The organism is Clostridium sp. AF36-4, assembly GCF_003435975.1.
GTDB lineage: Bacteria > Bacillota > Clostridia > Lachnospirales > Lachnospiraceae > Eubacterium_F.
Genome location: NZ_QTVH01000013.1, coordinates 1 through 57,671, shown reverse-complemented (window position 1 = coordinate 57,671; position 57,671 = coordinate 1). Strand labels below are relative to the sequence as shown.

Sequence of the window (57,671 nt, the reverse complement as noted above, 5' to 3'; positions counted from 1 at the left end):
GCACGCTGACAAGCAGTTTCCATGCCTCATCATAATCAAGTGTACAGTCCGTCAGCGGATATTCTTTTTCCAGCAAATCAATAATTTTTTCTGCACGCTGCTTCTTTGTCATACCGGTATCACCTCGTAAAATTCTATCATAACAATTGTGAATTTAGGAAAAATTCGATATATTCCCAGACCTCATCCTTTCCCTCTTTCGTTGCTGAGGAAAATGGAATGACCGGCACTTCCTGCGATAAGCCAAGTTTCTTTCGGATGATGGAAATATTTTTATTTCTCACATTTTTCTTTATTTTATCTGCTTTTGTCGCAATAATCAGCGGATTAAATCCTTTTTTGAATAACATCTGATACGTTTCAACATCTTTTGCGGTCGGTTCATGGCGGATGTCCACAAGTAAAAATACAACTCTCAGTGCGTTTGAAGTATCCAGATAACGCTCAATCATACGCGCCCATTTTGCCTGAATCTCCTTGGAAATTTTAGCATAACCATATCCAGGCAAATCCACCATGTAACATAAATCATTGATGTTATAATAATTGATGGTCTGAGTTTTACCCGGCTGGGACGAAATGCGCGCCATAGATTTCCGGTTCCAAAGCGTATTCAAAAGAGAGGACTTTCCAACATTGGAACGTCCCCAAAACGCCATTTCTATTTTGTCATGCTGCGGCAGTTTACTGGTAATGCCGCATACTGTCTCTAATTCTAACGATTTTATCGTCATACTTTTCTCCCTTCACATGGCAAATGGCCACTACTTTTGAACAAGTGCTTCTTTCAAAACATCCGAAATCGAACCGGCAAAAACAATCTGCATACCTTCTGTGATTTCTTCCTCCAGTTCTTCAACATCCGGCTTATTTTCCTTTGGAACTACAACCTTTTGGATGCCCGCCTGTTTTGCTGCCAGCAGTTTTTCCTTTAAGCCGCCAATTGGCAGAACCCGTCCGCGAAGTGTAATCTCACCGGTCATCGCTACTTTTGCCAGTACCTTTTTCCCGGTTACCGCCGAATAAATCGCTGTCGTCATCGTCACACCGGCTGACGGACCATCTTTTGGCACCGCACCTTCCGGTACATGGAGATGAAAATCATGCGTTTTGAAAAATTCTTCCTCCTTCGGAAGCAGCGCACGCACAAGACTCAGTGCAATTTCTGCTGACTCTTTCATTACATCGCCAAGCTGTCCGGTCAGTTTCAAATTACCCTCACCCGGCATCGTATTCACTTCGATCTCCAGTGTATCGCCGCCAACTTCCGTCCAGGCAAGTCCGCGAACAATACCAATCTCATCTTTTCTTGCTGCCTTTTCTACGCGGAAACGCTTTTTACCAAGAAAATCTGTAATATTTTTAGAAGTGACGCGGATTGTCTCCGTTTCGCCTTCCATGATTTTTTTTGCACATTTGCGGCAGATTTTCCCAATCTGACGCTCTAATTCACGGACACCTGCTTCTTTCGTATAGTGTGAAATAATCGCACGCAGTCCGCCATCCAGAATCTGTAAATTTTTCTTCTGCAAACCATTTTTCTCAAGCTGTTTCGGAATTAGATAATCTTTTCCGATGTGGAACCGCTCGTTTTCCGTATATCCGGCAATGGAAATTAATTCCATTCGGTCAAGAAGCGGTCTTGGAATCGTTTCTGTCGTATTTGCCGTACAAATAAATAATACATCCGACAAATCAACCGGCAGTTCAATATAATGATCCACAAAATTCCGGTTTTGCTCCGGGTCAAGAATCTCTAACAAAGCCGATGCGCAATCCCCTTTGTAATCACTTCCGACTTTATCAATCTCATCCAAAAGCATCAGCGGATTTCTCACTTTCGCCTTCTTCAGCCCTTCAACAAAACGTCCCGGCAAAGCGCCCACATACGTCCGTCTGTGTCCACGAATTTCCGCCTCATCGCGAACACCGCCAAGGCAGATACGCACATACTCTTTATCAAGTGCTCTGGCAACCGAGCGTGCAATTGATGTTTTACCGGTACCCGGTGGTCCCACAAGACACAAAATCGGGCTCTCGCTCTTATCCGTCAGACAGCGAACCGCCAAGGATTCCAAAATGCGCTCTTTGACTTTTTTAAGTCCGTAGTGATCCTCCTCTAAAATCTGCTCCGCATGCACAATGTCATTGCGATCAATCGAAGCTTTGTCCCACGGAAGTGCCAGAAGATTTTCAATATAGGTGCGCTCTACAATATGTTCAGATGAACTTGTTGGAATTGCATCCAGACGCTTGATTTCTTCTGCAATTTTCTGATATACCTCTTCGCTGCATGAAAGCTGCTCTAACTGTTCTTTATATTTTTCCTGATATTCCTCCGAAGATGCACCGTCACCTAACTCATTGCGTATCACTTTCATCTGCTCACGAAGGAAATATTCTTTCTGGTTTTTATCAACTTCTTCTTTGACTTTGCGGCGGTATCCCTCACGAATCCGTGATAAATTCACCTCATTTGTAAGAATACCTGCCACCATTTCATAACGAAGTTCTAGGTCAAGACACTCTAAAATTTCCTGACGTTTGTCAAAGCCCATGTTGATATGCATCGCAATTAAATCCGTCAGTTTTCCTAAGTCCTTCATACCTTGGATTTTTTCCAAATCACTCCGGCTTGCCCGCGGATTTTCATTCAGATAAATCGTGTACACATCTTTCAAATTGCGGCACATCGCCTCTTTTTCAAGTGCCCCCAGACGCAGTTCTTCGTCATCCCATTCATAAGGAACAACATCTCCCTTAAGAAATGGCTTTGTCTGGTTCAGACTCAAAAGATTTCCGCGCTCCTTCGTCGAAATCATGACACGGAGCACGTCATCTTTTACTTTTACTTCCTGCTTTATTTTTGCAATCACACCGATTTCATATAAGTCATGAAATGACGGTGTCTCAATCGATTCATCGCGCTGGAGGGTGAGGAAAATACTTCCATCCTCTGCCATCGCTTCATCAATTGCTCGTTTTGTAATCTCTCTGCTCACATCTAAATGAACCAACATGCCCGGCAGTACGCACACATCCCTCATTGCGAGAATCGGCATCGTCTTCATTTGCTGTTCACTCATAAGTATCACCTGTCCTTGTTTCTTTTCAGGCACTTTCACTTTCCTTTTTCTCAGGTTCTTCTTGCTTTTCTTCAAGTGCCGGCACTTCTTTTCCGGCTGCCAAAAGTTTTGGCTCTCCCTCACCGGTAATTACATCTTTGGTAATAATACATTCTGTCACATCTTCTCTGGATGGCAATTCATACATATATTCCATCATACTCGATTCAAGAATCGCACGCAGTCCTCTGGCACCCGTTTTTCTCTCATTGGAAAGGCGGGCAACTTCCGTAATCGCGCCATCCTCAAAATCCAATTTCACGCCGTCCAGCGAAAGCAGTTTCTGATACTGCTTCGTAATTGCATTTTTCGGTCTTGTCAAAATTTCTTTCAACGCCTCTTCATCCAAAAGGTCAAGTGCAACTGTTACCGGCACACGACCGATAAACTCCGGAATTAAACCGAATTTCACAAAATCCTGTGGCAATGCCTGTTTAAACAACTCACCGACATTCTGCTCGGTCGGATCTGCTATATCCGCATTAAACCCGATAGATTTTTTATCAATACGGGAACTGATAATCTTATCCAGTCCGTCAAAAGCGCCACCGCAGATAAACAAAATATTTGTCGTATTGATATGGAAAAACTCCTGCTGCGGATGCTTGCGTCCGCCCTGTGGCGGAACACTGGCTTCTGTTCCCTCCAAGATTTTCAAAAGTGCCTGCTGTACGCCTTCACCGGAAACATCACGGGTAATGGATACATTTTCTGCTTTTTTTGTGATTTTATCAATCTCATCGAGATAAATAATACCATGCTCAGCACGCTTAATATCATAATCCGCTGCCTGAATGATTTTGAGAAGAATGTTTTCAACATCTTCTCCGACATATCCTGCTTCCGTCAATGTCGTTGCATCTGCAATTGCAAACGGAACATTCAAAATTTTAGCAAGCGTCTGTGCCAGATATGTCTTACCGGAACCGGTCGGACCTACCATCAAAATATTACTCTTTTGCAGTTCAACGTCCATATCGGCGCCATTCATAATTCTCTTATAGTGATTGTAAACTGCTACAGAAAGTGCTTTTTTTGCATCCTCCTGTCCAACTACATATTCATCCAAAAAGGCTTTGATTTCTTTTGGTTTTAAAAGATTGATTTCTGTTTCCTCTTCCGGCGTATCAAAATCGTCCTGAAATTCTTCCGCCAAAATTTCATCACAGAGGTCAATACATTCGTCACATATATATACTCCATTTGGTCCTGCAATCAGCTTGTGAACCTGCTTCTCTGTCTTTCCACAAAAGGAGCAGTGAACCATTGGCATATTAGTATCGTTATTCTTTCCTGCCATCGTTTTACGAGCCTCCATCCATCTAATATGGCAAAATGGCGCCGGCGTTTCGGCGGCACCATTTCACTTGTTTATTCTTTTTCTTTTGCTGCGTTACGGCTTTCTACGATTTCATCAATCAAGCCATATGCTTTTGCTTCTTCTGCGCTCATGAAATTATCGCGCTCTGTATCTTCTGCAATCTTCTCTACCGTCTGTCCGGTGTTTGCTGCTAAAATCTCGTTTAACTTTTTCTTTGTCTTTAAGATATTTTCAGCAACAATCTGAATCTCAGTTGCCTGTCCCTTGGCCCCACCGGAAGGCTGGTGAATCATCACCTCTGCATTCGGAAGAGCTAAACGTTTGCCTTTGGCACCACTGGATAACAAAAATGCTCCCATACTGGCTGCCATACCGATACAGATTGTAGATACATCACATTTGATATAATTCATTGTATCGTAAATTGCCATACCGGCTGTTACAGAACCACCCGGACTGTTGATATACAGCTGAATGTCCTTGTTCGGATCTTCCGATTCCAAAAACAAAAGCTGTGCAACAACCAAACTTGCGGTCTGGTCATTTACCTCGTCTGCGAGGAAAATAATTCTTTCTTTTAAAAGGCGTGAATAAATGTCATAAGAACGTTCACCGCCACGACTTGTCTGTTCAATCACGTAAGGTACTAATGCCATTGCGAGATACCTCCATTCTTTTTGAATTGATTATTTCTCTTCTTTGTCTTCTTCTGCAGGCTCAACTTCTACTGCATTTTTCACAACAAAGTCAACTGCTTTCTGAACAGCAAGATCTTTACCAATCTGCTCTTTTTCAGCATCACCAATCATTTCTTTAATCTTGTCCACTTCCATCTGATACATGTTTGCCATGTTCTCGATTTCTTTGTCAATGTCTTTTGCTGTTGCTTTGATTTTCTCAGCGTCAACAATTGCTTCAAGAGCAAGACGAGTACGAATTCTCTTCTCAGCTTCCGGTTTCATCTGTCCCATCAATGCATCTACTGTCATGCCAGTCATCTGCATGTACTGGTCAAAGGAAAGACCCTGACTTGACAATCTTCCAGCAAACTCCTGAATCATCTGCTGTGTCTGCTCATCAACCATTGGTTCAGGCAGTTCTACTGTAATATTTTCTACTACTTTTTCTACTACTTCGTTTTCTTTTTCTCTCTTTGCTTCTTCTTTTCTGCGCTCTGTCAAGTTTTTCTTAACACTTGCTTTATACTCTTTGAGTGTCTCAAATTCAGAAACTTCGCTGGCAAATTCATCATCCAGTTTTGGAAGTTCTTTCTTCTTAATCTCTTTTACTGTAACTTTGAAAAGTGCCGGTTTACCTTTCAAAGAAGCTTCATGATACTCTTCCGGGAAAGTTACATTTACATCAACTTCCTCGCCAGCTTTTTTACCAACTAACTGGTCTTCGAATGTATCAATAAATGAGTGACTTCCGATTACCAAAGAGTAATCCTCGCCTTTGCCGCCCTGGAATGGCTCACCATCTACAAAACCTTCAAAGTCGATGACTGCTGTATCGTCTTTTTTAATACCGCGGTTTTCAACAGTAATCATACGGCTGTTCTGCTCACGTACTTTGTCGATTTCTGCATTGACATCAGCCGCCATAACTTTTACCGTTTTCTTCTCTACTTCGATTCCTTTGTAGTCACCAAGAGTAACTTCCGGTTTTACGGCTACGGTTGCTGTAAATATGAAATCTTTCCCTTTTTCGATTTCTACAACATCAATTTCCGGACGAGATACGATTTCCAAGCCACTCTCTTTTGCTGCTTCTTCGTAAGCATCCGGAATTGCAAAGTTTGCTGCATCTTCATAAAAAACTTCCGGTCCGTAAAGTTTCTCTACCATTTTACGTGGTGCTTTACCTTTACGAAAGCCCTGAATGCTGATGTTTTTCTTGTTTTTGTTATAAGATTTTACCATTGCCTCTTCAAATGCATCTGCATCTACGGTAATGGTGATTTTTGCCATGCTCTTTTCTAAATTTTCTACTGTGTAACTCATTTTGTTTTCCTCCAATTTTCTTTCCTTAATAAATTCGATAATTTCCACTTAATGCTAACAATGCAAACAAATACAGACAATTATCATAATATCTTCTCTCACCTTTACGAAGCGGTGTATTCCAGAAACGCTCTACACATTCTTTCGCATAAGGTCCGTTTGCAGCCAGAGACGCCTGTGCATTCGTAGCAATCATAGCTACCGGATGCAGTGCCGGTTGTTCAATCACCGTACCGTCAATCTCGTATATTTTAAATTCTTCATCTTTGTGCGTTTCACAGAAGAATTTCTGCACTTTATTATTATTCTCAACATTCCACTCATCTGCTGCAAACCACTCGTAATCAAGACCGATGTTTGCAATAACACGGTAAGAATCGCTGTAATACCAGTCATGGCGTCCACCAAAGACATCCTGCTCTTTCTCGTATGGTGTTCCATCATAGTAAGCATACTCAGCAGCCAGTCCGGTGTCTTTATGACACGCTTTTTTCAAATACTCACGACTTGCCTTTGCTGCCTTTTTCCAGAATGGACGGTCTTCTTCATTTGCCCACATACTGAATAACTCATAAAAATGAGCACAATGATAGGATGGATCACTGAACTTGCGGCTCGGAATGAATCGAATCAAATAATTCTCCGGCTCCATAATCGGATCTCCCGGCTCTTTCTCACCGTTGTGGATACAAGCACTTAAAATGTTTCTTGCTTCCTGTGAGTAATTGAAAATGCCTTCGCCGTCACCCCAGCGGTGGGAGGCAAAGAACAATGCCATTGCAAAAAATTCTTCTCCATCCGGCGCCGGTCCTAAATCATTCTTTTCACCGGTCGTCTTGCATGACCATGCAAAATATCCTTTATTATAACCATCTTCCATGTACATATAAGTTCTTGCCCATTTCCAAACACGGTCAAACTCATTTTTCATGTCCATCTGTACACACATCATCATAGCATATGACATACCCTCTGTACGGGCATCGAAATTACCGGTATCTTCAAAATATCCCATATCGTCGCCAGCTTCAAAATAGAATTTCTCATCATCCGGACCATAAAATACGGTATGGAATGCATCTTTGAGTTTTTGAGCAATTTCTTCCTGTGAATGCCCCAGTTCCGCGAACACATTGCGGTACTGTCCTGTGTAAAACGCACCTTTCATTCGTTACTCTCCTTTATTTTGTTTCTTTCTATTAATCTGGTACATGACCTTTTTCATGTAAAACTTTAACAATCTTATCCACATTTTCCCTGCACATCTCATCGGTCTCAGCTTCTACCATAACACGAATCAATGGCTCCGTACCGCTCTCGCGAAGCAAAAGCCGTCCGGCATCTCCAAGGCTTTCCGTTACTTCTTTCGCAGCCTTCTGTACATCTTCGTCTTCTCTTGCTGCTACTTTATCCTTTACTTTGACATTTTCCAAAAGCTGTGGATAAATCACCAGATCGCCTGTCAGCATCGACATCGGCTTTCCATAATGAAGCCATGCTTCCATAATCATAAGAGATGTCAGAATACCGTCTCCGGTTACTGCATGCTCCTTGAATATGATATGACCGGACTGTTCACCGCCAATCACATAGCCGTTTGCCATCATATTCTCGCAGACATACTTATCACCAACGGCAGTCTGCTCATAATGAATCCCCAGCTTATCAAAAGCCTTATACAATCCCATGTTCGACATAACTGTCGTAACTACGGTATCGTCCTTTAACTTGCCCTGCTCTTTGAGGTATTTGCCACAAAGATACAAAATGTGGTCACCATCAATCACCTTGCCATCATCATCAACGGCAAGACAACGGTCTGCATCACCATCATAAGCGAATCCGATATCCGCACCGGTATCATAAACCAATGCCTGAAGGACTTCGATATGAGTGGAACCACACTCACGGTTAATATTGGTACCGTTTGGCTCATCGTGGCGGGCAATCACCTGCGCACCCATTGATTCAAAGATTTCTTTTGCAATCATAGAAGCGGATCCATTTGCCAAATCCAACGCAACCGTTTTTCCGTCAAACGGTTCTTTCACCAAATCTTTCAAATACTCGATATACTCGTCTCTTCCCTTTGTGTAATCGAAACAGCGACCAATTGCCTCACGTTTCGCCATCGGAATTTCTTCGCTTTCACCATCGATATACTTCTCAATCTGTTCTTCAATCTCCGGCTCTAACTTATGACCTTTGCCATTGATTACCTTAATACCATTATCAAAATATGGATTGTGGCTTGCCGAAATCATAATTCCACAATCAAAGTTCTCTTTTCGCACCAGATATGACACACTCGGCGTCGTAGTTACATGCAATTCATATACGTCCGCACCGCTTGCTGTCAATCCACTTGCCAGTGCAGTTTCAAACATATAGCCGGATAATCTGGTATCTTTTCCGATTACCACACGTACCTTATGGTCTTCTTTCTGAAAATAATTTCCCAAAAAGCGGCCAACTTTGTATGCATGTTCCACATTCAAAGTCACATTGGCTTCTCCGCGAAATCCATCCGTTCCAAAGTACTTCATGTCAAACTCCAATCTGCCTTTATGGCACAACAATTAAAATGGGCATAGTTCACCCAAAATCTCATATGTACTACATTATACACAAAGGAGGTTAAAAAAGCAACCAAAACTTACCGAAGTGCTTTGCACCCGCCATTTTAGCTGCTTTCTCTTTCTTTCATTTCTCTCATTGCCCGCGAAATGACGGGAAAGGAAAAACCTTTCCTCGCCAGATAAGCGGTTATTTTATTCAACTGTGTATACTCCATATCGGACAATCTCTGTCCTTTTATCTTTTTTTGAATCAAGTGCTCAATGGCAACGGATTCGTCTTCTATCTCGTATCCTTCCATCGCCATGGAAAGTATTTCCGGTGGAACTCCTTTGTTTTTTAATTTAAACGAAATCTCCTTGCGGCTTCTTCTTCCTTTATGAAAAGAAATGTAATTTTCCGCATAGCGCCTGTCATCCAGATAACCAAACCCAGATACGTACTGCATCGCTGCTTCGGATGCCGTTTCCGAAAAGCCGGCACGGTACAAACGGTCTCTTAATTCCTTCTCCGTCCTGTCCTGCTGCAAAAGCAGACGCATCGCCTTTTCTTTTGCCTTTCTTACTTCTTCCGGCTCTTTCGCCGCCTTTTCCATCGGCTCTTTCTGATTCATTGATTACTCATCCTTTTTTGCTGTCTTCTTTGCCGGTGCTTTTTTTTCTTCCTCTGCTGTTTCTTCTTCCTCTGATGCATTCGGCAGACACTTCGCACGGACTGCTGTATCAACTTCAGCAAAGACATCCGGATGTTCCGTCAAATACTTCTTCGCATTCTCACGGCCCTGTCCGATCTTCTCTCCATGATAGGAATACCACGCTCCGCTTTTAATAATAATGTCATTCTTCGCTGCCAAGTCAAGTAAGTCTCCCTCGCGCGAAATTCCTTTACCAAACATGATATCAAATTCTGCTTCCTGGAATGGCGGTGCCACCTTATTCTTTACTACTTTTACGCGAACACGGTTTCCGACTTTTTCTCCGCCCTGGGATAATGTCTCGATTCTTCTTACGTCCAGACGAACAGAAGCATAAAACTTCAGTGCACGACCACCGGTTGTCGTCTCCGGATTACCAAACATGACACCAATCTTCTCACGAAGCTGGTTGATAAAGATAACGGTACAGTTTGATTTGTTAATTACACTTGTCAATTTACGAAGTGCCTGGCTCATCAAGCGGGCCTGCAATCCCACATGAGAATCTCCCATTTCACCGTCAATCTCCTGTTTTGGAACCAAAGCAGCCACCGAGTCCACAATTACAATATCCACTGCTCCGGAACGTACCATCGTCTCTGTAATTTCCATCGCCTGCTCTCCACTGTCCGGCTGGGAAATATAAAGCTCATCAATATTTACTCCAATATTCTTTGCATAAATCGGATCAAGTGCGTGCTCCGCATCAATAAACCCTGCGATACCACCCTGCTTCTGCACTTCTGCTACCATATGAAGCGCAACCGTCGTCTTACCACTGGACTCCGGACCGTAAATCTCCACGATACGTCCCTTCGGAATACCACCAACTCCCAGTGCTAAATCTAAACTCAAAGAACCGGTCGGTACTGACTCTACCTGCATGTGTCTGGTATCTCCCAGTTTCATAATCGAACCCTGTCCATAATTTTTCTCAATCTGTGCAATCGCTGCCTCCAGCGCTTTTACCTTATTTGGATCTTTCTGCATGTTCATACCCTCCTGATTATCCGAACGGATGTTCTGTATGTATCTATACTATCCTATCCGCTCTTTGTTGTCAACTATTTTCTTCATTATAAAGTACAATCTTCCCCATTTCCAGTGTCGTCTGTCCGTTTCATCCCCTCTGAAACGACTGAATCAACTTTTTACACCAAGGCGGTACGAAGTTTTTACCTTATATTTGTCAGAAACGGTAATGACTTTTCCATCCCATGGGTCAATCGCCACCAAATCAGACACTGAAATCCCGCTGCCACCCCCTGTCTTTTTACAGCCGATGATCGTTATCCAGTGCTGTGGTGTATTTCCGGTTACGTGAAGAATAGAAGGTTTTCCTGCCATTAATTCATTGTATGCCGCCTGCAAAACAGCTGCCTCTGAAACGTAAGATTTCGTCGTATAGCCACCTTTGCTCCACACGCAGTCTACATTTGTAGAACTACTCCAATAACTGTGTGGACTTGTTACCGTACCGGTCAAAATAGCATTACAGTATGCAAGTGCATACGAAGCACACGCCTTTTTCTCAAGCGCCGTTCCATTGCTCTGGTACCCGACTGCCGCTATCTTTGCTGCGTCATAAGAAAGTGTCATATTGCTTCCACCCGATAAAGCCCCTACAGTAAATTCCCGGTTAATCAATATGATGTCTGTTTTTGTCACATCACGGATGGCTACAAGATAACGGTACGTTCCCTCTGTCAGTTTACCAAATGTAATAGCCGAATCGGCAGTAGAAACCGTTCCAAAGCAACTGTCTCCATTCCATTTCTTTTGCAGCATAACCTTTCCCGATTTGTCATATACCGAAACACTAAATAAGGAAATTGAATATCTGGAAGCAATCATCCCTTTCAGTGTAAAAGCATGTCCCACTAACAGTCTTGCCGGGTATGTGGCACCGGAAACAAATGCTGCCGGTGTCGGTTTTGCGATTTTCTCCCAGACAAAACGCCATTTTTTATTTCTTTTCCGTGTACCTAACGTAAGCGTATTTCCCTCGGCACATACAAACGCCTTGGCTCCGACACACTTCAGATACGTGCTTCCCCCACTTCCCTGATAAAGGGAAAATATCTGATTGTTATCTTTTTTACTATATTTTTTCTGCACCAGCGAATTTGACGCTTTATGATAAGTAAGATAAAGACTGCTGTTTTCATTTTTCAGGCGAATCTTTTTACCGCCGGCACTTTCAACCTTCCACATACGGCAGGCATTGTCGCCCTTGGTCCACAGAGAAACCGCAGCATTTTCTGCCATGGAAGAATTCTTCACTTCCATGACAAGCTCTTTTTTATCCTGTGAGGCAATATAATAATATCCCACCGATTTATGTACCGTCTGATTTATCGTGATTTCATATTTTTTCTTTTCAAAATACAAATGCGTCAATTTCTTTTTCCCTGAGGTTGTTGTGACACAGAGTGTGTACCAGCCTTTCTTTTTTATGGAAAGTGTTTTTTCACTCTTTTTAATTTTCTTTCCCTTTTTCCATACTTTTCCTGATGTGCTGCGAATTTTCCCTTGTCGAAATGAGATTTTCTTTGTAGATTTCGCCAGCATTTTTTTCTCCAATGCCGCAACCGAACCGGCATCTTTTGCCTTTTCTTTGGCATGAGAAGGCACCGGTGCCAAAATAAGCACCAGTGCCAGAATACTTCCTATAATTCCCACGCCTGCAAACCGCAGTCTGTTTTTTATCATTCTTTTGTTTCCTTTACTTTTTCATTGAAAACTACATAATTCGATTCAAAAATTCTACATAGCCTTTTTTCGTTTCATAAACATCAGCTTTGCTTGTAATTTCCCACGGTGCATGCATATTGAGAACGGCAACGCCGCAGTCAATGACATCCATGCCATACAGCGCCATAATATAAGCAATGGTTCCACCGCCACCGACATCTACTTTTCCAAGTTCGGCCGTCTGATAAGCCACCTTGGCATCTTTTAAGATACCACGGATTTGTGCCATAAATTCGGCATTTGCATCATTACTTCCCGATTTTCCGCGGGAACCGGTAAATTTGTTAAATACCATACCGCGTCCAAAGTAAGCTGCATTTTTCTTTTCATAAGCGGATGCATAAACCGGGTCAAATGCGGCGCTTACATCCGATGAGAGCATTTTTGAATTTGCAAGGCAGCGGCGAAGGGCAAGGTCTGAATACTGTCCGCACACAGAGAGCACTTCTGCTACTGTATTTTCAAAGACACGGGAGCGCATGCCGGTCGCACCGACACTGCCGATTTCTTCTTTGTCTACAAGCAGGCAGCAAGTTGTGTATTCCGTATTTTCCACCTCAAGCATTGCCACCAAAGAGGTATAAGCGCAGACACGGTCATCCTGTCCATACGCCATAATCATGCTGGCATCCAGACCAGACTCACGCGATTTTCCTGCCGGTACCACTTCCAGTTCTGCCGAAAGGAAGTCTTCTTCTTCCATATCATATTTTTCTTTTAAAATAGAAAGAATCTGTTTGCTGACCGCCTCTTTTTCTGCACCTTTTAATGGGCGGCTTCCCACTAAAATATCAAGGGCTTCTCCCTCAATGACTTTGTTGGCTTTTTTCTCCATGTTTTCACCAGCCAGATGAATCAGCAAATCCGTCACACAGAATACCGGATCATTTTCATCTTCACCAATGCACACATCTACGATTGTTCCGTCTTTTTTTGCAATCACACCGTGAATGGCAAGTGGCAGCGTTACCCACTGGTATTTTTTGATACCGCCATAGTAATGCGTATCCAGATAAGCAAGTTCGGTATCTTCATAAAGCGGATTCTGTTTGATATCCAGACGCGGTGAGTCAATGTGTGCTCCTAAAATTGCCATTCCTTTTTCAAGGGGCTGTTTTCCTATCTGAAACAAAGCAAGCGATTTCTTCATATTAACAGCATACAATTTGTCGCCGGCTTTCACCTGTTTTCCTTCCTCTATCACTTTGTTCAAGTCAAGATATCCGGCTGCTTCCGCCATCGCAACCGCCTGTTTCACACATTCGCGCTCCGTCTTTCCGGCATCCAGAAACTTTCTGTATGACTCATTCAATTTTTCTAATTCAGAAACTTCTGCTTCTGTATATTCTTTCCATGCATTTTTACGTTCCATTTTCATTTTCCTTTCTATTTATAATATTCGCAGATTTTTCTACGGTGCTTTTTCAGACGTCTTCCTCATCAAACTCTACTACAACGTAAAATCCTTTTTCCGTATGCTTTATTTCCTGCACAATGCCTGTCCGCGACTGCAGCCGCTCTCGGAACACATAGTTTCCGGACATCGCAACCGCCGGATTGATTGTGTAATAATAAGCACTTGGCAAAACACCTTCGGTAATGGTGACCTCGTCTCCTTCTTTTACGAGATTCGGACGCTCCATTTTAAATTCCATTCGTCTCATCCAATGCCTCCCGTCTTTTTAATCATAAAGAACCCGCACTAACGTAAGCCCTTTTGCAGGTGCCGTCACACCCGCAAGCGCACGTTCTTTCTTTGCAAATACTTCATCAATCGATTCTGCTGTTCTTTCGCCCATGCCAATCTCGACAAGAGTTCCCGTTAAAATACGGACCATGTTGTACAAAAAGCCACTGCCGTAAAACGTCAGATAAATCCGATTTTCATCCTCCGTTATCGTGATGTCATACAAATTTCGCTCGGTCGACTTTTTACGTGAGGCTTTGGTGCAAAACCCTTTAAAATCGTGCTCGCCGACAAGCTTTTCCGCCGCCTGTCTCATCCGCATGACATCCAATTCTTTGTCCATCTGCCACATGTACTTTCTGCCAAATACATCAAATCCGTCCTTTTTGCAAAGGCAGTACTCATATACTTTTCCGGTTGCATTGAGACGGCTGTGAAATCGTTCGCCCGCCTCTTCTACTTTCAGTATCCGTATATCTTCCGGTAAATATTCATTTAACACATCCTGCAATTGCTGCGTTGTTTTTTCTGTATTTAAACGAAAATTTGCAACCTGCTCTTTCGCATGCACGCCTGCATCCGTACGTCCGGCTCCATCAATCGTCACCGGAAATTCCATCTGCTTTGACAGCACTTGTTCAATCCGTCCCTGAATCGTATTTTTTTCTCCCTGCTGCCTCTGCCATCCACGGTAACGGCTTCCATCATACTGTATTTTAATGCGGTAATTACTCACAGTCTGTCTCCCCGGTCACTTTCATATTTTTCTCTCATACGAAGTTCCGCCATAATTCTCTCGAATCCGTCTTCGTCATCCTCTAACGACAAATCCAGACTCACGGCAATATTATTCAAAATGTGCTCTGTTAAATCATCCTGCATTTCTTCCAGAATCCGAATTTTCTCATGACACGATTCTGCATCCAAGAAGGCAAGCATCTTCTGAATTGCCTCCGGCACTTCCGGTTCTTTTGCTTCTTCCGGTTTCTCGGCTTCTGCCGGCCCTCCATCCATAATTTCTCCCTTGGAAATTCTTGGCTGCTTATTCGGCAAATCTTCTCTTTTTTCAATCTGTTTTCTTCCAACCAGTGGCAATTCTGCAAATTCTTTTACATACTCAGCAAAAAACTGCCGCTTTTCCATAACAAAATGGTCATAGGGTTTTGTTAATTCCTGATAACAGATTACTTCCTGATAAGTAGGCTTTGTCTGGGCTCTTGCAATAATCTGTACAGGCGCCCCTGTCTCCTTGTGGTAAAACAATCTTGATGTCATCCCAAACACTTCCTTTATAGTTTATAGTCAATCTTATCATAACAAAAAAAACGGGAAACCGCAAGGAGCATAAAACTCTTTAGGGTTTCCCGTTTTGCTTTTATTTTTTAGTATACCGTAGCGCTGCTTACGATTTTACTGGATACTTTTTTCTTACCGACTTTTGTCTGATATCTCAACTGAACATAATACGTTTTCCCTTTTTTCAGTTTTTTCTTACCACACTTTGTAATCGTATAACTGGATTTCTTTGAGCTTAAGGATTTCACTTTCTTAAATCCACCATTTGATTTTGTGGATACATATACCTGATAACCGCTGGCACCGGAAACTTTCTTCCATTTCAAATAAATCTTTTTACCGTTACTGCTGCGTTTTGCCGTTACTTTCTTACTGGATGCATGATATGTATACGGAGACCATGCGCCGTAATAAACTTTATTTCCAACTGTCACATAAGCTCTTACACGGGCTTTTACGAAAATTCCTCTTGGGAAAGGCTTTACATAGGTGTAAGAACTTGTTGATGTAGCTCTAAAGTATGTCTTTTTGCCATTTGCAGATTTCACTTCATACTGATAACCATCCGCATTGTTTACATCTGTCCAGATATATTTTGCTTCTTTCAGCGAATCCCAATAATACTGCATAGCAATCCGGCTTACTTTAATCGGAATCGCTTTCATCTCTACACCACTGCACTGGTCACCGGTTACTGTGCCGCCGGTCACATTTTTCACAGCAGCTACTGAAAATTTGGTAGATGTCGTTGCAGCAACACCGGTAATCGTTGCAGAATTTGTTGCTGATGTACCAATCTGTGTCCAATTGTAGTTAATATACCCATAAATCACATAAGAAGCTGCTCCTGCAGATGCATTCCATGACATGGAAACTGAATTCACACCTGCTGCTGTCTGTGTTAATCCGGTAACCTCCGTCGGTTTTGTCGATACGATAGCCGTCTCAGAAACACCGACCATCACATGAGTTCCCGAATAGTGACTACCATTGTATGCCACGACACGTGCATAATAGCTGGCACCTTGTGTTAAATTATATACCGAATCACTTGGTGATGAACTGTATTCCATATCGATCCAGTTTTTTCCATCCTGGCTAAACTGTGTATGGTAGTGTCCGGCTCCAAGCTGGGCATTCCATGCCAAATCCACGTAACTACTTCCTGCACCAGTCTGCTTTACACCCATGTTCACTGCTGCCTTACTCTGCGTTCCCGCTGCAAGGAAAACAACAAATGCAAAGACACATGCGGATAAAATTTTCGTGATACCTTTTTTCATCTTTTACTCTCCTTTTCTTTTCAAACTCAATCTGTGATAAATCAGATTAAATAATAATATAATACCGTCTCAATTATATAGCAGGTACATTTTATTTGTCAAGCAACAACGCGCAAAATTCAGGTAAATTTGATGTAAATCATTTAACAGTTCTTTTCCTTTATCAGGCGCACTAATTTGTGTCTGAATGCTTTTTCGTAAACGTTTCCGGAATCGAACGCATACTTATTAAAATCGAACCGACTGTTTGCAATACGCTCCCTCGTATAAAATTTGTCTTCACCGTTTTGAAATGTCACCCATACAGCACCGGTCAGTTCCTCTGTCGTATAGTCTGATTTTTCCACCATCATCGGAATTGCCTTTTTACTAAGAAGAAATACGTGAGCGTAAGTGCCTACCGTCTCAGCCAAACGATTAATATTAATCTGACGCTCGGAGTCCTCTTCTTCCACAGCCAGAATAACCGGCAGTGTACGCGAATGGTCTGCGATAAATTCACTCAACATCTCAATTTCCTTCATTTTTTCTACTTTATGAGGCTTTGTCATCATTGGAATCACATCTGTATAACCAATCTTTCTAAAAATTTCATCTACAAAACGAGGTTTGTTAAAACTGTCACGAATCAAACGGTCCGGATTATGACAATAATCACAATCCACTTTCATACGAATATAGTCGCTTCGCTCCAAAATCACCTTAGTACGCCATACCACTCCTTTACGCTCCGCATCCGCGTGCTCAAATGTAAGTTTATAAAATCCAAGGCTTATATTCCCTAGTATTTGTAAATAATATCCTGCTTCATGGTATTCATAATCAATCGGTGTATCCGGTATTCCTTCCACAATATTCTGCAGCCGTCCCTGTGCCCATCCGGCAATGAATTTCACCGCCGTTAAAAATTCTTCATTTAAATCTCTTTGCGGGTCATGCGACAAAGTCACTTTTAGCTGGAATGAAGGCGTCACATCCAAAGGATTCAGTTCCAGTCTTTCATTTCGCTGAGGCTTCTCTACCTTTAATATGTCATGACATATTTTCGCAAGTTTGCGTTTTAACTTTGGCTCGTAATCCGCTACGGAATCATTAATGACTTTTACTATTAAATTGTAAGTAATTTTTTCATGGTAACCATCTCGAAGCAGTGCAAACAATACTTCCGGTCTGTTACATCGGTACAGACAGTAAGCTGCTTCTTCATTTTCATCCAAAAATTGACAGATTTCTCCTGCCAATGGCTCTAAATCAAACCGCAGGCGGAATTTTGCCTTAAGCATCATTTCCCACTTTCGCTCGGTATAATGATAATCTGCCAGCTTTTCAAATACATTTAATGTCGTCCAGTCACAAAGTTCCAGATTGGCAAGAACGCTGTTTAAGGTCCTTGACAAATCCTCGCGCCAAAAATCATCACCATACGGTGATTTGTAACGCATATCGTGTTCAATCTCATGCCATCCCTCGAAAGAAATGGTGCGAAGCTGAACTTCAAACGTCGCATCAATCGGCAGAAAACTAATGTCTCCATTATAGACACGCTGATATTCTTCCGGCACCCAGAACACGCCATTTAACTTAGATGCCTTAAATTCTTCTTCGGTATTGTCCGTTTTAGACCACTCGCCCACCTGCCGAAATGTTTTCTCCAAAATCGTCCGCACAATATCCATATCATCCTGATAATACACAACGACACGCAGTCCAATTAGATCCTGCATCTTCTTGTCGTGTTCCCCAAATCCATACCCCGGTTTTTCTAATTTCTGTGCAATGGAAAATGGTGTCTTCGCACGGCTGAAAATGCGAAAATAGATACCTGCACGGTTCAATATGCTTCTGATATCCTCTTCCAGTCTGTCTCCAATTCCTTCCACCTGTCGTATATGCATATTCTTTTGTATTTCATCTACATTATATTTCAATCCCCCATACCTTCTTTCTCAAAGCAATCTTTTTTTATTTTACCATTGTTTGGGTGAAAAAGAAAGCAGATTCCTCAATTCACAAACAATTCACAAATTATATTAAATTTGAACACCGTTTCGACACATTTGACTTTTATACTAAAGCCATAAGTTGAAACAAAGAACAACTTCAACTTATATGACAAATGCCAATTTCACATTTTTGATATTTTTTCATAAAACTCCTCTTTCAAAAGGGCGGCTGGGTTACCAGTCGCCCTTTCCCTTTTGTGTAAGTAACCGTTCTCTTGTAATATCGTCCCCTTTCTCGCACTGTCACTCAAATTTGCTGTAACCTTAAATTCAAAAATCCCCCGCCCGAACTTTCCTCTAAGGGACTAGAACACCGCCGGTAAGCAGAGAGTGTATTTTACTCTCGCTTACCGTTGCGAGTGTTCTCAAGCGAAAGCGGTCCCGAAGGGGAAAGTTCGGGCGGGGATTTTGTATTTTACCCGTTACAGCAAATTTAATTTCTTTCTGTCTTGTCAGCTGTAAAGTTTTGTGTTATCATAGGACACAATACACAGAAAGGAACAGATAATTATGTCTGATTTACAAAACCGTATTAAACAATTGAAACAAGAAAAAAATGCTGTTATTCTGGCACATTACTACGTTCATGACGAAGTACAGGAAATTGCTGACTACATCGGCGATTCCTTCTACTTAAGCAAAGTTGCCACGAAAACAGATGCTGATACCATCGTCTTTTGCGGTGTTTCGTTTATGGGCGAGAGCGCCAAAATCTTAAACCCGGAAAAGACTGTACTTATGCCGGATGAAACAGCAGACTGTCCGATGGCACACATGGCGGATATCGACCGAATTGAAGAACTCCGCAAAGAATATCCGGATTTAGCAGTTGTCTGCTACATCAATTCGACGGCAGAATTAAAGTGCCACGCAGATGTCTGTGTGACTTCTTCCAATGCAATCCGCATTGTAAAGGCACTTCCAAATAAGAACATTTTCTTTATTCCGGATGAAAACCTGGGACGTTTTGTTGCTAAACAGGTACCGGAAAAGAATTTTATTTTCAATGACGGCTATTGTCATGTACACGCATCTATCCGGAAGGATCAGGTAGAAGCTGCTAAAAAAGCTCATCCGAATGCACCTTTTATCGTTCACCCGGAGTGCCGACCGGAAATTCTTGATTTGGCAGATTTCATTGGCAGTACATCCGAAATCATTGATTACGCTTCATCCGCTGATGCCAAAGAATTTATCATTGGTACGGAACTTGGCGTTTTGTATGAACTGAAAAAACAAAACCCGGACAAGATTTTTTATTCGGCAGGTTCTGCTCAGTGCTGTCCGAATATGAAAAAGATTACACTCGAAAAAATTGTCCATGTTTTAGAGACAGGGGAGCATTCGATGTCTGTCACGGATGAAATGCGCACACAGGCAAACCGCCCTTTGGAGCGGATGCTTGAACTGGCAAAGTAAGGAAGGGAGATATTCTCATGAAACATACCGATTTTTTAATTGTAGGAACAGGGGCCGCCGGTTTATTCTGCGCCCTTCAGATTCCAAGCGATAAACAGGTTCTCATGATTACCAAAGAAGACGCTGACGAAAGCGATTCCTTTTTAGCGCAGGGCGGTATCTGTGTCTTAAAGTCGAACGATGATTACGACAGTTATTTTGAAGATACCATGCGTGCCGGGCACTATGAAAACCGAAAAGAATCCGTCGATATTATGATCCGCTCCTCGCAATCGATTATTAAGCAATTGGTGGAGTACGGCGTGGATTTCAAACGTGAAAATGGCGAGTTCTGCTACACCAGAGAAGGTGGTCACTCCGATTCACGTATTTTATTCCACGAAGATATTACCGGGGAAGAAATCACAAGCACACTTTTGGCACGGGCGAGAGAACGCGAAAACATTACAATTTTAGAACATACCACCATGTACGATTTTCTTATGGCAGATAATATTTGCTATGGCGTAATGGCTCAGATGGCGGATGGCTCAAAGGAAAAAATCACCGCTGATTATACGATGTTAGCATGCGGTGGACTTGGCGGCATTTACAAACATTCGACGAATTACCGCCATATTACCGGAGATGCTTTGGCAATTGCTAAAAATCATGGCATCCGGTTAGAGCACATTGACTACATCCAGATTCACCCGACTACTTTGTACTCCGAAAAACCGGGACGTCGCTTTCTGATTTCCGAATCCGTGCGCGGTGAGGGTGCGATTCTGCTGAATAAAGAGGGTAATCGTTTTGTCAATGAACTGCTGCCCCGCGACTTATTAACAAAAGAAGTCCACAAACAGATGGCAATTGACGACATGCCTTATGTTCGTTTGTCGATGGCACCGATTCCAAAAGAAACGATTATCAGCCATTTTCCAAACATTTACAAACGCTGTCTGGAAGAGGGCTACGACTGCACGAAAGAGCCAATTCCTGTTGTTCCGGCACAGCATTATTTTATGGGTGGTATCTGGGTTGACAAAGACAGCCACACTTCTGCCGGACATCTGTATGCGATTGGCGAGACGAGCTGCAACGGTGTACACGGAAAAAACCGTTTGGCAAGCAATTCTCTGTTGGAGAGTTTAGTATTTGCCCGCCGTGCTGCCACACATGCAATGGAAGAATATACCGCTTTGCCGGAAAAAACTTTTGATGATATTTTGCAAAATGATACATTAACAAACCTCACCGAATCCTACCACAAGGAATTGTTAGAGGCCATTGAAAAAGAAAGGGAGAAAACAAATCATGAATGAAATTACAATGCTTACAAATGCAGACCCGTTAATCCGCATGGCTCTTGCCGAGGATATCACGAGCGAAGACATTTCGACCAATGCCGTAATGCGGGAAGCAAAACAGGGTGAAGTTGATTTAATCTGCAAGGAAGACGGCATCATTGCCGGACTTTCAGTATTTAAACGTGTTTTTACGCTACTGGATGCGGACACGGAAATTACTTTTTTCTGTCAGGATGGCGATGAGGTAAAACAAGGTCAGAAAATGGGCGTCGTGCGAGGCGACATCCGTGTTCTCCTTTCCGGAGAAAGAACGGCACTGAATTATTTGCAGCGTATGAGCGGAATTGCCACTTATACCAATTCGATTACAAAACTGCTTGCCGGTTCTAAAACAAAATTATTAGACACAAGAAAAACAACACCAAACAACCGTATTTTTGAAAAATATGCGGTAAAGGCAGGCGGCGGTTACAATCACCGCTACAATCTTTCAGATGGTGTTTTGTTGAAAGATAATCACATTGGAGCTGCCGGCAGTGTGGCAAAAGCAATTGAAATGGCAAAGGAATATTGTCCTTTTGTCCGTAAGATTGAAATTGAAGTGGAAAATCTTGATATGGTGAAAGAGGCGGCAGACGCCGGAGCAGATATTATTATGTTAGATAATATGTCGCATGACGACATGAAGGAAGCCATCCGTATCATTGACGGACGTGCAGAGACCGAATGTTCCGGCAATGTCACACGGGAAAACATTGCCAAATTAATTGACCTTGGCGTCGATTATATTTCCAGCGGTGCTTTAACCCACTCCGCACCAATTATGGATATTTCCCTGAAAAATCTGCATGCAACAGAGTAAATGGAGGTACCGGATATGTCTGGAGAAAAACGACGAGACCGATTGCTTCAATATCTGGAGGAACACGACAAGCCGGTTTCCGGAACCGAACTGGCGAAGGAATTCGGCGTAAGCCGCCAGGTGATTGTGCAGGACATTGCACTTTTGCGAACCGGTCATGTAAAAATTATTGCAACCAACCGTGGATATCTGGTTCCACCGACTAAACCAAGCGGGGTTCGACGTATTTTCAAATGCCGTCATACGGATGAACAGGCAGAGGACGAATTAACCTGTATCGTGGATTTAGGCGGTATCGTAGAAAATGTATTTGTAAATCATAAAATTTATGGTAAAATTCAAGCAGATATGAATATCCGCTGCCGACGAGACATCAAAGAATTTATCGCGGGCATTAAAAGCGGAAAATCCACGCTTTTAAAAAATGTGACATCGGACTACCATTACCACACTGTCACCGCAGAGGAAGAACGGATTCTGGATGACGTGGAAGCGGAGTTAGCAAAGCGTGGTTATCTGGTAGAACAGAAAAAGGAGGAACTGCAATGAGTTTAGAAGTTGGAATTAAAGGAACCTGCACGGTTACTGCCGACGAGTCCAATTCGGCAAAAACAATGGGGAGCGGCACACTGGATGTATTTGCCACTCCTGCTATGATTGCTCTCATGGAAAAAACAGCATGGACAAGCGTGGCTCCGTATTTGGAAGCGGGCGAAGGAACCGTAGGAATCCATTTGGACATTTCACATGATGCACCAACACCGCTTGGCATGACCATTACCTGCGAGAGTGAACTGGTAGAAATCGACGGACGAAAGCTGGTCTTTTCCGTCTCGGCAAAAGATGAAAAAGGGACCGTAATCGGACGCGGCACCCATGAACGCTTTGTGATTTTGGAAGAAAAATTCCAGGAAAAAGCAAATCGGGCTTTGTTAGGATAAAAAAAGAAGTTCAACCGCGTTGTAGTCTTCTGCGGTTGAACTTCTTTTTATTTTTAGTAAATCAATTCCACATCATCTAAATACCATGCTAAGTATTCTTTATTTGCCGGACCATAACTTCCACCAACTACAAAATCAAAGGTTGTCTGGCTTCGCAAATCTGCGGTCAGTTTCTTGTTAAACAACAGCGTCTTTGTCGCAAAACCAACATCTTTATCTGTCTCCTTGAACTTATGTCCTTTGGCGCTCTTGCCATTTTCCACCTGAGGCATACTGCCATCATCCGGTGTTTCCGGTGTCACCATACCCTCTGTATAATAGAATTTATAATACTCTTTCTCATTTGGAAGGGCATTGCTCTGTGTGGTATATGTGTTAAATGCATATTTTTTATTAATCGTGCCTGCTTTGCCAAAGAATGAGTTGATTCCAATTCCCACATGGCGGGACGCATCGCTGACAACACGAACTTTTACGCGGATTCCTTTATAATCACCCAATTTCTTTGCTGATATGCCTGTCAATTTTTCAAGGTCAACGGTAAATACCGGGCAAAAACTATAGAACTTTGGTATAACCTGAAGGACTTTGTTATTTGCATTTTCCGGATCTGTAATAACCTTCATTGTCTCTCCTTTTGCGAGATAATGTGCCGGTTCGTTTCCACCACTGGTAAGTCCCTCACCAAGTGTGTAATTTCCCCAATCCGTTCCTGCTGTGTAACTTTCAAAGTTTTCGACCATCTGAGACTGATATACAGCCTTTTTCTTTACTACTTTCTGTTTCACGGTAATTTTGCATTTCAGCTTCTTCTTACCGATTTTGGCAGTAATCACAGTCTTACCTTTTTTCTTTGCTTTTACAACACCCTTTTTCGTTACGGATGCAACTGCTTTTTTAGAAGATGACCATTTGACTTTTTTCTTTGTGTTTTTCACTTTCAACGTCAGTTTTTTGCCAACATATAACGTTGCCTTTGTCTTATTTAATTTCATCTTCTTTTTGGCTGCCTGCCCCTCTGCTGGTGCAATCAAAAGTGTGCACGCAAGCGTCAGAGATAACACTGCTGCCATCGTTTGTTTCATTTCCCTCATTACGAAACCTCCTCCATTTTTTGATAGTTTAATTATAAGAAGATATGTTGAAAAAATCAACCGGAATTATAATTGAGTTTGTGGCAAGTGTTCGTTGGCACATTTTTTGTTTTCCGTAATTTCGTAGAAAAGCTTTGCGTCTCGTGGGCGCTCCCGCTTATTGAGTGCGTAGCGGTATGGGCGCTTATGCTGTCGCATATACAAGCACCTCATACCGACGTACTCAAAACCCACTCGTCACAAAGTTTTTCTACGGAATTACTGGAATCCAAATAAACTGACACATAACATTTGCCACAATCCAATTATTTAAAAATCCGCTTTTTATACCTTCTTTACAGCCGTTTAACTTTTTTGATATTAAAAAAGATCCTCTCTCCTACTAAGAAAGGACCTTATATCGGCGTGACGGGATTCGAACCCACGGCCTCTTCGTCCCGAACGAAGCGCTCTACCAAACTGAGCCACACGCCGAACAACAAAATATATTTTACTACGAAAATTGCATTTATGCAAGTAAAATTTTTGTCGTTTTTGTATTGGCAACAAAAACCCCCATGAGCGGCCACTCATGGGGGTTTTGTCGTAACTTAACGATTAATACTTATTACTTTTGCCTAATCACAGTATATCAGATTTTTGGCAAAATACAACACTTTTAAGTATATTTATCATAAAAATTTAAACATCCCAAGCCGCCATATCTCCTGAAAAACTTTAGTGGCTGCCATGCATAGGAATACGCGGGTATCCGGCATGCGTCGTGTGCATGCCGATACCCCTGCGCATTCCTCAAGCGAAAGCGTGCATGGTGCCACTAATTTTTTTCTTTTTATTTTAAGACCATCCTTCTAAAGTTCTTCTTACCTTTTTTCAGCACCACACCATCACCGGCTAATTTCCCGCCGTCAATCTGTGCATGAATGTCAGTAATTTTTTCACCATCAATGGCAACACCACCCTGCTGAACGGCACGGCGCGCTTCCGAATTGGATGGCACCATTCCGGATTTATTCAACAGATTAAGAATACCGATTGTGCCATTTTCCAAATCTTCATCAGTTAATTCTACGGTAGGCATTTCTGCCGCGTTTCCGCTGCTAAACAGTGCTTTTGCGCTCTCCTGTGATTTCATGGCCTCTTCTTCTCCGTGAACCAGTTTGGTAAGCTCAAATGCAAGAATTTCTTTTGCTTTGTTTAACTGTGCGCCTTCCCAGTCGGACATCGCATCAATTTCCTCCAATGGAAGGAATGTAAGCATGCGGATGCACTTCAACACATCGCTGTCATCCACATTTCTCCAGTACTGGTAGAACTCAAACGGTGATGTTTTCTCCGGATCAAGCCAGACAGCTCCCTTTGCGGTTTTACCCATCTTTTTGCCCTCTGAGTTTAACAACAGCGTAATCGTCATAGCATGCGCATCTTTTCCTAATTTACGGCGAATCAATTCCGTACCGCCGAGCATGTTGCTCCACTGGTCATCGCCGCCAAACTGCATGTTACATCCATAATCCTGAAACAGTTTGTAAAAATCATAACTCTGCATAATCATGTAGTTAAATTCCAAAAAACTGAGACCTTTCTCCATCCTCTGCTTGTAGCACTCAGCGGAAAGCATACGGTTTACACTAAAATGCGCTCCTACATCACGAAGCACTTCAATATAGTTCAAATCCATGAGCCAGTCTGCATTGTTGACAAGAATTGCTTTTCCCTCAGAAAAATCAATAAAACGACTCATCTGTTTTTTGAAGCAGTCCACATTGTGCTGAATCGTCTCCGGTGTCATCATCTGACGCAAATCCGTTCTTCCGGATGGGTCACCAATCATCGCGGTACCGCCGCCTACTAACGCAATCGGTTTATTGCCCGCCATCTGCAAACGTTTCATCAGGCAAAGTGCCATAAAATGTCCGACATGCAGACTGTCAGCGGTCGGGTCAAAACCAATGTAAAAAGTAGCCTTCCCATTATTTACCATGTCTCGAATTTCTTCTTCGTTTGTCACCTGAGCGATTAAGCCTCTGGCAACTAATTCTTCATATACCTGCATTTTTTCCTCCATTCTAAAGCTGCCGCTTTTTATAATAAAAAAATCTCTCACCCTATTCAAAGGACGAGAGATATCATATCCCGTGTTACCACCTTTTTTCACAATCGACTCACATCAACTGCCTCATCAAGTACACCTGCCGGATGGCACGAATACTCCTGCACGATAACGTGTGCCGGGTTTCCCCTCTTCCGTCGGCACCTACCTGGTTTCAATGCCGAAGCTCCAAGATGTATTCCAAATAAGCGATTTCCCATGCCTCTCACCAGCCGGCTATTCTCTGTTGGCTCTTTCTTACTCGTACTTCTTCTCTTCTTTGCCTATGTGGGTATCTTAATATATCAAAACATTTTTGTCAAGAACACTTTTTGTAAAAGAACTGACACATATCCTTCTTATAATAAAGCATGATTTCTTGACAAACATTAGGAAATGTGCGATTATGAAAGAACTTGGCGTCATGTTTAAAGTCATGCCGTCAAATAGTGAATGGAACAGAATGGAGGTTTTATCATGAAACGTACTTACATAAGAAGTTTGCTTGTGTTCGTATTTGCTTCTTTGTTTCTGACATTTTCCTTTGTCAGCACACCGGCAAAAGCTGCGGCTGCTGCTACTGAAGCACCATCTACGCACAAAGCGGTTTTGACTACAAATCGTGCCGCCGGCACAGCAAACTACACCGTAACCGGTCTGGATTTGACATCCGATACCGCACTTACGATTAATGCAGTCAATTCTTCCACAAAGAAAACTGCTTTTACAAAAAATGTCACTCTCGACGAGACGAACTGCAAAGAAGGCACTTTTACAGGAAGCATTACTTTGGCGGACTTAAAATATGCATTTGCCAATTATACAGTAACCGTAACAATTGGTACAAAAACATTGACCGCCGGCACTGCTGACTTTACGATTCATACAGCAAAAGCAGGTCTTTCCATCACAGGAAATACCGGTGCCGCTGTTCGTACTGCTGCCTTCGTATCAAAAGAAGCCACAGGCGGTGTTTTAGTTCCCGGTACCGGAAACCAGATTTCCATCCAGATTTGGAACAAAAACCGCGCAGAATCCACCGCAGTAACCGTAGGCAAAGCAATGGGATTGAATGCGAACCAGAACTGGTCTGTTGATGTTTCCAAATCCGGAAATTATTATGGCAAATGGGGCGCAAAGGCCGTTGTTACAAACAGCAATTGGAAAACACAGTATACTTTAGCTTCTACCGAATATAATGTTGTCCCTTCCTGCACTTCATTTGTTACAAAGAAAACAAAAGCATTGGAGAAGAAAAAGGCATTTGCCATTCAACTTAGCGGATTGACTAACGTATTCGGTGTAAATGGTGTAACATTCCAGGTATTTAACAGCGATGGCAGACAGGTTGCTACACTTTCCGGCAAGAAAAAGACAGCTTCTTATTATAAAGAAGTTACGATGAAAACCTTAAAATACAATTTGGATTTATTTACAATTAAAGCGGTTGTGATCGATTCCAACAATAAAACTTATACGCTTGCACAGACAACAAAAGCTGACCAGCGTATGAAAAAGGGAACTCTTACCGTTACTAAAAAGAAAAATGCAACCTGCATCTATAAATTGTCCGGAGCTTATGTTCCCGGCAATATCAAAAAGGTTGAATTTGATATTTACCGGATTAAAAACGGTAAAAAGAAAAAGCTTGGCACATACAAAGCAAAAGCTTCTTCCAATAAAAAGACCTACACCGTAACAGTAAAAAATGAAGCAAAAGGAACTTACGAGGTTCGTGCATTTGCGACATCCGCATGGAAAAGCAGACTGTTGCTGAAAAAGAAAAAGTTCAAACTGAAAAAGTCAGACCTTGGTAAAAACGGCTGGTATTATGAAAAATATAAGGGAAAGAAATACAAATTCTATTATATTAACAATGAAAAACAGACCGACCTTACTAAGATTTTGAAACTGAAAAAAAGCAGTTCCTCTCATCAGAACAAGTTTTACATCGAAGTAAACCGTGCCGCATGTGTTGTTACGATTTACATGTACAACGATGAGACAAACAAATACGATATTCCGGTTAAAACGTGTTCTGTATGTGTCGGCAGTGACATCTGGACCGTTGCCGGTACCGGTGGCCTCCATGAGAAGTCAGCATATACTCCAATAGGTACATATTCGGTATGCACAAACGGCCAGTCCGTAAAATATACGATGAAACCGATGCATGAGCCGGATGGCAGTACTGTATATGCACGCTGGGCAACCCACATTGTCGGCAATGTTTATTTCCACTCGATTGCCGTCGGCACACAGTCTCATTATGCACTGCCTGCTGTCACCTACAACAAGCTTGGCAGACCTGCTTCTGCCGGATGTATCCGTATGGCAGTAGCGGATGCGAAGTGGATTTACGATTATACTTCAACCGGCAATACCATTAAAATCGTAAAGGGAAGCACAAAGAAACCGGGTCCTCTCGGCAAAGCAAAGACCATCAAAGTGAAAGGTGGCATCAACTACGACCCAACAGATCCCGGTGTACCGGATTCCCGCAAGAAAAAAGATTATAAAGCAAAACGAATCAGTGGATATCTGACAAAAAAAGGTAAAAAAATCGGATACTAAAAAAGATAAAAGAAAAGCTGTAAATTGGTGAATTTCATCAGTTTACAGCTTTTTTAATATCTGTTATTTTTCTTTCTTTATGTTTTCCCTATCCCGGTTCATAAACGATTTGGCAAATTGAATATAAAGCCAAAACAGAATTGGCAGTAAAATGCTGGAACCAATACACATTTTAAACAATTCCGGTGCCGCCTTTGATGTGGTGATTCCTGCAATCAAAGTTACAATATACAACGCAACTAAAAAGATTACACCAATAATTGCTGCAATACGCACACCCTTCGGATATGAACTTTCAAATTTTTCTTTTTTCTCTTCTGCCATCTTACCATTCCTCCTTATCTGCTCCAATTTTCTTCATATGCTGCTTAATTTCCTTTTCATAACCGTTCTCCGATAAATGAAAAAAATGCTCGGATTCCACCTCATCCGGCAGATACTGCTGTCTTACATAATGATTTTCGTAATCATGGGAATACTGGTACCCGATACCATGTCCGAGTTTTGCCGCACTTTTATAATGGGCATCCATCAAATGCGCCGGAATCCGGTAATTCGGATGCGTTTTAACATAATCCATGGCATCATCAATTGCAACAATTGCTGAATTGCTCTTCGGTGCACATGCCACATAAAGCGCCGCCTGTGAAAGCACAATTCTTGCCTCCGGCATACCAAGACGCTCAACTGCCTGTGCCGCCGCGGTCGCCACGACAAGAGCCTGTGGGTCAGCATTTGAAACATCCTCCGCCGCACAAATCATGATTCGTCTGGCAATAAATTTGATGTCCTCACCGGCATACAGCATTCTCGCCAGATAATAAACTACGGCATCCGGGTCAGAGCCCCGCATACTTTTAATAAATGCCGAAATGGTATCGTAATGATTATCCCCTGTTTTATCATAGCGGAGTACACGTTTTTGAATACATTCCTCGGCAACTTCCATCGTAATATGAATTTTGCCATCTGCACCTCTCTCGGTTGTCAAAACACCAAGTTCAATCGCATTTAAAGCACTTCTGGCATCACCACCGCTGATGTCCGCAAGAAATTCCAAAGCGTCTTTTTCGATGACTGCATCAAAACTGCCAAGTCCCTTTTCTTTATCTGTCACTGCACGCAGCAAAAGTTCCTTGATTTCATCTTTTTCCAATGCCTTTAATTCAAAAATAATCGAGCGGGACAAAAGCGCACCATTTACTTCAAAATACGGATTTTCCGTTGTTGCACCAATCAAGACAATGGTACCGTCTTCAACAAACGGAAGCAAATAGTCCTGCTGGCTTTTATTAAAGCGGTGAATCTCGTCAATAAACAAAATCGTCTTGCGCCCATAAGCCCCCCAGTTTTCTTTTGCTTTTTCAACAACTTCTTCCATGTCTTTTTTACCGGCTGATGTCGCATTAATCTGGAGAAATGCTGCACTTGTCGTATTCGCAATTACTTTCGCTAACGTCGTTTTTCCGGTTCCCGGCGGTCCATAAAAAATCAGCGAACTTAATTTATCTGCCTGAATTGCCCGGTACAATAATTTATCTTTTCCGATAATATGTTTCTGTCCCACAACCTCGTCCAAGGTAGTCGGACGGAGTCTTGAAGCAAGCGGCGATTCGGTCTCTTTTTTCTGCTCGCTCATATAATCTAATAAATTCATGATTCCTTTCCTTCCTGCCGTTTATCCATCTGTATAACTTCGTCTCCATGGAAACCATAACACAGTTTTTCGCCCCGTTCAAGTTTAGCTTTCGCAGCTGTTTTCTCCGTCAATGCCGTTTCAAATGAATCAATTTTCTCCTCCGGCACCAAAAACCGAAACACAACCTCATTTCCATATTCACACGATAACTCGTGAATCTCGTTGGTTCTTGCTAAATATTGGATTTTTCCAACCTCGTTATAATCCACTGTAACGGTCAGCGGGTAACCGGTCTCTTTTTCTAAAAGTACACAGTGATTTAATCCCTCTTTCATCGCACCGGAATACGCTCTTACAAGCCCCCCAGTACCAAGAAGAGTTCCTCCAAAATATCTTGTGACGACTGCCACAACATTATAAATTCCCTGTCCATCCAAAATATCCAACATCGGTCGGCCGGCCGTTCCTGATGGTTCCCCGTCATCGCTGCAGCGCACCGTATCCTTATTTTCACCTAAAATATAGGCAAAGCAGTTATGTCTGGCATCATAATATTTTTTCCGCATCGCGGTAATTTTTTCAAGTGCTTCTTCTTCCGTTGTGACCGGAAAAATGTTCGCAATAAAACGGGATTTCTTTTCTATAATTTCCCCTTGTCCACCTTCGTAGAGTATCTTAGATGCTGTTTCCATCCGTTTCGTTCCTTTCTCTTACTTCGTTCCTACTCCTTACTATTATAGTAATTGCCCTTTCCCTTTTCAAGAGTTTTTGTTATACTAAAAAGAAAAGGAAACATTCAGGAAGGAAAGGACCGCACATGAATTTTAGTCATAAGGGAATCCAGAATCGAAAACATCAGCTTGAATCCGCAGCCACTCACCGTCTGCACAAATTACAGCTTATGGGAATTCGTCTTACTCTCATCGGGCTTATTTTTATCAGCCTTTTTGCCGGAAGTTTCCTGATTGGGATGTACACAAGCATCTTATCTTCGACACCGGATGTGAACTCTATCCAGATTGTTCCAAAGGGCTATACAACGACAATTGTGGACAGTGAGGGAATTCCGATTCAGTCCTTAGTCGGGAAAGATGCCAACCGTGAATATGTTACATTGGATAAAATTCCTGAAAATCTTCAAAATGCCTTTATTGCCATTGAGGACGAGCGTTTCCGTAAGCATAACGGCGTGGATACACAGGGCGTTTTGCGTGCACTGACTATTGGCATAAAAAATAAGGGCGATTTTACACAAGGTGCCAGTACGATTACACAGCAGTTATTGAAAAACCAGGTATTTGAGGGCGGCGAGGAAAATACACTCTTTGAAAAAATAAAGCGTAAGCTGCAGGAGCAGTTTCTTGCTTTGCAGACCGAAAAAAAATACAGTAAAAACCAAATTCTCGAGTATTACTTAAATACCATTAACCTCGGGCAAAATACACTTGGTGTACAGGCAGCATCCAAACGATATTTTAATAAAAATGTTTCTGACCTCACCCTTTCCGAGTGTGCGGTTCTTGCCGGCATTACGCAAAACCCATCAGCGTACAATCCGATTTCCCATCCGGCGAAAAACAGTCAGAAACGCACAACTGTTTTGACCTATATGAAAAATCAGGGATATATTTCCAGTAAAGAATACACCGATACTCTCCGTGACCCGGTTTATGACCGCATCCAAAAAGTGAACAAACAAACATTTTCAAGTTCTTCCATTACCTCGTATTTTACCGATGCTTTGATCGAGCAGGTAATTCAGGATTTGAAAGCCAAATGCGGCTACACGGAAACGCAGGCTTATAACGCACTGTACAGCCGCGGCCTGACGATTTACAGCACGCAGGACAAATCTATGCAAAAAACCGTCGATTCAATGATGAACAACAAAAAATATTATCCTGCGAACTCTCGATATGAACTAACTTATCAATTGATTGTTACGCACAAGGACGGAACGCAGATTACCTATTCCTTTTCCGATATGAAGAAATGGTTTAAAAGTAGAAAGAAGGAAGTTATATCCGGATTATATAAAAAGAAATCCACTGCCAGAAAACAAATCAAGCAGTTCCGAGCTGCTATGCTGACGAAAGATGATACCGTGCAGTCTGAGACGATTGACCTCGTAATTGAACCGCAGTCCTCCTTTGTTGTAATCGACCAGCATACCGGTGCCGTAAAAGCGCTTGTCGGCGGTCGCGGTGATAAAAACGCAAGCCGCACACTGAACCGTGCAACGGATTCGGTGCGCCAGCCCGGCTCAACCTTTAAGATTTTATCGACATACCTGCCGGCACTTGACACTGCCGGCATGACGCTGGCAACCGTACAGGATGACGCCCCTTATTACTATCCGGGTACAAAACGGAAAGTGAAAAACTGGTACGGAAACTCCTACCGCGGACTTACTTCCCTGCGTGAAGCAATGGCGCAATCCATGAATGTAGTTGCCGTCAAAACATTGAAGGATGTAAGTCCTAAAACCGGATATGATTATTTATTAAATTTAGGTTTTACTACTTTGGTTGACAACTATACCAGTCAGGATGGAAACACCTATACGGATATTTCTCTCCCACTTGCTCTTGGAGGATTGACTAAAGGCGTTACCAACTTAGAATTAACGAACGGCTTTGCTACCATTGCCAATCAGGGACTTTATCATCCCGCCTTCTTTTATACAAAAATTGTCGACCATGACGGAAATGTGTTACTCGACAACACAACGAATACGGATACCAAACAGGTCATGAAAGAATCGACTGCATGGCTCCTTACCAGTGCAATGGAAGACGTCATTTCAAAAGGAACCGGCAGCCGCTTAAAATTCAAAAAAATCAATATGCCACAGGCAGGAAAAACCGGTACTTCCACCGGCAACCGTGACTTGTGGTTTGTCGGCTACACACCGTATCTCACAGCCGGCATCTGGGGCGGTTATGATTCCGGGCAAAAGCAAACATCTCTTACCTATCAGAAAGATTTGTGGCGTGACACGATGGAGAAGTTAAATCAAAATTACACAAAAGTTTCATTCAAGAAACCGGACTCTATCACAACCGCTGTTATTTGTACAAAATGCGGAAAACTTGCAATCAACGGTATTTGCGACAAGGCTGTTGGCGGCTCCTGCATAAAAAAAGAATACTTTGATAAAGAGTCCGTACCAAAGGAGAAATGCGACTGCCATGTGCGTTGCAAAATCTGCAAAGCCTCCGGACATCTTGCCGGCGACGGCTGCCCATCCTCACAGATTTATACAGCCGTTTACCTGCAAAAAAATGAGTCCACGCAAACCGCAGACTCATCGTTAAGCATTCCCCGCTATCTCGTAGGCTCCACGTGTAAAATCCACAACTAACGGCGCTTACGCTTTCTCGGAGAAATCAGACATTTTTTATCAAATCCAATTAAATCATTCCGCCCTGCCTTGAGCAGGGCCTCTTTTACTAAATCATAATTTTTAGGCTCCCTGTATTGAATTAATGCTCGCTGCATAGCCTTTTCATGGGAAGATTTCGGCACATAAATCGGCTCCATCGTACGAGGATCAAGTCCCGTATAATACATGCAGGTCGAAATCGTTGATGGCGTCGGATAAAAATCCTGCACCTGCTCCGGCATGTAGCCGAGGTCTCTAATATATTCCGCCAGTTCAATCGCATCCTTTAGCGTCGAACCCGGGTGAGAAGACATAAAATAAGGAACTACATACTGTTTCTTCCCCGTCCTTTTATTTACTTTTTCATAGCGTTTGCAAAACTTTTCATAGACCGCATGCGGTGGCTTTCCCATCGCCCGCAAAACATTATTAGAAACATGTTCCGGCGCCACTCTAAGCTGCCCGCTGATATGGTCTCTGCAAAGTTCACTAAGAAACGTATCATCCGTTTCCTGCATCACATAATCAAACCGGATTCCGGAACGGACAAATACTTTCTTAATTCCCGGCAAACGCTTCAGTTTCCGAAGCAGTGAAACATAATCCTTATGGTCAACTTTCAGATTCAGACACGGTTTGGGGAACAAACATTGCTTCATCTGGCAGACACCTTTTTCAAGCTGCTTGTCACACGAGGGTCTTCTGAAATTTGCTGTCGGTCCTCCCACATCGTGTATATATCCCTTAAATCCGGTTTTAACAGTCATCCCTTTTGCTTCTTCCAAAATCGACTCATGGCTTCTGACCTGAACAATTCTTCCCTGATGAAATGTGAGGGCACAGAAATTACAGCCGCCAAAACATCCACGGCAGCTTGTCAGACTAAACTGAATCTCGGAAATTGCCGGAACACCGCCTGCTGCCTCATAGGATGGATGATACGTTCCCACATAGGGATAGGCATAAATATCATCCATTTCCTGCGTAGTAAGTGGCTTTGCCGGTGGATTCTGCACAACCAACACTTTATTCGGATATGCTTCAACTAACGGTTTTGCCGTAAATGCATCAGTATTTTCATATTGCACATAAAAACTTTGTGCGTATTTTTTCTTATCCGTACTAACTTCTTCAAACGCAGGAAGAGAAATCGGCTCATACGCACTCAATTCCCCTTCTTTTGTACGGTACACAGTTCCCGCAACATACGTGATATCATGAATGGAAATACCGGCGTCTAACGCCTCTGCAATTTCAAGCATACTGTGTTCTCCCATGCCATACGAAATCATATCCGCACCGGAATCCAGTAAAATCGAGCGTTTCACCTTATCCGACCAGTAATCGTAATGCGCCAGCCGCCGTAAGCTCGCCTCGATTCCACCAAGAATAATCGGCGTATGTTTATACGTTCTGCGAATCAGATTCGAGTACACAACGGTTGCATAATCCGGGCGTTTCCCCATCACGCCGCCCGGCGTATACGCATCCGTTTTTCGTCTCTTTTTCGCCACCGTATAATGGTTTACCATGGAATCCATATTTCCTGCACACACTAAAAAAGCAAGGCGTGGCTCACCCAATTTTGTGATACTTGCATCGTCTTTCCAATCCGGCTGCGAAATAATTCCAACTTTATAACCATTTGCCTCCAAATGTCTGCTGATAATTGCCGGTCCGAAAGAAGAGTGGTCCACATAAGCGTCCCCAATGACAAATACAAAATCGCACCGGCTCCACCCCCGCCGTTTCATTGCTTTTTTACTCATTGGCAGAAAATCATCTGCCGCTTTTTTTTCATTCAGATTTGTCATCTCTTTCACCTTCTCTCTGTTTCGCTGCAAAAAACTGAACAACGGATTCCGCAGCCTGACGATTCATTTCCGGAATCTCCATCAGCTCTTCCACATCTGCTTTCTGAATCTCAGCTAATGACTGATAGGTCCGCATCAGCGCTTTACGCCTTGTGGCACCAATCATCGGAATATCATCAAGAATTGAATGAACCTGCGTCTTGCTTCGAATCTGCTTATGATACTCAATCGCAAAACGGTGTGTTTCATCCTGCACTCTCGTAATCAGGCGGAATCCCTCACTGTGTGTGTCAATCGGAATTTCTTCATTTTTAAAATACAGCCCGCGCGTCCTATGGTGGTCATCCTTTACCATGCCGCAGACCGGTATTGTTATATCTAATTTTAACAAAACTTCTTCTGCAATATTTACCTGGCCTTTTCCACCATCCATAAAAATAATATCCGGCAGATTGCGGAAAGAATCCATCTCCGACAAACCTTCCCGTTTACTGTGTTCAAAACGTCTCGTCAGCATTTCCCGCATAGCACCATAATCATCCGGCCCGCTCACGGAGCGGATACGAAATTTACGGTAATCATTCTTTTTCGCTTTTCCCTCTTCAAACACAACCATTGAACCAACCGTCTCAAAACCATTGATATTTGAAATATCATAGGATTCCACACGGCTGAGTCCGGAAATACCAAGCAAGCCTTCGATTTCCTCCATCGCACCTTTCGTCCTCGCCCGCTCTCTCTGTAACTTCTCAGCGTCCTTTTGAAGCACCATCCGGGCATTTTTCTTCGCCAACTCAAGCATGCGCTCTTTCTGACCGCGCTGTGGATAGCGGAAATACACCTTATGTCCGCGTTTTGCCGAAAGCCACTCAAGGATAGCATCTGCATCTTCCACTTCCTGCTCTAACCAGATTTCTTTCGGAATATACGGCGTTCCAGCATACATTTGTTTAATAAAAGCAGACAAAACAGCCCCTTCTGTCTCCTCATTTGTTCCGGTCAGATAGTAATGCTCTCTCCCCAGCATTTTTCCACCACGGATAAAAAACACCTGCACTACCGCATCCTCTTTTCCACGAGCCATCGCCACGATGTCACGGTCTTCAAAGTCCTCTGATGTAATTTTTTGCCGTTCTGTCACCTGACGGACACTCTGTATCAAATCACGGTATGTGGCGGCCTCCTCAAAATTCATCTCTGCTGCCGCTCGCTGCATTTTCTCCTCAAGTTCCTTCAATACCGATTTGGTATCGCCCTGCAAAAACTTCAGGGCACGCTCAAAATTTGCCCGGTACTCTTCCTTTTTCACATGTCCTTGGCATGGCGCCGGACACTGTCCAATCTGATGATACAGACAAGGTCTTTCTTTTCCTATATCACGTGGCAGCACGCGGTGGCAGTTTCTCAGATGAAACAACTGATTCACCAGTTCAATTGTATCACGAATCGCCTTGCCACTTGTAAACGGTCCAAAATACTTACAGCCGTCCCGTTTCATCTGACGCGCAAAAAGAAGCCTTGGGTAGGCTTCTGAAACCGTCGCTTTTAAGAAAGGATAGCTCTTGCCATCCTTTAACATTGTATTATACCGTGGGGAATGTTCCTTAATCAGATTGCACTCTAACACCAATGCTTCCAGTTCGCTGTCCGTCACAATATACTCAAACCACGCAATACGGTCAATCATCCGCTGTATTTTAGGCGTCACATGACGGCTCTTCTGAAAATACTGGCGTACTCTGTTTTTTAGACTAATTGCCTTTCCCACATAAATAATCTCATCCGTTTGGTCATGCATGAGATACACGCCCGGCTTACCGGGCAGTTTTTTCAATTCCTCTTCCAGATTAAACACATTTACCAGTCCTTTATAAAACGCGTAATCACATCCACCAGTCCATCTTCGTCACAGGACGGTGCAACATAATCCGCTTTTTCTTTCAATTGTTCCGGTGCATTTGCCATAGCCACGCCAAATCCGGCATATTCAATCATCGGCAAATCATTAAATCCATCCCCACAGCACACCATCTGGCTGCGGCGGTAGCCAAGACGTTCTAACAGTTTTGCCACACCGTATGCCTTATCCACGCCAAGAGGCATCATTTCCAGATAAAATCCTTCGGAGCGGTAAACCGAAAGACGGCCCTCAAAATCTTTTGTCGCCTTTTTCTCCAGTTTTTCCAAATGTGCAGGGTCCCCGGTCAAAATGCATTTATTACCCGCAAACTTCACATCCCGGTGAAAATCTTCCGGTACCCAAATAGGAATATCACAGCCTTTTGCATCAATTGTAATATACGGATCCGTGTCACTGTGCGCCACGATTTTCCCGGCATCATACGTTAATATTCCGGTATGCTCTTTTTTTGAATAATCATACAATTCATGAATCATCCCATCCGGCAGTGTAATATCATATATCACTTCACCGGTTGCAAAATTTGTAATGCGTCCACCGTTAAACGAAATAACATAGCCGCCGAACCGGTCAAGTCCAATCGCTTTTGCCTGATGGCGGATGCCCTCTGTGCACCGCCCGGAAGCAATTGCAACCTTGACACCCTGTTCCTGACATTCCCACAAAGCCTCTTTTGTACGCTCTGTAATCTCTTTTTTTGTATTGACTAATGTTCCATCAACATCCAGCACTAACAATTCGTAAGCCATTACTCTTCCTCATTCTGCGGGAGTTCTTTTACTTCTTCTTTCTGTTTTTCCTCGCCGCTTCTCTTTAACTTTTCACCGGTAATTTCTTCGTAAATCGCAACGAACTCTTTTCCGGTAATCGTTTCTTTTTCAATTAAATGCTCTGCCAGTTTATCCATAACCGCCTGGTTTGTCTCGATACATTCCACTGCCTTTTTGTAACTGTCATTCAAAATTGCCATGACTTCTTCATCAATCTGGCTCTCCGTCACCTCGCCGCAGTTAAGCACCGGTCTGCCATCCAGATAACGGCTCTGAATTGTCTCTAAGCCCATCATGCCAAACTTACTGCTCATACCGTACTGCGTTACCATCGAACGTGCAATTGACGTTGCCTTCTCAATATCATTCGACGCTCCGGTCGTAATATCATCAAACTTAACCTGCTCTGCCGCACGCCCCCCCATAAGTGTAACAATCTCTGAAATCAGCTCTTCCTTCTTCATCAGATATTTTTCTTCTTCCGGCACCTGCATCACATAGCCGAGTGCTCCCATTGTACGCGGTACAATCGTAATTTTCTGTACCGGCTCCGCATGTTTCAAATTGGTTGCCACAAGCGCATGTCCAATCTCATGGTAAGCAACAATCTTCTTTTCTTCCTCGCCAAGAATACGGTCTTTTTTCTCTTTTCCGGCAAGTACCACTTCAACAGCCTCAAACAAATCCTTCTGGCTTACAACCTGTCTGCCATCTTTTACTGCCATAATAGCAGCTTCATTAACCATATTGGCAAGGTCCGCACCAACGGCACCGGAAGTTGCCAACGCAATTTCTTCCAAATCTACCGTATCATCCATAAGCACATCATGCGAATGAACCTTTAATACATCCACACGGCCTTTCAAATCCGGTTTTTCCACAATAATCCGGCGGTCAAAACGTCCCGGACGAAGTAATGCCTTATCAAGCACTTCCGGACGGTTTGTCGCACCAAGAATGATAATTCCTTTCGAGGAATCAAAACCATCCATCTCCGACAACAGCTGATTCAGCGTCTGCTCACGCTCATCATTGCCCCCGCCATACTGGCTGTCACGGCTTTTACCAATCGCATCAATCTCATCAATAAAAATAATACAAGGTGCCATCGATGTCGCCTGCTTAAACAAATCTCTTACACGTGACGCACCGACACCAACAAACATTTCCACAAAATCGGACCCGGACAGGGAAAAGAACGGAACACCTGCTTCTCCTGCAAGTGCCTTCGCAAGCAGTGTCTTACCGGTTCCCGGAGGTCCGACAAGCAGCGCACCTTTCGGAAGTCTCGCACCAATTTTTTTGTATTTATCCGGATTTTTCAAAAAGTCAACTAACTCCGTCAGTGACTCTTTTGCCTCTTCTTCACCGGCAACATCCTTAAATGTCACACCGGTCTTTTTTTCTACATACATCTTCGCATTTGACTTGCCGACGCCGCCCATAATGCCGCCGCCCTTAGTTGCTGAGCGCATAAAGAACCAAAGGAGAATCCAAAGTCCCGCAATCGGAAGAATATAAGAAAGCAAAAAGTCCATAATTCCCGAACTGCTCTGAATCTCCGCCGTAAACTCGACTCCGTATTTATTCAGCAAATCCTGCACCAATTTCTCGTCATTGACATACCCGGTATAATAAGTGACCGTAAGCATCGCCACTTTTTCCTTCGTCTTTGGCTCAATGACAATCATATTCGACTGAAATGTAACCTTTTTCACCTGGTCCTTTTTCAGCATTTCAATAAATTTTGTATACGTGATTTCCTTTTCCGTATTTCTTTGAATCTCGGAATTCAGGAAAAAAATCAAGCCAATTGCAAACAGCGCCGCCATTAAACAAATCAAGAGATTGGTCTTGTTTTTCTTGCGCTTGTTCGGATCCTGATTATTTCTTTCATTATTATTAAAATCCATTCTATCTTGTCCTTTCGTATCCTGAATCGTTACTTTAATAAGTATAAAAGATTTTAAATGATAAATCAATGGTTAGTATGTGAAAGATTGGTGAATTTGACACTTGAAACAAACTGGTAAAAAGGGTATACTAGAAATAAGTTTGTTTATTTTCATTAAATATAAAATTTGTAAAAAGATTAAGGAGCTGTTGGCTCCGGAATGGAGATTAAAATGGCTGTAAAGTACGTTTTTGTAACTGGCGGTGTTGTTTCCGGTTTAGGAAAAGGAATTACTGCCGCTTCTTTAGGTCGATTGTTGAAAATGCGTGGCTACAAAGTAACCATGCAGAAATTTGACCCGTATATCAATATTGACCCGGGTACGATGAATCCAATTCAGCATGGTGAAGTATTCGTCACCGATGACGGTGCGGAAACCGATTTGGACTTGGGACATTATGAGCGTTTCATTGACGAAAGTCTCACCAAACAGAGTAATGTCACAACCGGTAAAGTTTACTGGTCGGTTCTTTCCAAAGAGCGCCGTGGTGATTACGGTGGTGGAACCGTACAGGTAATCCCTCATATTACAAATGAATTGAAAAGCCGTTTTTACCGCAACGATGGTGTAAAAGAAACGCAGATTGCCATCATTGAAGTCGGAGGTACGGTTGGTGATATCGAGAGCCAGCCATTTTTAGAGGCAATTCGTCAGTTCCAGTTAGATGTCGGACATGAAAATGCGATTTTGATTCACGTTACATTAGTTCCTTATTTAAAGGCATCGCAGGAATTAAAATCCAAGCCAACACAGGCAAGTGTAAAAGAACTTCAAGGTATGGGAATCCAGCCGGATATCGTTGTATGCCGTACTGAGATTCCTCTCGATAAAGCAATCCGCGACAAAATTTCTTTGTTCTGTAATGTACCAAACAGTCAGGTTATCCAGAACTTAGATGTGGAAACACTTTATGAAGTACCTCTTGCCATGGAGAAGGAAAACCTTGCACAGACTGTCTGCAAATGTCTTCACTTGGATTGTCCGGAACCGGATATCAAAGGCTGGGAAGACATGGTAAATTCCATTAAGAACTTAAACAAAGAAGTAACCGTTGCCCTCGTCGGCAAATATACTGCTTTGCATGATGCTTATATCAGTGTTGTTGAATCCTTAAAGCACGGTGGTTTCGCCCACAATGCACAGGTAAACATCAAATGGGTAAATTCAGAAGATGTAACCCCTGAAAATGTCGCTGATTTTTTAGGCGATGTAAGTGGTGTTTTAGTACCGGGTGGTTTTGGTGACCGCGGTATTGATGGTAAAATTTATGCTATCCAGTATGCACGCGAAAATAACATTCCATTCCTTGGTCTCTGCCTTGGTATGCAGTTATCCATCGTAGAATTTGCACGTAATGTTGTCGGCTGGAATGACGCTCACAGTGCAGAATTAGACCCATCTACAACGCATCCGGTAATTCACCTGATGCCAGACCAGAATGGTGTTGAGGATATCGGCGGCACCTTACGTCTTGGTTCCTACCCTTGTGTACTCGCTAAAGACAGTAAAGCGTATGCGCTATACGGCGAAGAAACAATTCATGAAAGACACCGCCACCGCTATGAGGTAAATAACTACTATCGTGATGACTTAGAGAAAAACGGCATGAAACTTTCCGGACTTTCACCGGATGGACGAATTGTTGAAATGTTAGAGATTCCGGAACATCCTTGGTTCGTTGCCACACAGGCTCATCCGGAGTTTAAATCCCGTCCAAACCATCCACATCCGTTATTTAAAGGATTTGTTGGTGCAGCACTTGAGTATCAGGATAAGTAAGAATAAGTAATCTATATAAAAAAAAGAAATGATAATTGGCTCGAAACAAAAGATTCGCTTCGCGAATAAGGTTTCTCTCCAATTATCATTTCTTCTTTTTTATAAGTTACTTATCTTACTTTACTTTTCTGAACTTCCCCGTACTGTTCTCACAAAAGCTTCTATTCGTTCTTTACTCTTTCCGTTACCATCTGTGCGCTCTACACCGGAACTGGTGTCCACACCATCAATTTTCCCCGCGCAGGCAGCCAGAGCCTCTCCCACATTGTCCGGATTAAGCCCACCGGCAAGTAATACTTGTTTCTCTGTCGAAGGAAGCTTTTGCAGCAAATCCCAGTCAAATGTTTTTCCGCTTCCCGGAACTGCAGCATCCATAACAAATCCAGCCACTTCATCCATTTCTTCGTAATGTGAAAAAGCATCCATATCACTTACATTAAAAGCTTTAAAAACCGGAATCCGACAGGACGTAATAACCGAATCCTCTATCTTGCCATGAATTTGAATTGCTAAAAAGCCGGCTTCCACAACCGCTTCCACCTGCTCTTTTGTCGGGCTTACCGTAACCGCAACCGAAACAACGCCTGCCGGAAGTTTCGCAATTAATTTCTTGGCACACTCTAGGGAAAGATTCCTTTTACTTTTCGGAAAAAACAACACAAAGCCGGCATAATCAATACCGGCTTTTGCAATATATCCAATTTCTTCTTCGGAAGTAATACCACAAATTTTTATCAAAGGGTTCTTCATCCTATCCACCTCATTTCATTCAACCGTCCATGTTCTTTCATTATACATACTGAATGATTTAATGGCAACCCTTACATTTACTGCAGTCACCGCCACAGCTTCCTTTTCCATTTTTACGGTCTTTTCTCATGCAAAACAGAATAGCGGCTACAATCACCACAAGAATACCTGCTACAATAATTGTTCCCCACATATTGACACACTCCTTTCGATTCAAAAGGCTAGACCTGCATTCCAAAAAATGCAGGTCATATCCAAATGGCTTATTTATGTTCAAAATGTTTTTTACAAATTTTTGAGATGATTACTTGGAGGCAGCAACACTCGTTTTGCCAACTTTTAATGTCTGGCTTTCTTTATAAGGACGAACCAGAAGGTAAATCATTCCAATAATTACCAAAATAGCAACTACTGTCCAGATACTGAATACGCCCTGTGCAAGCAAACCAATGTTATTTACAATCAAACCAATCAAGTAAGCAAATCCACACTGATAACTAACGGCTACGAAGAACCATTTACGGTTATTCATCTCACGTTTAATCGCACCCATTGCTGCGAAACATGGAGCACACAAAAGGTTAAATGCTAAGAAAGCATAACCACTAACTGCGGTAAAGTTTGCTGCCATGTTCTGATATACAGTACCATCACCGGCAGTGTACAGAATACCAAGAGTACCAACGATATTCTCTTTTGCCACAAGCCCTGTAATTGAAGCAACAGTTGCCTGCCAGTTGCCCCATCCAAGAGGAGCGAACAACCAAGCGATTGCTTTACCAATTACTGCCAGAATACTAGCATCAATTTCATCCTCTGAAAGCATACGGAATGTTCCGTCTACTACACCGAAATAGGTTGTAAACCATACAAAAATTGTGGAAAGAAGGATGATAGTACCTGCCTTCTTAATAAAGCTCCAGCCACGCTCCCACATGCTGCGAAGTACCGTACCAACGGTTGGCATATGGTAAGCAGGAAGCTCCATAACGAACGGTGCCGGGTCACCGGCAAACAATTTCGTTTTCTTCAAAATGATACCAGATACGATAACAGCTCCGATTCCAAGGAAGTATGCGGAAGGAGCAACCCATGAAGCACCACCGAAAATAGCTCCGGCAACCATTGCGATAAATGGAAGTTTTGCTCCACAAGGGATAAATGTTGTCGTCATAATTGTCATCTTACGGTCACGGTCACTCTCGATTGTACGAGAAGCCATGATACCGGGAACACCACATCCGGAACCAATCAACATTGGGATGAAGGATTTACCGGACAAACCGAAACGACGGAAAATACGGTCCATGATAAATGCGATACGTGCCATGTAACCACATGCTTCCAAAAATGCTAAGAAGATAAACAATACAAGCATCTGAGGAACAAATCCGAGTACAGCTCCAACACCGGCTACAATACCATCCATAATCAATCCGTACAAAGGTTCTGCGCAAACCGGATTTCCTTCGTCGTCCAAAAGTGCCTTATTAAGCAATGCCGGGATACCGGGAACCCAAACACCATAATCTGCAGAATCCGGCTCTTCCAAGCCTTTTTCATTGACATATTTTTCTGCATCTTTGAATGACATACCATTTACAGTTTCCTCATCTGCATCATCCGGTACCGCATCATAATATACATCAATTTCATTTGTTGCCAAAGTCTCTTCATCTTCTACTTCATATTTTACAGAAGCTTCAGAAGAACCCTTTGCATCTAACTCTGCCATCTTTTTCTTTGTTGCATCAACATCAATGGCATCTTCATCGTCTGTTACCAAAACGCCATAAGCATCCAATGCGTTGGTTGCCTGTGTATAGCTGTCAGCATCTTCTTCGTAAGCGGAAGTTCCGATACCGAACAAGTGCCAGCCATCACCGAACACACCATCATTTGCCCAGTCAGTAGCAATTGTACCAACTGTTGTAACAGAAACATAATATACGATAAACATAACAACCGCAAAGATTGGCAGCGCCAAAATTCGGTTTGTCACAATCTTATCAATCTTATCGGAAATCGTAAGTTTTCCGGATTTTGCTTTTTTCAGGCAGTCATCAATGACAGATGTTATATAGCTGTATCTCTCATTTGTAATAATACTTTCTACATCGTCATCAAATGCCTCTTCCAGAGAAGAAATCTCACTGCTGACATCCGGCACGGAAGCCATCTGCTCAACAATTTTATCGTCACTCTCCAAAAGTTTGATTGCATAGAAACGTTTCAACTCATCTTTAATCTGTCCGTCTAACATTGACTCAACAGAATGAATTGCCATCTCTACTCCTTCAGCAAATTCATGAACCGGTGCTTCATAACCTTTCTTTGCTGCAGTCAAAGCCTTTTTCGCAGCATCCTCAATACCGGTTCCTTTCAGGGCAGAAATCTCAACCACGTCGCATCCAAGAACTTTGCTCAGCTCTTTTATGTTGATGACATCGCCATTTTTCTTTACAATATCCATCATATTGACAGCCATAACAACCGGAATACCAAGTTCCAGAAGCTGTGTCGTCAAGTACAGGTTACGCTCAATGTTCGAACCATCTACAATATTTAAAATCGCATCCGGTCTCTCATTGATTAAGTAATTTCTAGCAACTACCTCTTCCAATGTATATGGGGAAAGAGAATAAATACCGGGCAAGTCAGTGATAACAACGTCTGAGCTGCCACCTGCCAAACTCTTCTTTAACTTTCCTTCTTTTTTCTCTACTGTTACACCAGGCCAGTTACCAACAAACTGATTGGCACCGGTCAAAGCGTTAAACAATGTTGTCTTACCGCTATTCGGGTTACCCGCAAGCGCAATCGTAATAGCCATTTTCTTTTCTCCTTTTCTAAGTTTGATATTTCTATCTTATATTTGTTTAGGCTTTCCATTGTTAGTTTTTACTAACTGTGACACAAAAAAATTTACTGAACTTCAATCATTTCTGCATCCGCTTTACGCAAGGATAATTCATAACCACGCACGGTAACCTCAACCGGGTCTCCAAGCGGTGCTACTTTCCTTACAAAAATATCAACTCCTTTGGTAATACCCATGTCCATAATACGCCTTTTTACCGGACCTTCGCCTGTCAACTTTGTAACTTTTACCGTGCTGCCAGGTGTCACCTCTCTCAATGTCATCATCTTTCCTCCTTAAATCATTATCTTATTTGCCATATCTTTTCCAAGTGCAACGCGGGAATCTTTGACATTCAAAATCATATTGCCACTGATTTCCGATACCACTGTCACAACCGAGCCGGTCACAAAGCCTAGGTTCTCCAGAAACTTCTTTGTCTCTTCACGACCGCCAATTCGTTTAATCGTGTTTGGCTCGCCCACTTTCGCCATCGTTAAAGGCATCATTCCATCATCCTTTCTGTATCGCGTCATAAATGACATGACGGTTGATAATGAATTCTATCACTTACGCAAGTTAGTATACACTAACGAACATTAGCTGTCAAGAACTTTATGAGTTTTTTTCGCGATAAAACAAATTGATTCATCTGCAAAAGAATGTTATACTATACAGTACAATGTAAATGGGAATACCCCCAGTATATATTTTTTGGAGAGGAGTTACTTATATATATGAAGAAAAAGTATAACGAATCCGCTGAGGATTATTTGGAAACTATCCTTATGTTAAGTAAAACACTGCCGGTTGTCCGTGCCGTAGACATTGCTACCGAATTGGATTTTAAAAAATCCAGCGTCAGTGTCGCCATGAAAAACCTGCGCGAAAAGGGACATATTACCGTAACCGATGCCGGTTACATCTATTTGACGGATTCCGGAAAAAAAATTGCAGAAATGGTCTATGAACGTCATGATGTTTTGACGCACTACTTAATTTCTCTTGGTGTTGCCGAAAAAACAGCAGAAGAAGACGCCTGCAAAATCGAGCATATTATCAGTGAAGAGAGTTTTCAGGCGATTAAAAAGTCTTTTTCAAAATAAAATTGATTTAGAATTGTAAAAAATAAAACCGCTTATAACAACTGTTATAAGCGGTTTTCACGTACGTGAGAGGATTCGAACCCCCGACACCTTGGTCCGTAGCCAAGTGCTCTATCCAGCTGAGCTACACGTACAACGCAAGTATTATAATAGCGCAGTCGTCATAAAAAGTCAAGCACTTTTTTTATTTTTTTATCTTTATGATTGAAGCTCCAATCCCGGTTTTAGGAAGGAATAAAAACTAGCTTTCGGCACGCTATCACCGTAGATTAAAAATAATCAATATAAATGATTAAATTTAATCATTTCCTTTTTACTAAAAGTATGATAACATATCATATAGCAAAAGGCAATGACGAGGAATAGTAACTTCCTTTTATTCTTTCAGAGAGCTGCCGGCTGGTGAAAGGCAGTAGAAGAATGGTTGTGAACTCGCCTCCGAGCTGTACATTTGAACCTTTAGTAGAATGTACCGGTCACCCACCGTTATGAGGGAAAGGCATGTTAGTGCTGATGAGGGCATGTCCATCGGACATGAAGTAGAGTGGTACCGCGAAGGATTATCTCTTTCGTCTCTACAACCACATTGGTTGTGGGGCACGGAAGTTTTTTTATTTATACCACAAATCATCCAATCCCCTGCAGCAAAACAGTATTTTAATTAGGAAAAGAAATGGAGGATTTGAACATGAAAAATTTTGACAAATATGAAAAAGCCTATTTTATGCCACCGGAATGTACCTATGACTGGGTAAAAAAAGATTCCATCACAAAGCCGCCGATTTGGTGTTCCGTCGATTTGCGTGATGGTAACCAGGCGTTGATTGAACCAATGAGTTTAGACGAAAAATTACAGTTTTTCCAGATGTTAGTAGATATTGGATTCAAGGAAATCGAAGTTGGTTTCCCGGCTGCATCGGAAACTGAATACGAATTTATGCGTGCTTTGATTGAGAAAAATATGATTCCTGATGATGTTACCGTTCAGGTTCTGACTCAGGCAAGAGAGCACATTATCAAAAAAACATTTGAGGCTGTAAAAGGTGCTCCTCACGCAGTTATTCATCTGTACAACTCCACATCGGTTGCACAACGTGAACAGGTATTTAAAAAATCCAAGGAGCAGATTAAACAGATTGCCGTTGACGGTGCGGTGCTTTTGAAAAAATTGGCAGACGAAACCGAAGGAAACTTCTCTTTCCAGTACAGTCCGGAAAGTTTTCCGGGAACGGAAGTGGATTATGCCGTTGATGTGTGCAATGCTGTTTTGGATGTATGGCAGCCAAAGAAAGAAAACAAAGCAATCATTAACATCCCTGCTACCGTTGAGAATGCAATGCCTCATGTATTTGCCACTCAGGTAGAATACATCAACAAACATTTGAAATACCGTGATGCAGTTACCCTGTGTCTGCATCCGCACAACGACCGTGGCTGTGGCGTAGCAACCGCAGAACTTGGTATTTTAGCAGGAGCCGAGCGTATCGAAGGTACTCTGTTTGGAAACGGTGAGCGTACCGGTAACGTTGACATTGTTACTTTGGCAATGAATATGTTTACACACGGTGTTGACCCGAAACTGGATTTTTCCAACATGCCAAAAATCCGTGCAAATTATGAGAAATTTACAAGAATGCATGTTTATGAGCGTCAGCCATATGCCGGTGATTTGGTATTTACCGCATTCTCCGGTTCCCATCAGGATGCAATTGCCAAAGGTATGCAGTGGCGTGAAGATAAAAACTTAAAAATCTGGAGCGTTCCTTATCTGCCGGTTGACCCTAAAGATGTCGGACGTACCTATGACGGCGACGTAATCCGAATCAACAGCCAGTCAGGCAAGGGCGGTGTCAACTATATTCTGAAACAGAACTTCGGTATTTCTATGCCGGATGCGATGCGGGAAGAAGTTGGCTATCTGATGAAACACGTTTCCGACGAAGAGCATAAAGAACTGTCTCCACAGTGGGTTTATGAAATTTTCGAAGACAATTACATTAACCCGACACCTTACTTCCAGATTTCCGAATGCCACTTCAAACAGGTGGATGGCATCATGGCAGAAGCAACGATTACCTGCGGTGACAAATCTACTATTGTGGATGCAAACGGAAACGGACGTTTAGATGCCGTAAGTAACACCATCAAGCAGTTCTTTGGCATCAGTTACCAGTTGTCCACCTACGAAGAACATGCTTTGACTCAGGGCTCCTCTTCTAAGGCAATTGCCTATGTAAGCATCACCTGCCAGGGCAATGTATTCTGGGGCGTCGGCATTGACGAAGATATTATTTCGGCTTCGATTCACGCATTGTGTGTCTGCGTAAACAAACTGCCGGACATAAAAAAAAACGATAATTTGAGAGATGAGCGGCTGGTTGGCATGATTAATTTCATGCAGGCAAATTACCAGACCGTAACACTTGAAGACATGGCAGAACAGTTCCACTTGAGCGTGCCGTATTTAAGTAAATTCATCCATGAAAAATCCGGCAAGACATTTGGCGAGCAGGTCACAAATATCCGGATGAAGAAAGCAAGAACGCTTTTGAAAAACGGAAATATGACCGTAGAAAATATTGCCGCGGCAGTCGGCTACCCAAGTGTGGAACATTTTAGCCGGACATTCAAAAAACTTTATGATATGACACCGGTTGAATATCGAAATAGCGAAAAATAAAACATAACAAAAAGAACCACCCTGTAATTTGCAGAGTGGTTCTTTTTTGTTAAATCCAACTATTTTGCATAATTAAAGCAAACACCGTACTGGCCGGTCACTTTCTTACTATTACGTGAAATCTTAATATAATACGTTCCTTTTGTTTTTAACTTATATTTCACAATCTTCGTATCTGAGCTGGTATCTTTCATATGCTTACTATCAAAGCGATATGTTTTCACTGCCTTTTTCGTTCCTTTCTTGTAAATTGATGCCGTGAAACCACCGGACGAAAGCATATTATTATAAATCGTAAGTGCTCCCTGCTTTTTATTCATCTTCACAAAACGATACCATCTTGTATTTGCTTTGTCCTCATTGAAATAATATCCAAAACGGTAATACATATCATTTGACTCAAGATCAAAATCGGTCTTATAAAGATTTACCGCTTTCTTTTTTGTCTTTCCATATGAATCCTTTGCCAAATGCTGATAATCCGATTCATATGCCGCAATCTGGCTCACACATCCGGCTTTTGCCATAATCTTTAACCGGTACTCACCTTTCTTTAAGGCAAACCGGATATCCTTTGCCGTCGTACCATTCATATGCGTGTACAAATCAAACTTCTTACCCTTCTTCACCGAAATCTGTTTGGAAACGGAAGTCCATTTCGCACCGTTTTTCTTTTGAACTTCAATTTTCATGTCCGGCGCGGTAACAAGATTCAAATCAACAATTCGAACAATCACACCGCCATTTGTTTTCTTTGTAAATGGCAGATACCGTGCTGTTCCATTTGCCATGAAATAATTTTCGTTGATATCCTCACCAAGTTTTAACGCCGTCAATTCCGGGCAGATAATTGCATTATAAATCTTAAAAGTGCCGGTTATTTTTTCCGGTGTTTTCAGATAAAGAACATCTCCCTTTTTCACCTGTTTACAGTTGTTTACTTCTTTTTTGTCTGCATCATAAAGTTTTGCTTCTTCACTGGCATAGTAGTAAAAGATGCCGGACTCTTTCATTGTTAAGGTAATAAACTGATTCTGCATCGATGAGTCATATGAATAAGCGCCACTCACCGCATCAAATGCCTCGCCGGTACAATCAATTGATTTCGCATTCCTGCGTTTTGCCTGCTCCTCTTTCTGCTTTTTCTCATATTCCGTGAAAGAAGTATAAAATGTATCTTTTTTTGCCTGCCACTCTTTTGAAATGCAGTCACCAATTTCTGTCCAGTAAAATGCATCTTTACCAATTTCCTTTAACGAAGCCGGAAAATTAATTTTCATAAGTTTTTTGCAATTATAAAATGCATTTGCACCTATTGTCTTTATGGTCGAAGGCAGCTTAACTTCCTTCATATTAAAATCACGGAACATTTCATCCGGAATTGTTTCAATGCCTTCCGGAATTTGAAGCGTTTCCTCTTCTGCCTTTTTCTTAGCATCTGCTTTGTCGGCAAATTTGGCAAGATATGTTTTATCAATAACCACATAGTCACCGGCAAAGGAAATCCGCTCAGGCATCTGACGCATTGCCTCTTTTTCTCCTATCGTGCCAAATAAGACGGCAACGCTCTCCTTCGTCAAATCCTTTGACAAAACACTATATTGAATACCCGCCGGTAAAGGCTCGCCATCTTCCACAATATTTTTTACACCGGCAGGAATTGTAAACTCTTTCAATTCTTTTACCGGTACATAGTTGTCATCCCCTAAATCATTCGTAAATGCACTCGTCAAAATACTCTCGCAGGAAGGCTTTACCTCCGCCTGCTTCGCATAAAGAGCAAGGTACATCAAAGTGTCACCTTTTTTGTTATAAATAGCACCTTTATATGAGCTAAAATTCTTATCGTTCTTATTTACCACATAAGCCCTCGTATCAAACTGGTTCAAACTGATATCATTCAGTGATTTAATGGCAGATGTAAACGTCAGCTGCTCTAATGGCGTATCATTGATCACACCTTTCTCATCCACCCGGTTATAAGCATATAAATCAGCCGGTGTTGATACCTTCTTCAATTTTTTACATTTATAAAAAGAATAATTTCCAATATACTTAACGCTGTTTGGAATTGTGACATTTGTAAGCGCTGTATTGTAAAAGGCATACCCGGAAATCTTTTTCAATGTCGATGGCAATTGTACCTTTTTTAACTTTTTACAATTTTTAAAGGCATTCTTAGAAATGGTAGTGACACCTTTTTTTATCACAACCTTCTTAATATTTTTCGTTTTTGACTTCTTGCCAAACACCATGCTCTTTGGCATCTCACCTTTTCCGCTTATCGTAAGTGTTGTTCCTTTTACTTTGTAAGTCACCTTACCGGCTGCATCCACAGGGGCTGCCGGTACTGCCGGAGTAATCAGCGATAACGCCAAAGCACCTGTCATCACCGAACCAATTATTTTTTTACTCATAGCCATTCCTCCTTTGTTTTTCATTCTAATAATAAAACGATTTCCATGACAGAAAAGTTGCATTTTTATTCTCTTTTTTCAAAAAAATCATCAAACAATATCCACATTGCCCGAAATAAACGCATAATCTGCCATACCGCCATGCCACGCAGGTTGTATTCCTTAATCAAACTATATTTTGCAGATAAACTTCTCACATCCTCAAACCATACTTCATGCCGTACATTGTCTCTTTCATAGGTAAAATACGGAGACTGCGCCGTCCCATCAAATTCGATTACAGCACTGTTACTAATTGCAATCTGCACCGCTTCCACATGTCCAATCGTGACTGCCTGACTCTCACCTCTCATAAAAGGAAGAATCCAGTCATATCCGTAATTTGGCACCCCCAATAATATTTTTTCCGATGGAATTTCTGTCAGTGCATACTCCACAACCTGCCTTACCTTATTAAGCGGTGCAACAGCCATTGGCGGACCATAACGATACCCCCACTCATATGTCATAAGAAGCACCTGATTTGCCGCCTCACCAAGTCCTCCATAATCTTTTCCCTCATATAAAAGTCCCGGCTGCTCTGCCGATGTTTTTGGTGCTAACGCCACACTCACGAGATACCCTTCTTCATTCATACGAACCCGCAGTTCTCTTACAAACGCCGTGAATAAATCCCTATCTTCTTTCAAAATATACTCAAAATCAACATCGACACCACGGAAATTCTTCTCCCTGACTTCTCTTTGCAGTTCGCTTAGCAGCCGCTCCGTGCTCTCTTCGCTCGTAAGTACCGCATGAATTCGGCTGTTACTGAATTTTCCATCCGGACCAAGCGGCGTCAAAGTCAAATATGCATTTCTCCCGTATTCCTCCGCCATCCGGCGCATCGTATCATCGGATGGCACCGGTTGAATCAATTCTCCCTCCTCCGTAAAACCATAAGAAAATACGAGCAGTCCGCTCATATAGGGAAGTGTCTGGCGCAATACCCATGGACTGATATACGGATAGGCATAGCCATTTGCCGACGCCGTCATTTTTACTCCAGAAGACACACCATCCGGAATCAGAAGTGCTTCTCCAACCGCCAAACGATACGGATACGGAATCTGATTGATGTAGGCTATTTCTTCTACTGAAACATCATACAAACCTGCTATTTTATCAATCGTATCTTCTTCTTTGACAAGATAAATTGACATATCCGTCCTCTCTCCAATATTCCTCATTCTCATCTATTGTATGCTTTTCCGAAAAAAAAGAGAACTACCATAATTGGTAATTCTCTTTTTTGAATGCTGGTAACCGGAATCGAACCGGTACGGGTGTCACCACCCACAGGATTTTAAGTCCTGGGCGTCTGCCAGTTCCGCCACACCAGCATAATAAGTATTTCATCCAGCAGACATGGTCTGCCGAAACGACCCAGATGGGACTCGAACCCACGACCTCCGCCGTGACAGGGCGGCGCTCTAACCAACTGAGCCACTAGGCCATATCAATGGACCCTCGGGGACTCGAACCCCGGACCGTCCGGTTATGAGCCGGATGCTCTAACCAACTGAGCTAAAGGTCCGCATATCCTCAAGGAATACAAAGTGACCCCTACGGGAATCGAACCCGTGTTACCGCCGTGAAAGGGCGATGTCTTAACCGCTTGACCAAGGGGCCGTATATATTAGATGTCAAACACGACTTAACGCGTCAACATCTAATATAATAGCACAATGGTATTCAGATTGCAAGCGTTTTCGTTATTTCAAATAATTTTTTTTATAAAGTAATCAAAGTTGCCGATGCATAGTATGCCATCCGACGAATCGGATAACTGCTTGGTCCTACAATCACTGCTAATTTCGGGCAGTCACCAACGGCATATTCCCCATTTTTCAATTTGGTTCCGCTCGCAAATACAATCGATTTTAAGTTCTTTACCTTGTATATGCAATTGTAAGGAAGCGATTTAATTCCTTTTTCAAAATACAGTTTTGTCAAATGACTTACACGGTCAAAGGCTTCCGAAGAAACATATTTTACACTACGAGGCACCGTAAATGATTTTGTATTCTTCTTCGGTGGATACTTCATTAATCTCGTCATCGGACCATTATAAAGCACACCATCTTTTACCGTAAATCTACCTCCGCCTCCGGTAAACGCTGATAGTTTATCGCATCGGCTAAATGCATTTGCGTTCATTTTTACCAGTCCGGAAGGAATGTGTGCCACCCTGATATTTGTCTCAGAAAATGCATAGTCACCAATTGTTTTCACGGAATCCGCAATATCAATCCGGGACAATCTCCTACATCCCAAAAAAGCCTCTTTTCCAATTTTTTTGGTTCCCTGCGTAATCCGCACTGTACGTAGTTTTGTCATTCCCTGAAATGCATAATTGCCAATCGCACCAGCCGAAATCGTAAGATTTCTAAGGTAATTATTATCATTGAAGGAATTTGATCGAATCGTTCTTACGCTTGATGGTACATGGAATGAACGATTGATCTTATGTAACGGATACTGGATTAGTTTCGTCATGCTCTTATTATACAAAACACCATCTTTTGCACAATAATTTTTGTTGCCTGCCGCCACACGGATTTCCCGCAGACTGGAGCAGTCATTAAACGCGTTCGCATTGATTCCCTTTACATTTGCCGGAATATAAATCGTTTTTAAGGAAGTACAACTTGCAAATACTTTATTTCCAATATAAAGGACATTCTCACCCATCTGAAGATTTTTTATGTTAGTACCTGCAAAAGCACTGTTGCCAATAAACTGCACTTTCTTATTCAAATGAATACTTTTCAGACCACTATATTTAAAAGCCCCATCTCCAATCGCATAGACCTTATTGGTAAGATGAATTTTTTTCAGACTCTCACATCCTGCAAAAGATTTTGCTTTAATAAAAGATACCGGTTTTGGAAGTACCACACTTTTAAGATTTGTGCATCCATAAAATGTTTTTTCCGGAATATACTTCATTTTTGCCGGCAGTTTTACCTTTTTTAAACCGGTACAATCCACAAAAACACCTTTTCCAAGCTTTGTCTTTTTCCCCTTAAAGATTACGCTTGCCAGCGAATCACATTTTTCAAATGCATTTTCGTGAACTTTTGTTACGCTTGAAGGAATCGTAATCTTTTTCAGCTCATAATTTTTATAAAAGGCTCTGCTTCCAATTGAAGTAAGCTTGTTTCCAAATTTTACATTTGTAAGTTTAAAACATTTGTAAAAGGCATTACTTTGAATCTTCTTAAGAGAAACCGGCAAATTTATCTTTTGCAATTTTACACAATTATAAAATGCACCTGTCTGTATCTTTTTTACGGATTTACCAAGCGTAACTTCCTGTAGTGACACACAATCCTGGAACATATAATAACTTATCTTGCTAAGTTTTGCCGGGAGTTTAATCTTTTTCAAATTACGGCACTTATGAAATGCCTGTCCCTCAATAACAGTCACTGAATCCGGTATCGAAATAGACTCACAAATATTTTTGCTAAATGCAAATCCCGCAATCTCTGTGACTTTAAAACCACCAAGTTTTTCCGGCACCTGAATATGCCCTTTAACATTCGGCACCTTTTCAATCACGGCTTCCTTTCCATATAAACTGTACTCATACCCATTTTCCTGATACTCTTTTGCACTTGCCGGAAAAACCGAAAAGCAAAACATCAGAAGCAGCAGGGCTGCTGCAAAACAAATTTTTTTCATAACATTTTCTCCTATCCTTTTTTATTCTACTCATATAACGATATTATAGCAGAAAATGTTGCAATTTTCCATTTTTTTTATTTTTTTTGCACTTTTGGTTTATGAAATGCCACCGAAAAAATACCAGCCAGCAAAAGTAAAGCAAATGCCATCCATAACACAAGTGTTTTTATTCCCATCCCCACAAATGTATCATAATATCCCTTCAAATAAATAACAACGATAATCAATGGCAGTACATATGTCATATACCCACGCAGCCAGAGCGGAAATTTCTTTCCTTCTCCCTGATTCACTTCATCGCAGAATGCATGCCATCCCCATCCATTTTTTCTTGTACAAAACAGCACAAATACCAAACCACCCAATGGCAGAATGTTATAAGATACAAGGAAATCCTCTAAGTCCATAATACTTGAGCCAGCCCCCATCGGCTGAAACCATTTCCATATATTATAGCCAAGAACTGCCGGCGTACTAAGTACTGTCATAAGCGGTATATTTACTAAAACAGTCTTTTTCCGGCTCCATCCCAACGTATCCATATAATAGGAAATAATACTTTCAAATACAGCAATTACCGTTGACAACGCCGCAAATGCCATAAACACAAAAAACATTCCTGCCCATATACTGCCTCCCGGCATATTACTAAATACATTCGGCAGCGTCAAAAACAGAAGCGACGGACCGGCCCCCGGTTCTACACCAAACGAAAAACATGCCGGGATAATAATGAATCCTGCCATCAAAGCAACAAAGGTATCGACACACATAATCCGGGTTCCCTCGCCCAATAAGCCACGCTCTTTTCCCAGATAACTACCGAAAATTTCCATGTTACCCATACCGACACTAAGGGTAAAAAATGCATGCGACATCGCAGCAAAAATCGTATTTCCAATGCCATTTTCCGCCACGGACGAAAAATCAGGTATCAAATAAAAGGCAACACCTTTCACCGCTCCCGGAGACAGCAGCGAATGAATGGCAAGGATTATCATAATGATAATCAACACACTCATCATCACTTTTGTTATTTTTTCAATACCATTCTGCAAACCAAGCGCACAGACAAAAAAGGATACAAGAATAGCAAGAACATTCCAAAACATCATCGTCTGTGGCGAAGACTGCATGGTATCAAATGCATTTTGAATAGCACTGCTATCCAGACCATGAAGCTGTCCGGTCAGAGAACGGTAGGCATAATACAAAATCCATCCTGCCACCATCGTATAGAACATCATCAGCATATAAAAGCCAACAATACTCAGCCATTTCATATGATGAAAGCGGCTCCCCTTCTGCTCCAGTTTCTCATAAGCCTGCGCCATACTTTTCTGGCTGGCACGTCCAACCGCAAATTCGCAAAGCAGAATCGGCAGTCCCAAAATCACCAAAAACATTAAATATATTAAAATGAAAGCAGCCCCTCCATATTCTCCACAAATATAAGGGAACTTCCATACATTGCCAAGTCCTACCGCACACCCTGCCGATACCAGGATAAACCCTAAGCGACTTCCAAATTTTTCGCGTTCTTTCATCTTTTTTCCTTTCTAAGGTACGTTCGTTTTATTAAAAAAAGTCCTCAGACCTTCATCTGAGAACTTTTCATCAGCTCCCCGAGTAGGGCTCGAACCTACAACAACTCGGTTAACAGCCGAGTGCTCTACCATTGAGCTATCGAGGAATATATATTATTATACAGCAAAAGCCTCCAAAGAATTCCTCTTTGAAAACTTTTCCTAACATAATAGTTAGTACCTTCAAAACTACACATTGTTTTCTCTCTCTGAACCAACAAGGTCAAGCCTTCGACCTATTAGTATCCGTCAGCTCCATACAT

Annotated in this window: 45 protein-coding genes, 7 tRNA genes and 2 other annotated features (1 of these 54 running past the window's edge); of the genes, 10 read left to right on the top strand and 42 right to left on the bottom strand. The window is 42.2% G+C overall.

The features are described 5' to 3' along the window. The 17 genes from nth to DW005_RS08355 form a co-directional block, all read right to left on the bottom strand. Nucleotides 1-112 carry the beginning of an endonuclease III gene (nth, locus tag DW005_RS08435; protein ID WP_117478928.1) on the bottom strand. The gene continues 521 nt to the left of window position 1, outside the view, so only the first 112 of its 633 coding nucleotides appear in the window; the start codon lies at nt 110-112; its stop codon lies beyond the left edge, outside the window. Nucleotides 113-137: 25 nt separating this feature from the next. Beyond that, entirely contained in the window at nt 138-734 is a 597-nt protein-coding gene (gene yihA / locus DW005_RS08430; RefSeq protein WP_022376218.1) for a ribosome biogenesis GTP-binding protein YihA/YsxC, read from the bottom strand. Nucleotides 735-764: 30 nt separating this feature from the next. Then, nucleotides 765-3,086 (bottom strand): endopeptidase La, encoded by a 2,322-nt coding sequence (gene lon / locus DW005_RS08425; RefSeq protein WP_117478947.1) that lies wholly within the window; start codon nt 3,084-3,086, stop codon nt 765-767. A gap of 25 nt (nt 3,087-3,111) precedes the next feature. After that, nucleotides 3,112-4,425, bottom strand: coding sequence for an ATP-dependent Clp protease ATP-binding subunit ClpX (gene clpX, locus DW005_RS08420; protein ID WP_181974995.1), 1,314 nt, complete (start codon nt 4,423-4,425; stop codon nt 3,112-3,114). Between the two features lie 71 nt (nt 4,426-4,496). Further along, nucleotides 4,497-5,102, bottom strand: coding sequence for an ATP-dependent Clp endopeptidase proteolytic subunit ClpP (gene clpP / locus DW005_RS08415; RefSeq protein WP_117478927.1), 606 nt, complete (start codon nt 5,100-5,102; stop codon nt 4,497-4,499). A gap of 30 nt (nt 5,103-5,132) precedes the next feature. Further along, nucleotides 5,133-6,449, bottom strand: coding sequence for a trigger factor (gene tig, locus DW005_RS08410; protein ID WP_117478926.1), 1,317 nt, complete (start codon nt 6,447-6,449; stop codon nt 5,133-5,135). Nucleotides 6,450-6,474: 25 nt separating this feature from the next. Beyond that, entirely contained in the window at nt 6,475-7,617 is a 1,143-nt protein-coding gene (locus DW005_RS08405) for a glycosyl hydrolase family 8 (RefSeq protein WP_022376223.1), read from the bottom strand. A gap of 31 nt (nt 7,618-7,648) precedes the next feature. Then, entirely contained in the window at nt 7,649-8,995 is a 1,347-nt protein-coding gene (glmM, locus tag DW005_RS08400; RefSeq protein WP_022376224.1) for a phosphoglucosamine mutase, read from the bottom strand. Between the two features lie 137 nt (nt 8,996-9,132). Next, nucleotides 9,133-9,639 carry a regulatory protein RecX gene (locus DW005_RS08395; protein WP_117478925.1) on the bottom strand — a complete coding sequence of 169 codons (507 nt, stop codon included), beginning with the start codon at nt 9,637-9,639 and terminating at the stop codon, nt 9,133-9,135. Nucleotides 9,640-9,642: 3 nt separating this feature from the next. After that, entirely contained in the window at nt 9,643-10,710 is a 1,068-nt protein-coding gene (gene recA, locus DW005_RS08390) for a recombinase RecA (RefSeq protein WP_022376226.1), read from the bottom strand. Nucleotides 10,711-10,863: 153 nt separating this feature from the next. Next, nucleotides 10,864-12,432, bottom strand: coding sequence for an RICIN domain-containing protein (locus DW005_RS08385; protein WP_117478924.1), 1,569 nt, complete (start codon nt 12,430-12,432; stop codon nt 10,864-10,866). A 31-nt stretch (nt 12,433-12,463) separates the two neighbouring features. Next, the gene (locus DW005_RS08380) at nt 12,464-13,846 is read right to left on the bottom strand and encodes an aminopeptidase (protein WP_117478923.1); all 1,383 of its coding nucleotides are present in this window, start codon (nt 13,844-13,846) and stop codon (nt 12,464-12,466) included. Between the two features lie 52 nt (nt 13,847-13,898). Continuing rightward, nucleotides 13,899-14,138 carry a hypothetical protein gene (locus DW005_RS08375; protein ID WP_117478922.1) on the bottom strand — a complete coding sequence of 80 codons (240 nt, stop codon included), beginning with the start codon at nt 14,136-14,138 and terminating at the stop codon, nt 13,899-13,901. 18 nt (nt 14,139-14,156) lie between these two features. Beyond that, nucleotides 14,157-14,897, bottom strand: coding sequence for a tRNA pseudouridine(38-40) synthase TruA (truA, locus tag DW005_RS08370; RefSeq protein WP_117478921.1), 741 nt, complete (start codon nt 14,895-14,897; stop codon nt 14,157-14,159). Beyond that, nucleotides 14,894-15,436: a hypothetical protein gene (locus DW005_RS08365; protein WP_117478920.1), complete on the bottom strand. Its 543-nt coding sequence runs from the start codon at nt 15,434-15,436 to the stop codon at nt 14,894-14,896. Before DW005_RS08365 ends, truA begins: the two co-directional genes overlap by 4 nt. A gap of 107 nt (nt 15,437-15,543) precedes the next feature. Further along, on the bottom strand, nt 15,544-16,740 hold the full coding sequence (locus DW005_RS08360) for a hypothetical protein (protein ID WP_117478919.1): 1,197 nt from the start codon (nt 16,738-16,740) through the stop codon (nt 15,544-15,546). Nucleotides 16,741-16,883: 143 nt separating this feature from the next. Further along, nucleotides 16,884-18,668 (bottom strand): hypothetical protein, encoded by a 1,785-nt coding sequence (locus tag DW005_RS08355; RefSeq protein ID WP_117478918.1) that lies wholly within the window; start codon nt 18,666-18,668, stop codon nt 16,884-16,886. A gap of 585 nt (nt 18,669-19,253) precedes the next feature. Between DW005_RS08355 and nadA the strand changes: the two genes are divergently transcribed. The 5 genes from nadA to DW005_RS08330 are packed head-to-tail and all read left to right on the top strand — an operon-like array spanning nt 19,254 to nt 23,254. After that, nucleotides 19,254-20,162, top strand: a complete 909-nt coding sequence (nadA, locus tag DW005_RS08350) for a quinolinate synthase NadA (RefSeq protein WP_117478917.1) — start codon at nt 19,254-19,256, stop codon at nt 20,160-20,162. A gap of 17 nt (nt 20,163-20,179) precedes the next feature. Beyond that, nucleotides 20,180-21,466: an L-aspartate oxidase gene (locus DW005_RS08345; RefSeq protein WP_117478916.1), complete on the top strand. Its 1,287-nt coding sequence runs from the start codon at nt 20,180-20,182 to the stop codon at nt 21,464-21,466. Next, nucleotides 21,459-22,313, top strand: a complete 855-nt coding sequence (nadC, locus tag DW005_RS08340) for a carboxylating nicotinate-nucleotide diphosphorylase (protein WP_117478915.1) — start codon at nt 21,459-21,461, stop codon at nt 22,311-22,313. The genes DW005_RS08345 and nadC overlap by 8 nt, the downstream gene beginning before the upstream one ends. Before the next feature lie 15 nt (nt 22,314-22,328). Beyond that, on the top strand, nt 22,329-22,862 hold the full coding sequence (locus DW005_RS08335) for a transcription repressor NadR (protein WP_181974994.1): 534 nt from the start codon (nt 22,329-22,331) through the stop codon (nt 22,860-22,862). Then, on the top strand, nt 22,859-23,254 hold the full coding sequence (locus tag DW005_RS08330) for a thioesterase family protein (RefSeq protein WP_117478913.1): 396 nt from the start codon (nt 22,859-22,861) through the stop codon (nt 23,252-23,254). Before DW005_RS08335 ends, DW005_RS08330 begins: the two co-directional genes overlap by 4 nt. 53 nt (nt 23,255-23,307) lie before the next feature. Here the strand turns inward: DW005_RS08330 and DW005_RS08325 are convergent, their stop codons facing one another. The 3 genes from DW005_RS08325 to tyrS all read right to left on the bottom strand — a co-directional run bounded on the left by DW005_RS08325 (nt 23,308) and on the right by tyrS (nt 26,404). Then, complete coding sequence (locus DW005_RS08325) at nt 23,308-24,348, bottom strand: Ig-like domain-containing protein (RefSeq protein WP_242989390.1); 1,041 nt, start codon at nt 24,346-24,348, stop codon at nt 23,308-23,310. 400 nt (nt 24,349-24,748) lie between these two features. Then, nucleotides 24,749-24,822, bottom strand: a tRNA-Pro gene (locus DW005_RS08320). 358 nt (nt 24,823-25,180) lie between these two features. Then, on the bottom strand, nt 25,181-26,404 hold the full coding sequence (gene tyrS, locus DW005_RS08315) for a tyrosine--tRNA ligase (RefSeq protein ID WP_117478912.1): 1,224 nt from the start codon (nt 26,402-26,404) through the stop codon (nt 25,181-25,183). A gap of 56 nt (nt 26,405-26,460) precedes the next feature. Continuing rightward, nucleotides 26,461-26,730, bottom strand: a binding site (T-box leader). Between the two features lie 187 nt (nt 26,731-26,917). On the opposite strand from tyrS, the gene DW005_RS08310 reads away from it, so the two are divergent. Then, nucleotides 26,918-29,014 (top strand): L,D-transpeptidase, encoded by a 2,097-nt coding sequence (locus tag DW005_RS08310; protein WP_181974993.1) that lies wholly within the window; start codon nt 26,918-26,920, stop codon nt 29,012-29,014. Nucleotides 29,015-29,077: 63 nt separating this feature from the next. Here the strand turns inward: DW005_RS08310 and DW005_RS08305 are convergent, their stop codons facing one another. The 3 genes from DW005_RS08305 to DW005_RS08295 are packed head-to-tail and all read right to left on the bottom strand — an operon-like array spanning nt 29,078 to nt 31,345. Then, the gene (locus tag DW005_RS08305) at nt 29,078-29,338 is read right to left on the bottom strand and encodes a hypothetical protein (RefSeq protein WP_022376242.1); all 261 of its coding nucleotides are present in this window, start codon (nt 29,336-29,338) and stop codon (nt 29,078-29,080) included. Between the two features lies 1 nt (nt 29,339). Next, on the bottom strand, nt 29,340-30,671 hold the full coding sequence (locus DW005_RS08300; RefSeq protein ID WP_117478910.1) for a replication-associated recombination protein A: 1,332 nt from the start codon (nt 30,669-30,671) through the stop codon (nt 29,340-29,342). Beyond that, nucleotides 30,668-31,345, bottom strand: a complete 678-nt coding sequence (locus DW005_RS08295; RefSeq protein WP_117478909.1) for a YigZ family protein — start codon at nt 31,343-31,345, stop codon at nt 30,668-30,670. Before DW005_RS08295 ends, DW005_RS08300 begins: the two co-directional genes overlap by 4 nt. A 125-nt stretch (nt 31,346-31,470) precedes the next feature. Here DW005_RS08295 and DW005_RS08290 point away from each other — a divergent pair, with 125 nt between their 5' ends. Continuing rightward, entirely contained in the window at nt 31,471-34,017 is a 2,547-nt protein-coding gene (locus DW005_RS08290; protein WP_181974992.1) for a transglycosylase domain-containing protein, read from the top strand. On the opposite strand, the gene DW005_RS08285 is transcribed toward DW005_RS08290, so the two are convergent. From DW005_RS08285 to ftsH, 4 genes are read right to left on the bottom strand one after another with little or no spacing between them, the layout of a single operon-like run. Beyond that, entirely contained in the window at nt 34,014-35,852 is a 1,839-nt protein-coding gene (locus tag DW005_RS08285) for a YgiQ family radical SAM protein (RefSeq protein ID WP_117478907.1), read from the bottom strand. The two genes, DW005_RS08290 and DW005_RS08285, sit on opposite strands and share 4 nt — an antisense overlap. Continuing rightward, nucleotides 35,836-37,707, bottom strand: coding sequence for an excinuclease ABC subunit UvrC (gene uvrC / locus DW005_RS08280; RefSeq protein WP_117478906.1), 1,872 nt, complete (start codon nt 37,705-37,707; stop codon nt 35,836-35,838). Before uvrC ends, DW005_RS08285 begins: the two co-directional genes overlap by 17 nt. Before the next feature lie 2 nt (nt 37,708-37,709). Then, complete coding sequence (locus DW005_RS08275; RefSeq protein WP_117478905.1) at nt 37,710-38,522, bottom strand: Cof-type HAD-IIB family hydrolase; 813 nt, start codon at nt 38,520-38,522, stop codon at nt 37,710-37,712. After that, a complete protein-coding gene (gene ftsH, locus DW005_RS08270; RefSeq protein WP_117478904.1) occupies nt 38,522-40,456 on the bottom strand; it encodes an ATP-dependent zinc metalloprotease FtsH in 1,935 nt (644 codons plus the stop codon). The genes DW005_RS08275 and ftsH overlap by 1 nt, the downstream gene beginning before the upstream one ends. 213 nt (nt 40,457-40,669) lie before the next feature. On the opposite strand from ftsH, the gene DW005_RS08265 reads away from it, so the two are divergent. Next, nucleotides 40,670-42,277: a CTP synthase gene (locus DW005_RS08265; RefSeq protein ID WP_117478944.1), complete on the top strand. Its 1,608-nt coding sequence runs from the start codon at nt 40,670-40,672 to the stop codon at nt 42,275-42,277. Nucleotides 42,278-42,397: 120 nt separating this feature from the next. Here DW005_RS08265 and DW005_RS08260 read toward each other — a convergent pair whose 3' ends face one another. The 5 genes from DW005_RS08260 to DW005_RS08240 form a co-directional block, all read right to left on the bottom strand. Further along, complete coding sequence (locus tag DW005_RS08260; RefSeq protein WP_117478903.1) at nt 42,398-43,027, bottom strand: phosphoribosylanthranilate isomerase; 630 nt, start codon at nt 43,025-43,027, stop codon at nt 42,398-42,400. A 58-nt stretch (nt 43,028-43,085) separates the two neighbouring features. Then, the gene (locus DW005_RS08255) at nt 43,086-43,220 is read right to left on the bottom strand and encodes a FeoB-associated Cys-rich membrane protein (protein ID WP_117478902.1); all 135 of its coding nucleotides are present in this window, start codon (nt 43,218-43,220) and stop codon (nt 43,086-43,088) included. A 111-nt stretch (nt 43,221-43,331) separates the two neighbouring features. After that, nucleotides 43,332-45,860, bottom strand: coding sequence for a ferrous iron transport protein B (gene feoB / locus DW005_RS08250; RefSeq protein ID WP_117478901.1), 2,529 nt, complete (start codon nt 45,858-45,860; stop codon nt 43,332-43,334). A gap of 92 nt (nt 45,861-45,952) precedes the next feature. Then, nucleotides 45,953-46,174, bottom strand: a complete 222-nt coding sequence (locus DW005_RS08245) for a FeoA family protein (RefSeq protein ID WP_117478900.1) — start codon at nt 46,172-46,174, stop codon at nt 45,953-45,955. A 9-nt stretch (nt 46,175-46,183) separates the two neighbouring features. Next, nucleotides 46,184-46,396 (bottom strand): FeoA family protein, encoded by a 213-nt coding sequence (locus tag DW005_RS08240; RefSeq protein ID WP_117478899.1) that lies wholly within the window; start codon nt 46,394-46,396, stop codon nt 46,184-46,186. A gap of 228 nt (nt 46,397-46,624) precedes the next feature. On the opposite strand from DW005_RS08240, the gene DW005_RS08235 reads away from it, so the two are divergent. After that, complete coding sequence (locus DW005_RS08235; protein WP_022376256.1) at nt 46,625-46,993, top strand: metal-dependent transcriptional regulator; 369 nt, start codon at nt 46,625-46,627, stop codon at nt 46,991-46,993. A 60-nt stretch (nt 46,994-47,053) separates the two neighbouring features. On the opposite strand, the gene DW005_RS08230 is transcribed toward DW005_RS08235, so the two are convergent. Further along, nucleotides 47,054-47,127 (bottom strand) — tRNA-Arg (locus tag DW005_RS08230). A gap of 209 nt (nt 47,128-47,336) precedes the next feature. After that, nucleotides 47,337-47,573, top strand: a binding site (T-box leader). Between the two features lie 108 nt (nt 47,574-47,681). On the opposite strand from DW005_RS08230, the gene DW005_RS08225 reads away from it, so the two are divergent. Next, nucleotides 47,682-49,673: a 2-isopropylmalate synthase gene (locus tag DW005_RS08225; protein ID WP_117478898.1), complete on the top strand. Its 1,992-nt coding sequence runs from the start codon at nt 47,682-47,684 to the stop codon at nt 49,671-49,673. Nucleotides 49,674-49,732: 59 nt separating this feature from the next. Here the strand turns inward: DW005_RS08225 and DW005_RS08220 are convergent, their stop codons facing one another. The 9 genes from DW005_RS08220 to DW005_RS08180 form a co-directional block, all read right to left on the bottom strand. Continuing rightward, nucleotides 49,733-52,090, bottom strand: coding sequence for a leucine-rich repeat domain-containing protein (locus DW005_RS08220; RefSeq protein WP_181974991.1), 2,358 nt, complete (start codon nt 52,088-52,090; stop codon nt 49,733-49,735). Between the two features lie 65 nt (nt 52,091-52,155). Beyond that, entirely contained in the window at nt 52,156-53,292 is a 1,137-nt protein-coding gene (locus DW005_RS08215; RefSeq protein WP_117478896.1) for a glycosyl hydrolase family 18 protein, read from the bottom strand. Nucleotides 53,293-53,386: 94 nt separating this feature from the next. Continuing rightward, nucleotides 53,387-53,472 (bottom strand) — tRNA-Leu (locus tag DW005_RS08210). 39 nt (nt 53,473-53,511) lie between these two features. Further along, nucleotides 53,512-53,585: transfer RNA gene (locus DW005_RS08205), tRNA-Asp, on the bottom strand. A gap of 7 nt (nt 53,586-53,592) precedes the next feature. Next, nucleotides 53,593-53,666: transfer RNA gene (locus DW005_RS08200), tRNA-Ile, on the bottom strand. A 23-nt stretch (nt 53,667-53,689) separates the two neighbouring features. Next, nucleotides 53,690-53,761 (bottom strand) — tRNA-Glu (locus tag DW005_RS08195). Between the two features lie 102 nt (nt 53,762-53,863). Beyond that, nucleotides 53,864-55,819 (bottom strand): leucine-rich repeat domain-containing protein, encoded by a 1,956-nt coding sequence (locus tag DW005_RS08190; RefSeq protein WP_117478895.1) that lies wholly within the window; start codon nt 55,817-55,819, stop codon nt 53,864-53,866. Nucleotides 55,820-55,896: 77 nt separating this feature from the next. Continuing rightward, complete coding sequence (locus DW005_RS08185; RefSeq protein WP_117478894.1) at nt 55,897-57,369, bottom strand: sodium-dependent transporter; 1,473 nt, start codon at nt 57,367-57,369, stop codon at nt 55,897-55,899. A gap of 74 nt (nt 57,370-57,443) precedes the next feature. After that, a tRNA-Asn gene (locus tag DW005_RS08180) sits at nt 57,444-57,515 on the bottom strand. Nucleotides 57,516-57,671: the final 156 nt, after the last annotated feature.

What these genes read in the sequence shown, in the direction of transcription:
- yihA (WP_022376218.1), bottom strand. Translation starts at nt 734, where the DNA reads ATGACGATAAAATCGTTAGAATTAGAGACAGTATGCGGCATTACCAGT.
- lon (WP_117478947.1), bottom strand. Translation starts at nt 3,086, where the DNA reads ATGAGTGAACAGCAAATGAAGACGATGCCGATTCTCGCAATGAGGGAT.
- clpX (WP_181974995.1), bottom strand. Translation starts at nt 4,425, where the DNA reads ATGGCAGGAAAGAATAACGATACTAATATGCCAATGGTTCACTGCTCC.
- clpP (WP_117478927.1), bottom strand. Translation starts at nt 5,102, where the DNA reads ATGGCATTAGTACCTTACGTGATTGAACAGACAAGTCGTGGCGGTGAA.
- tig (WP_117478926.1), bottom strand. Translation starts at nt 6,449, where the DNA reads ATGAGTTACACAGTAGAAAATTTAGAAAAGAGCATGGCAAAAATCACC.
- DW005_RS08405 (WP_022376223.1), bottom strand. Translation starts at nt 7,617, where the DNA reads ATGAAAGGTGCGTTTTACACAGGACAGTACCGCAATGTGTTCGCGGAA.
- glmM (WP_022376224.1), bottom strand. Translation starts at nt 8,995, where the DNA reads ATGAAGTACTTTGGAACGGATGGATTTCGCGGAGAAGCCAATGTGACT.
- DW005_RS08395 (WP_117478925.1), bottom strand. Translation starts at nt 9,639, where the DNA reads ATGAATCAGAAAGAGCCGATGGAAAAGGCGGCGAAAGAGCCGGAAGAA.
- recA (WP_022376226.1), bottom strand. Translation starts at nt 10,710, where the DNA reads ATGCAGAAAGATCCAAATAAGGTAAAAGCGCTGGAGGCAGCGATTGCA.
- DW005_RS08385 (WP_117478924.1), bottom strand. Translation starts at nt 12,432, where the DNA reads ATGATAAAAAACAGACTGCGGTTTGCAGGCGTGGGAATTATAGGAAGT.
- DW005_RS08380 (WP_117478923.1), bottom strand. Translation starts at nt 13,846, where the DNA reads ATGGAACGTAAAAATGCATGGAAAGAATATACAGAAGCAGAAGTTTCT.
- DW005_RS08375 (WP_117478922.1), bottom strand. Translation starts at nt 14,138, where the DNA reads ATGAGACGAATGGAATTTAAAATGGAGCGTCCGAATCTCGTAAAAGAA.
- DW005_RS08365 (WP_117478920.1), bottom strand. Translation starts at nt 15,436, where the DNA reads ATGACATCAAGATTGTTTTACCACAAGGAGACAGGGGCGCCTGTACAG.
- DW005_RS08360 (WP_117478919.1), bottom strand. Translation starts at nt 16,740, where the DNA reads ATGAAAAAAGGTATCACGAAAATTTTATCCGCATGTGTCTTTGCATTT.
- nadA (WP_117478917.1), top strand. Translation starts at nt 19,254, where the DNA reads ATGTCTGATTTACAAAACCGTATTAAACAATTGAAACAAGAAAAAAAT.
- DW005_RS08345 (WP_117478916.1), top strand. Translation starts at nt 20,180, where the DNA reads ATGAAACATACCGATTTTTTAATTGTAGGAACAGGGGCCGCCGGTTTA.
- nadC (WP_117478915.1), top strand. Translation starts at nt 21,459, where the DNA reads ATGAATGAAATTACAATGCTTACAAATGCAGACCCGTTAATCCGCATG.
- DW005_RS08335 (WP_181974994.1), top strand. Translation starts at nt 22,329, where the DNA reads ATGTCTGGAGAAAAACGACGAGACCGATTGCTTCAATATCTGGAGGAA.
- DW005_RS08330 (WP_117478913.1), top strand. Translation starts at nt 22,859, where the DNA reads ATGAGTTTAGAAGTTGGAATTAAAGGAACCTGCACGGTTACTGCCGAC.
- DW005_RS08325 (WP_242989390.1), bottom strand. Translation starts at nt 24,348, where the DNA reads ATGAGGGAAATGAAACAAACGATGGCAGCAGTGTTATCTCTGACGCTT.
- tyrS (WP_117478912.1), bottom strand. Translation starts at nt 26,404, where the DNA reads ATGCAGGTATATGAAGAATTAGTTGCCAGAGGCTTAATCGCTCAGGTG.
- DW005_RS08310 (WP_181974993.1), top strand. Translation starts at nt 26,918, where the DNA reads ATGAAACGTACTTACATAAGAAGTTTGCTTGTGTTCGTATTTGCTTCT.
- DW005_RS08305 (WP_022376242.1), bottom strand. Translation starts at nt 29,338, where the DNA reads ATGGCAGAAGAGAAAAAAGAAAAATTTGAAAGTTCATATCCGAAGGGT.
- DW005_RS08300 (WP_117478910.1), bottom strand. Translation starts at nt 30,671, where the DNA reads ATGAATTTATTAGATTATATGAGCGAGCAGAAAAAAGAGACCGAATCG.
- DW005_RS08295 (WP_117478909.1), bottom strand. Translation starts at nt 31,345, where the DNA reads ATGGAAACAGCATCTAAGATACTCTACGAAGGTGGACAAGGGGAAATT.
- DW005_RS08290 (WP_181974992.1), top strand. Translation starts at nt 31,471, where the DNA reads ATGAATTTTAGTCATAAGGGAATCCAGAATCGAAAACATCAGCTTGAA.
- DW005_RS08285 (WP_117478907.1), bottom strand. Translation starts at nt 35,852, where the DNA reads ATGACAAATCTGAATGAAAAAAAAGCGGCAGATGATTTTCTGCCAATG.
- DW005_RS08275 (WP_117478905.1), bottom strand. Translation starts at nt 38,522, where the DNA reads ATGGCTTACGAATTGTTAGTGCTGGATGTTGATGGAACATTAGTCAAT.
- ftsH (WP_117478904.1), bottom strand. Translation starts at nt 40,456, where the DNA reads ATGGATTTTAATAATAATGAAAGAAATAATCAGGATCCGAACAAGCGC.
- DW005_RS08265 (WP_117478944.1), top strand. Translation starts at nt 40,670, where the DNA reads ATGGCTGTAAAGTACGTTTTTGTAACTGGCGGTGTTGTTTCCGGTTTA.
- DW005_RS08260 (WP_117478903.1), bottom strand. Translation starts at nt 43,027, where the DNA reads ATGAAGAACCCTTTGATAAAAATTTGTGGTATTACTTCCGAAGAAGAA.
- DW005_RS08255 (WP_117478902.1), bottom strand. Translation starts at nt 43,220, where the DNA reads ATGTGGGGAACAATTATTGTAGCAGGTATTCTTGTGGTGATTGTAGCC.
- feoB (WP_117478901.1), bottom strand. Translation starts at nt 45,860, where the DNA reads ATGGCTATTACGATTGCGCTTGCGGGTAACCCGAATAGCGGTAAGACA.
- DW005_RS08245 (WP_117478900.1), bottom strand. Translation starts at nt 46,174, where the DNA reads ATGATGACATTGAGAGAGGTGACACCTGGCAGCACGGTAAAAGTTACA.
- DW005_RS08240 (WP_117478899.1), bottom strand. Translation starts at nt 46,396, where the DNA reads ATGATGCCTTTAACGATGGCGAAAGTGGGCGAGCCAAACACGATTAAA.
- DW005_RS08235 (WP_022376256.1), top strand. Translation starts at nt 46,625, where the DNA reads ATGAAGAAAAAGTATAACGAATCCGCTGAGGATTATTTGGAAACTATC.
- DW005_RS08225 (WP_117478898.1), top strand. Translation starts at nt 47,682, where the DNA reads ATGAAAAATTTTGACAAATATGAAAAAGCCTATTTTATGCCACCGGAA.
- DW005_RS08220 (WP_181974991.1), bottom strand. Translation starts at nt 52,090, where the DNA reads ATGAGTAAAAAAATAATTGGTTCGGTGATGACAGGTGCTTTGGCGTTA.
- DW005_RS08215 (WP_117478896.1), bottom strand. Translation starts at nt 53,292, where the DNA reads ATGTCAATTTATCTTGTCAAAGAAGAAGATACGATTGATAAAATAGCA.
- DW005_RS08190 (WP_117478895.1), bottom strand. Translation starts at nt 55,819, where the DNA reads ATGAAAAAAATTTGTTTTGCAGCAGCCCTGCTGCTTCTGATGTTTTGC.
- DW005_RS08185 (WP_117478894.1), bottom strand. Translation starts at nt 57,369, where the DNA reads ATGAAAGAACGCGAAAAATTTGGAAGTCGCTTAGGGTTTATCCTGGTA.